At 61.8% G+C, this 57,671-nt stretch carries 55 protein-coding genes, 1 tRNA gene and 1 other RNA gene (1 of these 57 running past the window's edge); 30 read left to right on the top strand and 27 right to left on the bottom strand.

Going from position 1 to position 57,671, the window contains the following annotated elements; translation table 11 throughout:
• A partial coding sequence (locus BLW40_RS14105; RefSeq protein ID WP_139305609.1) for a DUF4372 domain-containing protein occupies nt 1–243 on the bottom strand: 243 nt, incomplete at its 3' end.
• A 177-nt stretch (nt 244–420) separates the two neighbouring features.
• Between BLW40_RS14105 and BLW40_RS14110 the strand changes: the two genes are divergently transcribed.
• Entirely contained in the window at nt 421–699 is a 279-nt protein-coding gene (locus BLW40_RS14110) for a hypothetical protein (protein ID WP_074769681.1), read from the top strand.
• 21 nt (nt 700–720) lie between these two features.
• Here the strand turns inward: BLW40_RS14110 and BLW40_RS14115 are convergent.
• Nucleotides 721–806: transfer RNA gene (locus tag BLW40_RS14115), tRNA-Leu, on the bottom strand.
• 181 nt (nt 807–987) lie between these two features.
• Between BLW40_RS14115 and thrS the strand changes: the two genes are divergently transcribed.
• Both thrS and infC read left to right on the top strand, forming a co-directional pair.
• Nucleotides 988–2,904 (top strand): threonine--tRNA ligase, encoded by a 1,917-nt coding sequence (gene thrS / locus BLW40_RS14120; protein WP_074769683.1) that lies wholly within the window; start codon nt 988–990, stop codon nt 2,902–2,904.
• A gap of 99 nt (nt 2,905–3,003) precedes the next feature.
• Complete coding sequence (infC, locus tag BLW40_RS14125; protein WP_074769685.1) at nt 3,004–3,525, top strand: translation initiation factor IF-3; 522 nt, start codon at nt 3,004–3,006, stop codon at nt 3,523–3,525.
• A 487-nt stretch (nt 3,526–4,012) separates the two neighbouring features.
• Here the strand turns inward: infC and BLW40_RS14130 are convergent, their stop codons facing one another.
• Complete coding sequence (locus BLW40_RS14130) at nt 4,013–4,780, bottom strand: type 2 periplasmic-binding domain-containing protein (RefSeq protein WP_074769687.1); 768 nt, start codon at nt 4,778–4,780, stop codon at nt 4,013–4,015.
• 332 nt (nt 4,781–5,112) lie between these two features.
• Here BLW40_RS14130 and asnB (BLW40_RS14135) point away from each other — a divergent pair, with 332 nt between their 5' ends.
• The 26 genes from asnB (BLW40_RS14135) (at nt 5,113) to asnB (BLW40_RS14260) (ending at nt 34,867) form a co-directional block, all read left to right on the top strand.
• Nucleotides 5,113–7,062 carry an asparagine synthase (glutamine-hydrolyzing) gene (gene asnB, locus BLW40_RS14135; RefSeq protein WP_074769689.1) on the top strand — a complete coding sequence of 650 codons (1,950 nt, stop codon included), beginning with the start codon at nt 5,113–5,115 and terminating at the stop codon, nt 7,060–7,062.
• A gap of 374 nt (nt 7,063–7,436) precedes the next feature.
• Complete coding sequence (gene nusG / locus BLW40_RS14140; RefSeq protein ID WP_074769691.1) at nt 7,437–7,940, top strand: transcription termination/antitermination protein NusG; 504 nt, start codon at nt 7,437–7,439, stop codon at nt 7,938–7,940.
• A 142-nt stretch (nt 7,941–8,082) separates the two neighbouring features.
• A complete protein-coding gene (locus BLW40_RS14145) occupies nt 8,083–9,081 on the top strand; it encodes an NAD-dependent 4,6-dehydratase LegB (protein ID WP_074769693.1) in 999 nt (332 codons plus the stop codon).
• 12 nt (nt 9,082–9,093) lie between these two features.
• Nucleotides 9,094–10,275: a LegC family aminotransferase gene (locus tag BLW40_RS14150; protein WP_074769695.1), complete on the top strand. Its 1,182-nt coding sequence runs from the start codon at nt 9,094–9,096 to the stop codon at nt 10,273–10,275.
• On the top strand, nt 10,272–10,904 hold the full coding sequence (locus BLW40_RS14155) for an acetyltransferase (RefSeq protein ID WP_074769697.1): 633 nt from the start codon (nt 10,272–10,274) through the stop codon (nt 10,902–10,904). Before BLW40_RS14150 ends, BLW40_RS14155 begins: the two co-directional genes overlap by 4 nt.
• Nucleotides 10,901–11,902 (top strand): N-acetylneuraminate synthase, encoded by a 1,002-nt coding sequence (gene neuB, locus BLW40_RS14160; protein ID WP_074769868.1) that lies wholly within the window; start codon nt 10,901–10,903, stop codon nt 11,900–11,902. The genes BLW40_RS14155 and neuB overlap by 4 nt, the downstream gene beginning before the upstream one ends.
• A complete protein-coding gene (gene neuC, locus BLW40_RS14165) occupies nt 11,899–13,071 on the top strand; it encodes a UDP-N-acetylglucosamine 2-epimerase (RefSeq protein WP_074769699.1) in 1,173 nt (390 codons plus the stop codon). The genes neuB and neuC (BLW40_RS14165) overlap by 4 nt, the downstream gene beginning before the upstream one ends.
• Before the next feature lie 10 nt (nt 13,072–13,081).
• Complete coding sequence (locus BLW40_RS14170) at nt 13,082–14,167, top strand: nucleotidyltransferase family protein (protein ID WP_074769701.1); 1,086 nt, start codon at nt 13,082–13,084, stop codon at nt 14,165–14,167.
• Nucleotides 14,164–14,898: an acylneuraminate cytidylyltransferase family protein gene (locus BLW40_RS14175; RefSeq protein WP_083386799.1), complete on the top strand. Its 735-nt coding sequence runs from the start codon at nt 14,164–14,166 to the stop codon at nt 14,896–14,898. The genes BLW40_RS14170 and BLW40_RS14175 overlap by 4 nt, the downstream gene beginning before the upstream one ends.
• A 140-nt stretch (nt 14,899–15,038) precedes the next feature.
• Nucleotides 15,039–15,956, top strand: a complete 918-nt coding sequence (locus tag BLW40_RS14180) for a Gfo/Idh/MocA family protein (protein WP_074769705.1) — start codon at nt 15,039–15,041, stop codon at nt 15,954–15,956.
• Nucleotides 15,950–16,654, top strand: coding sequence for an acylneuraminate cytidylyltransferase family protein (locus BLW40_RS14185; RefSeq protein ID WP_074769870.1), 705 nt, complete (start codon nt 15,950–15,952; stop codon nt 16,652–16,654). Before BLW40_RS14180 ends, BLW40_RS14185 begins: the two co-directional genes overlap by 7 nt.
• A 3-nt stretch (nt 16,655–16,657) precedes the next feature.
• Nucleotides 16,658–17,479, top strand: coding sequence for an SDR family oxidoreductase (locus BLW40_RS14190; RefSeq protein ID WP_074769707.1), 822 nt, complete (start codon nt 16,658–16,660; stop codon nt 17,477–17,479).
• A gap of 35 nt (nt 17,480–17,514) precedes the next feature.
• Nucleotides 17,515–18,846: an N-acetyl sugar amidotransferase gene (locus BLW40_RS14195; RefSeq protein ID WP_074769709.1), complete on the top strand. Its 1,332-nt coding sequence runs from the start codon at nt 17,515–17,517 to the stop codon at nt 18,844–18,846.
• Nucleotides 18,843–19,610 (top strand): imidazole glycerol phosphate synthase subunit HisF, encoded by a 768-nt coding sequence (gene hisF / locus BLW40_RS14200; RefSeq protein WP_074769711.1) that lies wholly within the window; start codon nt 18,843–18,845, stop codon nt 19,608–19,610. Before BLW40_RS14195 ends, hisF begins: the two co-directional genes overlap by 4 nt.
• Complete coding sequence (gene hisH, locus BLW40_RS14205; RefSeq protein ID WP_074769713.1) at nt 19,607–20,287, top strand: imidazole glycerol phosphate synthase subunit HisH; 681 nt, start codon at nt 19,607–19,609, stop codon at nt 20,285–20,287. The genes hisF and hisH overlap by 4 nt, the downstream gene beginning before the upstream one ends.
• A gap of 34 nt (nt 20,288–20,321) precedes the next feature.
• Nucleotides 20,322–21,107 (top strand): class I SAM-dependent methyltransferase, encoded by a 786-nt coding sequence (locus BLW40_RS14210; RefSeq protein WP_083386800.1) that lies wholly within the window; start codon nt 20,322–20,324, stop codon nt 21,105–21,107.
• A gap of 69 nt (nt 21,108–21,176) precedes the next feature.
• Nucleotides 21,177–22,601, top strand: a complete 1,425-nt coding sequence (locus BLW40_RS14215) for a hypothetical protein (RefSeq protein ID WP_074769715.1) — start codon at nt 21,177–21,179, stop codon at nt 22,599–22,601.
• Nucleotides 22,602–22,749: 148 nt separating this feature from the next.
• Nucleotides 22,750–24,534 (top strand): ABC transporter ATP-binding protein, encoded by a 1,785-nt coding sequence (locus BLW40_RS14220; RefSeq protein WP_083386801.1) that lies wholly within the window; start codon nt 22,750–22,752, stop codon nt 24,532–24,534.
• On the top strand, nt 24,531–25,913 hold the full coding sequence (locus BLW40_RS14225; RefSeq protein ID WP_074769719.1) for a surface carbohydrate biosynthesis protein: 1,383 nt from the start codon (nt 24,531–24,533) through the stop codon (nt 25,911–25,913). Before BLW40_RS14220 ends, BLW40_RS14225 begins: the two co-directional genes overlap by 4 nt.
• The gene (locus tag BLW40_RS14230; protein WP_074769721.1) at nt 25,910–27,232 is read left to right on the top strand and encodes a CDP-glycerol glycerophosphotransferase family protein; all 1,323 of its coding nucleotides are present in this window, start codon (nt 25,910–25,912) and stop codon (nt 27,230–27,232) included. The genes BLW40_RS14225 and BLW40_RS14230 overlap by 4 nt, the downstream gene beginning before the upstream one ends.
• A gap of 96 nt (nt 27,233–27,328) precedes the next feature.
• Nucleotides 27,329–28,327 (top strand): N-acetylneuraminate synthase family protein, encoded by a 999-nt coding sequence (locus BLW40_RS14235; RefSeq protein ID WP_074769723.1) that lies wholly within the window; start codon nt 27,329–27,331, stop codon nt 28,325–28,327.
• Between the two features lie 131 nt (nt 28,328–28,458).
• The gene (gene neuC / locus BLW40_RS14240) at nt 28,459–29,616 is read left to right on the top strand and encodes a UDP-N-acetylglucosamine 2-epimerase (RefSeq protein WP_074769725.1); all 1,158 of its coding nucleotides are present in this window, start codon (nt 28,459–28,461) and stop codon (nt 29,614–29,616) included.
• Between the two features lie 15 nt (nt 29,617–29,631).
• On the top strand, nt 29,632–30,999 hold the full coding sequence (locus BLW40_RS14245) for a hypothetical protein (protein WP_139305610.1): 1,368 nt from the start codon (nt 29,632–29,634) through the stop codon (nt 30,997–30,999).
• Nucleotides 30,999–31,697 carry an acylneuraminate cytidylyltransferase family protein gene (locus BLW40_RS14250; protein ID WP_074769729.1) on the top strand — a complete coding sequence of 233 codons (699 nt, stop codon included), beginning with the start codon at nt 30,999–31,001 and terminating at the stop codon, nt 31,695–31,697. Before BLW40_RS14245 ends, BLW40_RS14250 begins: the two co-directional genes overlap by 1 nt.
• A gap of 207 nt (nt 31,698–31,904) precedes the next feature.
• Nucleotides 31,905–32,816: a glycosyltransferase family 2 protein gene (locus tag BLW40_RS14255; RefSeq protein ID WP_074769731.1), complete on the top strand. Its 912-nt coding sequence runs from the start codon at nt 31,905–31,907 to the stop codon at nt 32,814–32,816.
• 116 nt (nt 32,817–32,932) lie between these two features.
• Nucleotides 32,933–34,867 carry an asparagine synthase (glutamine-hydrolyzing) gene (gene asnB, locus BLW40_RS14260; protein ID WP_074769733.1) on the top strand — a complete coding sequence of 645 codons (1,935 nt, stop codon included), beginning with the start codon at nt 32,933–32,935 and terminating at the stop codon, nt 34,865–34,867.
• 25 nt (nt 34,868–34,892) lie between these two features.
• Here the strand turns inward: asnB (BLW40_RS14260) and BLW40_RS14265 are convergent, their stop codons facing one another.
• Nucleotides 34,893–36,017: a glycosyltransferase family 4 protein gene (locus tag BLW40_RS14265; RefSeq protein ID WP_280139921.1), complete on the bottom strand. Its 1,125-nt coding sequence runs from the start codon at nt 36,015–36,017 to the stop codon at nt 34,893–34,895.
• 391 nt (nt 36,018–36,408) lie between these two features.
• Between BLW40_RS14265 and BLW40_RS14270 the strand changes: the two genes are divergently transcribed.
• Nucleotides 36,409–38,592: a methyl-accepting chemotaxis protein gene (locus BLW40_RS14270; RefSeq protein WP_074769735.1), complete on the top strand. Its 2,184-nt coding sequence runs from the start codon at nt 36,409–36,411 to the stop codon at nt 38,590–38,592.
• A 214-nt stretch (nt 38,593–38,806) separates the two neighbouring features.
• Here the strand turns inward: BLW40_RS14270 and BLW40_RS14275 are convergent, their stop codons facing one another.
• The 23 genes from BLW40_RS14275 to BLW40_RS14385 all read right to left on the bottom strand — a co-directional run.
• The gene (locus tag BLW40_RS14275; RefSeq protein WP_074769876.1) at nt 38,807–39,640 is read right to left on the bottom strand and encodes an SDR family NAD(P)-dependent oxidoreductase; all 834 of its coding nucleotides are present in this window, start codon (nt 39,638–39,640) and stop codon (nt 38,807–38,809) included.
• Nucleotides 39,641–39,660: 20 nt separating this feature from the next.
• Nucleotides 39,661–40,437: an SDR family oxidoreductase gene (locus tag BLW40_RS14280; RefSeq protein WP_074769737.1), complete on the bottom strand. Its 777-nt coding sequence runs from the start codon at nt 40,435–40,437 to the stop codon at nt 39,661–39,663.
• Between the two features lie 12 nt (nt 40,438–40,449).
• Nucleotides 40,450–41,148: a histidine phosphatase family protein gene (locus BLW40_RS14285; protein ID WP_074769739.1), complete on the bottom strand. Its 699-nt coding sequence runs from the start codon at nt 41,146–41,148 to the stop codon at nt 40,450–40,452.
• Nucleotides 41,149–41,159: 11 nt separating this feature from the next.
• Nucleotides 41,160–42,392, bottom strand: coding sequence for an acyl-CoA dehydrogenase family protein (locus BLW40_RS14290; protein ID WP_244511203.1), 1,233 nt, complete (start codon nt 42,390–42,392; stop codon nt 41,160–41,162).
• A gap of 372 nt (nt 42,393–42,764) precedes the next feature.
• Nucleotides 42,765–43,139, bottom strand: coding sequence for a YccF domain-containing protein (locus BLW40_RS14295; RefSeq protein WP_074769740.1), 375 nt, complete (start codon nt 43,137–43,139; stop codon nt 42,765–42,767).
• A gap of 115 nt (nt 43,140–43,254) precedes the next feature.
• A complete protein-coding gene (locus BLW40_RS14300) occupies nt 43,255–45,813 on the bottom strand; it encodes a penicillin-binding protein 1A (RefSeq protein WP_074769742.1) in 2,559 nt (852 codons plus the stop codon).
• A 139-nt stretch (nt 45,814–45,952) separates the two neighbouring features.
• Complete coding sequence (gene ybgF, locus BLW40_RS14305) at nt 45,953–46,906, bottom strand: tol-pal system protein YbgF (RefSeq protein WP_074769744.1); 954 nt, start codon at nt 46,904–46,906, stop codon at nt 45,953–45,955.
• Between the two features lie 193 nt (nt 46,907–47,099).
• The gene (gene pal / locus BLW40_RS14310) at nt 47,100–47,597 is read right to left on the bottom strand and encodes a peptidoglycan-associated lipoprotein Pal (RefSeq protein WP_074769746.1); all 498 of its coding nucleotides are present in this window, start codon (nt 47,595–47,597) and stop codon (nt 47,100–47,102) included.
• 163 nt (nt 47,598–47,760) lie between these two features.
• Nucleotides 47,761–49,107 carry a Tol-Pal system beta propeller repeat protein TolB gene (gene tolB / locus BLW40_RS14315; RefSeq protein ID WP_074769748.1) on the bottom strand — a complete coding sequence of 449 codons (1,347 nt, stop codon included), beginning with the start codon at nt 49,105–49,107 and terminating at the stop codon, nt 47,761–47,763.
• Complete coding sequence (locus BLW40_RS14320) at nt 49,104–50,057, bottom strand: energy transducer TonB (protein ID WP_074769750.1); 954 nt, start codon at nt 50,055–50,057, stop codon at nt 49,104–49,106. The genes tolB and BLW40_RS14320 overlap by 4 nt, the downstream gene beginning before the upstream one ends.
• Before the next feature lie 8 nt (nt 50,058–50,065).
• The gene (gene tolR, locus BLW40_RS14325; RefSeq protein WP_021132101.1) at nt 50,066–50,515 is read right to left on the bottom strand and encodes a protein TolR; all 450 of its coding nucleotides are present in this window, start codon (nt 50,513–50,515) and stop codon (nt 50,066–50,068) included.
• The gene (gene tolQ / locus BLW40_RS14330) at nt 50,515–51,240 is read right to left on the bottom strand and encodes a protein TolQ (RefSeq protein ID WP_074769752.1); all 726 of its coding nucleotides are present in this window, start codon (nt 51,238–51,240) and stop codon (nt 50,515–50,517) included. The genes tolR and tolQ overlap by 1 nt, the downstream gene beginning before the upstream one ends.
• Before the next feature lie 5 nt (nt 51,241–51,245).
• Nucleotides 51,246–51,662 (bottom strand): YbgC/FadM family acyl-CoA thioesterase, encoded by a 417-nt coding sequence (locus BLW40_RS14335; protein ID WP_074769754.1) that lies wholly within the window; start codon nt 51,660–51,662, stop codon nt 51,246–51,248.
• Entirely contained in the window at nt 51,662–52,705 is a 1,044-nt protein-coding gene (gene ruvB, locus BLW40_RS14340; RefSeq protein ID WP_074769756.1) for a Holliday junction branch migration DNA helicase RuvB, read from the bottom strand. The genes BLW40_RS14335 and ruvB overlap by 1 nt, the downstream gene beginning before the upstream one ends.
• Nucleotides 52,702–53,334 (bottom strand): Holliday junction branch migration protein RuvA, encoded by a 633-nt coding sequence (ruvA, locus tag BLW40_RS14345; protein WP_074769758.1) that lies wholly within the window; start codon nt 53,332–53,334, stop codon nt 52,702–52,704. Before ruvA ends, ruvB begins: the two co-directional genes overlap by 4 nt.
• Nucleotides 53,331–53,831: a crossover junction endodeoxyribonuclease RuvC gene (ruvC, locus tag BLW40_RS14350; RefSeq protein ID WP_074769760.1), complete on the bottom strand. Its 501-nt coding sequence runs from the start codon at nt 53,829–53,831 to the stop codon at nt 53,331–53,333. The genes ruvA and ruvC overlap by 4 nt, the downstream gene beginning before the upstream one ends.
• Nucleotides 53,832–53,861: 30 nt before the next feature.
• Entirely contained in the window at nt 53,862–54,614 is a 753-nt protein-coding gene (locus BLW40_RS14355) for a YebC/PmpR family DNA-binding transcriptional regulator (protein ID WP_074769762.1), read from the bottom strand.
• A 137-nt stretch (nt 54,615–54,751) separates the two neighbouring features.
• Nucleotides 54,752–55,567: a TIGR00282 family metallophosphoesterase gene (locus BLW40_RS14360; RefSeq protein ID WP_074769764.1), complete on the bottom strand. Its 816-nt coding sequence runs from the start codon at nt 55,565–55,567 to the stop codon at nt 54,752–54,754.
• Entirely contained in the window at nt 55,564–56,157 is a 594-nt protein-coding gene (locus tag BLW40_RS14365) for a 5-formyltetrahydrofolate cyclo-ligase (RefSeq protein WP_074769766.1), read from the bottom strand. Before BLW40_RS14365 ends, BLW40_RS14360 begins: the two co-directional genes overlap by 4 nt.
• A gap of 19 nt (nt 56,158–56,176) precedes the next feature.
• Nucleotides 56,177–56,334, bottom strand: a non-coding RNA gene (gene ssrS / locus BLW40_RS14370) — 6S RNA.
• 15 nt (nt 56,335–56,349) lie between these two features.
• Nucleotides 56,350–56,676, bottom strand: a complete 327-nt coding sequence (locus BLW40_RS14375; RefSeq protein WP_074769768.1) for a cell division protein ZapA — start codon at nt 56,674–56,676, stop codon at nt 56,350–56,352.
• Nucleotides 56,677–56,679: 3 nt separating this feature from the next.
• Complete coding sequence (locus tag BLW40_RS14380; RefSeq protein WP_244511205.1) at nt 56,680–56,892, bottom strand: hypothetical protein; 213 nt, start codon at nt 56,890–56,892, stop codon at nt 56,680–56,682.
• A 164-nt stretch (nt 56,893–57,056) separates the two neighbouring features.
• A protein-coding gene (locus BLW40_RS14385; RefSeq protein WP_074769772.1) for an ATP-dependent DNA helicase crosses the window boundary here: on the bottom strand, nt 57,057–57,671 show its final stretch. It continues 2,196 nt past the right edge of the window; only the last 615 of its 2,811 coding nucleotides appear in the window; its start codon lies off the right edge, out of view; it ends in the stop codon at nt 57,057–57,059.

Consider the following 57,671-nt stretch of genomic DNA (forward strand, 5'->3'; position numbering starts at 1 on the left):
CGAGCGTGACACCGTGCGCCCGCCCACATGGTAGAGACGGGCCGCGTGGCTCTCCAAGCCGCCGACGATCTCGCGGAGGCTGGTTGCTCCCGAAAGCTGGCCGTACAAAAGCGCGACAAACTGACTCTTCGTCGAAAGACGACGGACATGCTTGTCCGCCCTGTGCTCGCTGACCAGACGGTCGAACTCACCCCACGGAACATGCTTCAAAAGGTCGTGAAGAACGCTATTCTTGTGTCGCACGGTGTTGGCTCCAATTTCGTGTCCAGGAGACGCGCCAACGTCTGAACACGAGTAGAATCAACGCCGTGCACTTAGTCCAGAAATTTAAACCGGACAGCCGTGTGATCCCCCTGACCATCCACACAATCGAGGGCGGTGCCGGGGCCGCCACAATGACCGGATCACTCCGACAGATCGGTGATCTTCGAAATTGATGGCGGCGGCAATTCCATTCGCCATTCGCATGCCCGCCCGTCGATCGCCGCCAACAACGGCGCGACCGAGCATCAAATGATGGCGATCTATGGATGGGAGAGTCCGAAGCAGGCGGCGCTCTATACCCGCAAAGCCGACCGCAAACGCCTTGCGGATCAGGCCATGCACCTGCTGGTCCCGGAACAGACCGGGGCCGAAAGTGTCTCACTTTCGGCTCAAAAAACCGCCGGTGAGACAATTAACGGCAAAAAAGACTTATAAAACAACCCGCCCCGCTTTGGATGGTGCCCCGTGCCGGAGTCGAACCAGCACGACCGAAGGTCGCCGCATTTTGAGTGCGGTGCGTCTACCAATTCCGCCAACGGGGCTCCGGGGCGGGGCGGCACAGCATCTAACATAGGAAACGCGTTCCCGCCAGCGTAAATTCGCAGAAACCGCATTCGACACGGCGCGGGGAGGAGAAAACCCTGCGGCTTTCCTTGACTTGCTGCGGTTTCGCCGTAGACTCTGCCCCCCTGTCCATACCCGACTGGTCGAAAGAGACGTTCCATGGTTGCCATCACCTTGCCCGACGGTTCGGTCCGTCGGTTCGATTCCCCGATTTCCGGCCTCGATCTGGCGCGGGACATCGGCACCGGACTCGCCAAGGCGGCCCTGGGCATCACTATCGACGGCACGCCGCGCGATCTGTCGACCGTGATCGAGTCCGATGCGCGGGTCTCGATCCTCACCGCGAAGAGCGGGGCCGAGGCGCTTGACCTGCTGCGCCACGACGCCGCCCACATCATGGCCGAGGCGGTCAAGGAACTGTATCCCGAGACCCAGGTCACGATTGGCCCGTCGATCGAGAACGGATTCTATTACGATTTCGCCCGCCCGACCCCGTTCACCCCCGACGATCTCGCCACGATCGAGGCGCGGATGGCGGAAATCGTTGATCGCAACGAAGCGATCACCCGCGAGGAATGGGACCGCGACGAGGCGGTCGCCTTCTTCCTGGGCCTGGGCGAGAAATACAAGGCCGAGTTGATCGCAGCGATTCCCGCCGGTCAGACCATCAGCTTGTATCGCCAGGGCAATTTCATTGATCTGTGCCGGGGGCCGCACCTGCCCTCGACCGGCAAGCTGGGCAAGGCGTTCAAGCTGATGAAGCTGGCCGGGGCCTATTGGCGCGGCGATTCCAGGAACGAGATGCTCCAGCGCATTTACGGCACCGCCTGGTTCGACAAGAAGGAGCTGGATTCCTACCTCCACATGCTGGAAGAGGCCGAAAAGCGCGACCACCGCCGCCTCGGCCGCGAGATGGACCTGTTCCACCAGCAGGAAGAAGCGGCCGGATCGGTGTTCTGGCACAAGAAGGGCTGGGTGCTGTGGCGCGCGGTCGAATCCTATATGCGCCGTCAGCTCGAAGCCAACGATTACCAGGAGGTCAAGACACCGCAGCTGGTCGATTACTCGCTGTGGGAGGCGTCGGGCCACGCCGACAAATTCTCCGAGAACATGTTCACCATCACCACCCAGGATGATCGTCATCTGGCGGTGAAGCCGATGAACTGCCCCTGTCACGTCCAGATTTTCCGTCAGGGGATCAAGAGCTATCGCGACCTGCCGCTGCGGATGGCCGAGTTCGGCTCGTGTCACCGCTACGAGCCGTCGGGCGCGCTGCACGGGATCATGCGGGTCCGCGCCTTTACCCAGGACGACGCCCACATCTTCTGTACCGAGGACCAGATCACCTCGGAAACCGTCGCCTTCTGTCACCTCCTGAAGGAGGTCTATCAGGATTTCGGCTTCCCCGATGTCCGGGTCAAGTTCTCCGACCGTCCGGCCAAGCGGGCCGGGTCCGACGAGACCTGGGACAAGGCCGAAAGCGCCCTGGTGGAGGCGGCCAAGGCCGCAGGTCTGGAAACCGAGCTCAATCCGGGCGAAGGCGCTTTCTACGGCCCCAAGCTGGAATTCGTCCTGCGCGACGCGATCGGCCGCGACTGGCAGTGCGGCACGCTTCAGGTCGATTTCGTGCTGCCCGAGCGTCTCGACGCCGCCTATGTCGCCGAGGACGGCAGCAAGAAGCGGCCGGTGATGCTGCACCGGGCCATTCTCGGCTCGTTCGAACGCTTCATCGGCATCCTGATCGAGAACTTCTCGGGCCGCTTCCCCTTGTGGCTGGCCCCGGTCCAGGTGGTGGTCACCACCATCGTCTCCGACGCCGACGATTATGCCCGCGAGGTCCAGGCCGCCCTGCGCGCTGCGGGCCTGCGCGCCGAACTCGACCTGCGCAACGAAAAAATCAATTATAAGGTTCGCGAGCATTCGGTCGCCAAAGTGCCGGTTCTGCTGGTGGTCGGCAAGCGCGAGGCTGAAAATCGCGCCGTCGCCATTCGCCGCCTGGGCGGAAGCGACCAAGAAATTGTTGCGCTGGATCAGGCAGTGGCTACACTGGTAGCAGAATCCGCTCCGCCCGCCTGATCGGCGGGCGAACCAACAAAGGAAGGTCGGGCCGCGTCGCGTGCTCCGGCCGTTTCGTATACTCAAATCGATGGAGAGTGTTCTATAGCTAGACCGCCCATGCAGACGCCGCCCAGATCCGACGGGCCCCGCGTCAATCGTGAAATCGATGTGCGTTCCATCCGTCTGGTGGGCGCCGACGGTGAGATGATCGGTGTCGTCACCCTGCGCGAAGGCTTGCTGATGGCCGAAGAAGCTGGGCTCGACCTCGTCGAGGTTTCTCCCAACGCCGATCCGCCCGTCTGTAAGATTCTGGACTTCGGAAAGTTTAAGTACGAAGCCCAGAAGAAAAAGAACGAAGCGCGCAAGAAACAGAAAGTCATCGAAGTCAAGGAAATCAAACTTCGCCCCAATATTGACGAGAACGATTACGGCGTCAAAATGCGGAGCATGAAGAAGTTCCTTGATGAAGGCGACAAGGTCAAGGTGACCATGCGCTTTCGTGGCCGTGAACTGGCCCACCAGGACATCGGCATGAAGCTCCTGGAACAGGTCCGCGACGATCTCGAAACCCTCGGCAAAGTCGAGCAGGTGCCCAAGATGGAAGGGCGCCAGATGGTGATGGTGATCGCTCCGCGCTGATCCGCCTTCTCCCGCGCGCTGGCCGACATCTCGGTCGGTGCGCGGGCGACGACCCTGCCCTCCCCCCGATGCGCTTACGGACCACACGCCGATCCCGCCTGTGTCGTTTGACACGGGATCGTTTTGCTGTGGTTTGCGGGCAGAGGTAAAACCGTCTCCCGTGAAAAAGTCCCTCACTGTCGCTCGGTGTACTTTTTCCCGTTGGATTCAAAGGAGAAAAATGGGCTCGGGGCAGCCCAGCGCCCATTTTTCGTGTTGTCTGTTTCACCAGCTTTGCGCCGCTTAAGCGCGCAAAACTGGTGAAATCCCACCTCCGAAGCCGTGGGCGTCGCCCATCGGCCTCGGAGGGAAGCAAATCCATCCCCGCGCGGAAAGCTTGATTGAGCACGGGGATTCTATTTGAACCGGGGAAAAGTACACTGAGGCCAAAGGCCGAAGGACTTTTTCACGACCGACAAAACCGGGACCGCCGGAACGCCGGTTACACTCAGCGCGAAGCCTTCAGTCCCGCTTCCGCCCCGGTGCGGGCGACGATCGCGGCGACGACCGCCCCGTTGGCGGCCAGCCAGGAATCGAATTCGGCAACGATTTCGGGGGCAACGCGCGAAGACAACCGATACGAATCCGAGATGTGGGGCAGATCGGGATCGTAGACCAGACCGCCCTGCCCGTCGGTCAGAGCCCCGGCAGCATGCAGGGCGACCGCGACATTGACGTAGGCCCCATCAATCCGCCCGGCCAGAACCTGACGCAACAGCGGCTCGAATCCGGGATTTTCTTTCAGTTCGACCGAACCGGCATCGACCCGGTTTTTCCAGGCGAAGGGGGTGAATCCTGCAACGGTGCCCAGCGACCGCACCGCGTCTGCGCCGCGCCCGACCCGGTCGCGCCGAATCACGGTACCGTCGATATAGGCGAATACCGGAGCGGAATAGACCAGGGTCGCGCCCCGGCGAATTGCCGCTTGCCAGTCCGGGCTGTCGGGGAATTTCAGATCGACGCCGCCATGGATCAGCTCGGCCAGCAACCGCTTGACCGGCAGGGGGCGAAAGATCAGCCGGTGACCGTTCGCCGCAGCAAAGGCGTCCAAAATCTCGCGCGCTGCGCCGACGAACTGACCGTCCCGCCAGGCATAGGCCGGGCTGTAATCAATCGCCTCGACTCCGATGGTCAGATCGCGCGCCGAAACCTGCGCCGACGCCATCAGCGCGCACAATCCGACCGCCATCCCCCTCAGCCACGCCTGGGACTTCATGTTTCGCCTGACCTTCCCCCTGATCCAATCCCGATTGAACCATGAGCACGGCTGTCGTTCAATCCTGCTCGCACGACCAATGCGGCAATTTCATTTAGCCGGGATTGCCACTAATCTGTAATTTTACTTCACCCACTCGCCGCCATCATCGCCGTCGAGAGGCTTGCCGCTCCGTATCGATCCGTCTTCCGCTCCATCCCCGCAGCCCGCTAAACATTTTGTCGAAAGCGTGTTAGAGGTTGCGGCGCTATTTTGGGATCGGCCACGACGCATCCCGCGCCCCGAACGAGCAGCATGATCGCGCCCCGCCTCGCCTTCCCGGAGTTCTTTTCATGTGCGGCCTGACCGGCTTCATCGACCTCGACCGCGCCGCTTCTGCTGAGACCCTGGCCGCCATGGCCCGGCGGATGGCCGACACCATGGTCGCGCGCGGCCCCGACGGGTCGGGAGTGTGGGTGGATGCCGAGGCCGGAATCGCCCTAGCCCATCGTCGGCTGGCGATCCTCGATCTCAGCGCCGCCGGGCACCAGCCGATGATCTCGTCGTGCGGCCGCTTCGTCGTGTCCTATAACGGCGAGATCTATAACGCGCCCGCGCTGAAGTCCGAGCTTGAGCGGGCCGGACACACCTTTCGCGGCCATTCCGACACCGAAGTGATTATCGAGGGGGCCGCGCTCTGGGGCGTGCGCGGCATGTTGGAGCGGATTCGCGGCATGTTCGCCCTGGCCCTGTGGGACCGCGCCCGCCACGAATTGGTGCTGGCCCGCGACCGGCTCGGTATCAAGCCGCTTTATTGGGGGATCGCCGGACGGCTGGTGCTGTTCGGGTCGCAATTGGGGGCGTTGCGCGCCCATGACGGCTGGCGGCCCCGCCTCAACCGCGACGCGGTGACCTCGTTCCTGCGCCACAATTACGTTCCGGCGCCGCAGAGCATCTATCAGGGCATCTCGAAGCTGGAGCCGGGGCGGATGGTGACCCTGTCCCGCGACGGAACAGTGCGAACCGAACGCTTCTGGAGCCTGGACGACGCGGTCGCGGCGGGACGGGCCAATCCGCTGCATTGCTCGGATGGCGAAGCGATCGACCAGTTGGAAGAGTTGCTGTCCGACTCGGTCGCCGGTCACATGCTGTCGGATGTGCCGGTCGGCGCGTTCCTCTCCGGCGGGATCGATTCGTCGGCGGTAGTGGCGTTGATGCAGGCGGGCAGCACCCGGCCGGTCCGCACCTTCACCATCGGCTTCGACGAGGCGGGCTATAACGAGGCCGACCACGCCAAGGCGGTGGCCCGCCATCTCGGCACCGATCATTGCGAACTGATCTTGTCGGCCGATGCCGGTCTGGACGTTATCCCGTCGCTGCCCGATTTCTACGACGAGCCGTTCGCGGATTCGTCGCAGATTCCGACCTACATGGTGTCGAAGCTGACGCGGGAGCATGTCACCGTCGCGCTGTCGGGCGATGGCGGCGACGAGCTGTTCGCGGGCTATAACCGCCATCTTCAAGCCGCTCAATGGGGCCATCGCCTCGGCCGGGTGCCGATGTCGGCCCGCCGCCTCTCGGCCTGGGGCCTGACCCGATTGTCACAGCAGACCTGGGACCGGGTGTTCGCCCGTCTGCCCGGTCGCTGGCCGCCCCAGCCGGGCGACAAGCTGCATAAGCTGGCGGGTGTGCTGACCGAGGATGCCGACAGCCTCTATCGCCGCCTGGTCAGTCATTGGACCGATCCGGCCGCGCTGGTGCGGGGTGGAACCGAGCCGAAGGACGGCCCACTGTGGGACCCGGCACTTGCCGCCGCCCTGCCCTCGCAGCTTGACCGGATGCAGTATCTCGACACCCTGACCTATCTGCCCGACGACATCTTGTGCAAGGTCGATCGCGCCAGCATGGCGGTGTCACTGGAATCACGGGTGCCGCTGCTCGACCATCGCGTTGTCGAATTCGCCTGGCGGCTGCCCGCGCACCTGCGGGTCCGCCACGGCCATGGCAAATGGCTGCTGCGTCAGGTGCTGTACCGCCATGTCCCACGCGAGTTGATCGACCGCCCCAAGATGGGCTTTAGCATTCCGCTCGATTCCTGGCTGCGCGGTAAATTGCGGCCGTGGGCCGAAGCATTGCTGGATCAAAAGCGCCTGTCGGAGCAAGGTTTGCTCGACCCGGCACCGATCCGTGCCTGTTGGGCAGAACATCTCAGCGGCAAGCGGAACTGGCAGTATCTGCTGTGGGATGTGCTGATGCTTCAGGCGTGGCTCGACCGCCACGGAACCGGACTGGCGATGGAATAAGGCCTGACCCCGTCGGCTCGGCTCCTAGCGGAGAAAATGCGCTCATCTTTAAAGAGCGCAGGATGTAATTTTCTCCGTATGAAGAATACACAACCGAAATCGCATAATAATAAAGCCAAACACCCATATTCTTTTAAAATAGTTCCACTTTTATACAATAACCTCTGACTGGGTGCTTAAATTTACTGGACATTCCAAGCCATTCTGGATCGAAACGATCCTGCGCGAAACATTTCCGATCTGATTCGTTGCTTCAAGGGCGGGTTGATGGATAATTGGCACCACCCCAAAGCGCGCTTTCGTCACGTCTTCCGCCGCACCCCAGACCGCGTAGATAGAAATGCCGCCGATGCCACGGTCGAGGCGAAGGTGCCATGATGCAGAAATGGTACGTTGTCCGCGCCAAGCCCCGTTCCGAAAATCTGGCGGCAACCCATCTGGCGCGCCAAGGATTTCGTGTATTTCTCCCCCAGTACGCAACGACGGTGAAACATGCCGGACGCACCACCCAGGTGCACCGGCCTTTGTTCCCGGGGTATTTGTTCGTCGGCTTCGATCGGGAAACGGCCCGCTGGCGGTCGATCCTGGGGACCATCGGGGTGCTCGACCTGATCCGGAACGGAGATCATCCTGTGTCTGTTCCGGAGAACGTGGTAGAAGGCCTGATCGCCGAAGGGGGCGAAAACGGCCTGATACAACGGGCAGAGGACGTGTTGCGCCCAGGGTCGACGGTGCGCATTACCGAAGGGCCATTTGCCCTGTTCGTCGGCCGTCTGCTATCCCTGAACGACAAGGAGCGGACAACGGTTCTGTTGAGCGTAATGAACCGCGAGATCGAGGTCCTGCTCCCCAGGGAGTCCATAGAGGCGACACCGTAAAGCTTGCGTCGCCTCGTCTATATCAACGGAACGGGTGCAATTTCCTCACCCGATTGGCGGTAGCGTGGGAAAAGCCCATCCTAAGGCGGATTGGCGCTTCTTTCAGGTACGACATCTTCAACGGCTAGGTAGGGTTCAGAGGGTGAAGAGAGTCCTTGTCACCGGAGCGGATGGATTCATCGGCTCGCATTTGACCGAAGCTCTAGTGCGCAACGGCTATGATGTTCGCGCCTTCGTGCTCTACAATTCGTTCAACAGCTGGGGCTGGCTTGATCGCTGCGCCCCTGACGTCAAAGGCTCGTTCGAGGTTTTCGCCGGTGACGTCCGCGATCCGCACGGCGTCCGCGCCGCGATGCAGGGATGCGATGCGGTCTTGCATTTGGCCGCGCTGATTGCGATCCCCTATTCGTATCACTCGCCCGATACCTACGTTGATACGAACATCAAGGGCACCCTCAACGTCGTTCAGGCGGCGCGAGAGCTTGGCATCACCAAAGTGATCCACACCTCCACCAGCGAGGTTTACGGCACCGCCCGCTTCGTGCCGATCACCGAAGAACACCCGCTGCAAGGCCAGTCGCCCTACTCTGCGACCAAGATCGGCGCGGACCAGATTGCCCTGTCGTTCTTCGCCGCCTTCGGCACGCCGGTAACCGTGATCCGCCCTTTCAACACCTTCGGACCGCGCCAGTCCGCGCGAGCGGTGATCCCCACCATCATCACCCAGATCGCCAACGGCGCGCGGAAGATCAAGCTCGGCTCGCTCCATCCCACGCGCGACTTCAATTATGTGGCCGACACGGTGGGCGGGTTCCTGGCCGCGTTGGCGGCGGAGCGTGGTGCGGGCGAGGTCATCAACCTCGGCAGCAATTACGAAATCTCGATCGGCGACACCGCCAAAACCATCGCCGAGGTGATGGGAGCGGAAATCGAGATCGTTACCGACGACGTGCGGCTGCGCCCGGAGAAAAGCGAGGTCGAGCGCCTGTGGGCCTGCAATGCCAAGGCGAAGGACTTGCTCGGCTGGCAGCCCGCGTTTGGCGGCCTCGACGGGTTCCGGCGGGGCTTGGCGGAAACCGTTTCCTGGTTCTCCGATTCCGAGAACCTGAAATCCTACAAAGCCGATATCTACAACATATAGCTGCCTGCCGACATGAACGCCCCCCTCCCCCTCGCCGCACAGATCGTCGCGGTCTTGCGCGATGTCACCGGCCCCGGATCGGTGCCCCTGCACGCCCCCCGGTTCTCGGGCAATGAGCTTGCCTATGTTCAGGAGTGCATCGACACCACCTTCGTCTCATCGGTCGGCAAATTCGTCGATCGCTTCGAAGCGGACCTTGCCGCCTTTACCGGTGCCGGTCACGCCATCGCGGTGGTCAATGGGACGGCCGCCCTCCACGCCGCAATGCTGCTCGCCGGGGTGCAGCCGGGCGATGAAGTGATCGTTCCCGCGCTAACCTTTGTCGCCACCGCCAACGCCGTTGCTCATTGCGGCGCGGTGCCGCACTTCGCCGATTCGAGCGAGGCCACCCTGGGACTCGACCCCGTGGCGCTCGGGGCTCATCTCGCCGAAATCGCCGAAATCCGTGACGATGTCTGCGTTAACCGCACCACCGGCCGGGTCATTCGTGCCCTGGTGCCGATGCACGCCTTCGGCCATCCCATCGACATTGCCGCCACGGTCGAGCTGGCGCGGACATGGCATCTGGTCCTGGTCGAAGACGCGGCGGAATCCCTGGGCAGCACGGTCGGCGGACGCCACACCGGCACCTTCGGCCGCATGGGCACCTTGAGCTTCAACGGCAACAAGACGATCACCACCGGCGGCGGCGGGGCCATCCTCACCAACGATCCGGAGCTTGCCAAGCGCGCCAAGCATCTCACCACCACGGCAAAGCAACCGCACCGGTGGGAATTCCGGCATGATTATGTTGCTTATAATTACCGCCTCCCCAACCTCAACGCGGCGCTCGGCTGTGCCCAGTTGGAGCAACTGCCGACATTCCTTGCCGAAAAGCGCCGCTTGTTCGAGAAGTACCGCGCCGGGTTCGAGGGAATGACCGGGGTCAGACTGTTTGCCGAGCCCGCAGGATGTCGCAGCAATTATTGGCTGCAAACCTTGATCCTGGACGACGACCGCGCCGGGGAGCGGGACACGATTCTGGCCGCGACCAACGATGCGGGTCTGATGACCCGTCCGGCATGGACCTTGATGCATCGGTTGCCCGCATTCGAGACCTGCCCGCGCATGGCCTTGCCGGTCGCACAATCCCTGGAACGCCGGATCATCAACATCCCGAGCAGCGCCATCCTTGGCTCGAGCGGGGCCGCGTGAGCGGCGAGCCGTTACTCCTGATCGGTGCTGGCGGACATGCCCGGTCCTGCATCGACGCGATTGAGATGGGCGGGCGTTTCAGGATCGTCGGCTTGATCGGCACTGCGCCCGAGGTCGGGACCGAGGTTCTCGGTTACCCTGTTCTGGGGACCGACATCGACCTACCGCGTCTCGTCGCCCAGTTTCGCACTGCCGCGATCACTTTGGGGCAGATCAAATCGCCTGCGGCGCGGATGCGCCTGTTCTCTGCGGCTCTTGCGGCAGGAGCGGAACTTCCGGCGATCGTGTCGCCGCTGGCGCACGTCTCGCGTCATGCTGAACTGGGTGCGGGAACGATGGTTCTGCACCGCGCCGTGATCAATGCAGGCGCACGGATCGGCCGCAACGTCATCATCAACACCATGGCTCTGGTCGAACACGACGCCGAAATCGGCGATCATTGTCACATCGCCACCGCGGCCGTGATCAATGGTGGCGTCCGTATCGGCGCGGAGACCTTTATCGGCAGCAACGCCAGCATCCGCCAAGAAATACAGGTGGGAACCGGCTGTGTCATCGGCATGGGGCAGCGGGTTGTCACCGATTGTGCCGATGGTGAATGGTTGCCTCCGGGACGGAGGCCATCATGAGCGTGATGATCATTGCCGAGGCAGGGGTCAACCACAATGGCGATCCCGAACTGGCGAAACGACTGATCGACGCGGCAAAGGCGGCAGGGGCCGATTACGTCAAGTTTCAGACCTTCAAGGCGGAACGGCTGGTCACCCAGGGAGCCGCAAAGGCCGATTATCAGAAGAAGACCAGTGGCGCGGACGAAAGCCAGTTCGAGATGATCCGGCGCCTGGAATTGTCCGAGGCGACACATCGCGACCTGATTGCCCATTGCGCGGCACAGGGAATCGGCTTCCTGTCCACCGGCTTCGATGTGGACAGCCTCGACATGCTGGCTGGGCTTGGTCTGCCGCTTGTCAAAATCCCCTCGGGCGAAATCACCAACCTCCCCTATCTGCGTCATGTCGGCAGCATGGAATTGCCGGTGGTGCTGTCCACTGGGATGGCGACCCTGGCCGAGGTAGACGATGCGCTCGGTGTTCTGGAGGACGCAGGGGTGCCGCGTGACCGGATCACGGTTTTGCATTGCACCACCGAATATCCGACCCCGATGGACGAGGTAAACCTGTCCGCCATGCTGACCCTGCGCGATGCATTTGGCGTGGCGGTCGGTTATTCCGACCATACCGAAGGGATCGAGATAGCGATCGCGGCGACGGCGCTCGGCGCATGCATCATCGAAAAGCACTTCACGCTCGACCGCAGCTTGCCGGGGCCCGATCATAAGGCAAGCCTGGAACCGGACGAGCTTGCCGCCATGGTCGCAGCGATCCGCAACATCGAGCGGGCGATGGGCGACGGGATCAAACGGCCTGGCCCGAGCGAAACCCGCAACCTGCCGATCGCACGCAAATCAATTGTCGCGGCCCGGCCGATCTCGGCGGGAGAGCCGCTCTCGGCCGAGAATATGACGGTCAAACGTCCGGGCAACGGACTCTCGCCCATGCGGTGGGACGACATGATCGGCCGGATTGCCAGCCGCGCCTATCAGCGTGATGAGGCGATCGAGCCATGAGCCGGAAAATCTGCGTCGTCACCGGAACCCGCGCCGAATACGGTCTGCTGCGGTGGCTGATGGAAGAGATCAAGGCTGCGCCGGGGCTGCATCTCCAGGTGATCGCCACCGGCATGCATCTTTCCCCCGAGTTCGGCCTGACCTACCGCGAGATCGAAGCGGACGGCTTTACCATCGACCGCAAGGTTGAAATGCTGACCAGTTCCGACACGCCGGTCGGGATTGCCAAGTCGATGGGACTTGGAACGATCGGATTTGCCGACGCACTGGCCGACCTCGCCCCCGATATCCTGGTGGTGCTGGGCGATCGGTTCGAAATCTTCGCCGCGGTTGCCGCAGCCCTGGTCGCCCGCATCCCGGTCGCGCACCTTCATGGCGGCGAGAGAACGGAAGGCGCCGTCGATGAAGCCCTGCGCCACGCCATCACCAAAATGGCGCATCTGCACTTCGTGGCAACCGAAGAATACCGGACGCGCGTGATACAATTAGGCGAGCAACCCGACCGGGTCTTTCTGGTTGGCGGGCTTGGCGTCGATGCCATCAAGAAGCAGACATTGCTGGACCGTCCCGCCCTGGAAGAGTCACTGGGATTTCGGTTTGGCCGACGGACCTTGCTGGTCACGTTCCATCCGGCAACACTGACCTTTTCATCTCCCGTTGATGAAATGAACGAGGTTCTGGCGGCACTGGACGACCTTGACGAGACCTCGCTGATCTTCACCATGCCAAACGCCGATGCGGGCGGCCGCGACTTGATCGGCCTCGTCGAGCGTTTCGTCGCCGACCGCCCCGGCACCAGAAAGGCGTTCACGTCTCTCGGGCTCTTGCGCTATTTGTCATGCCTAGCCCAAGTGGATGCCGTGGTTGGCAATTCCTCCAGCGGCCTGTTGGAGGCCCCAAGCTTTGGGATCGGGACGATCAACATTGGCGACCGCCAACGGGGGCGACTCTGCGCGACGAGCGTTATCTCCTGTGCTCCAGACCGGAATGCCATCGGCGGCGCCCTGGAGCGCCTGTATTCTCCCGAATTCCAAAATGGATTGAAGACCGTAATCAATCCGTATGGCGAAGGGGGAGCGGGAGCGAAAATCGTCTCGGTCCTGACGGACTTTCCACAGGATTTCCTGATGGAAAAAGCCTTCTATGACCTGCCCATGAGCCAGAATTAGCAGTGACATCATGACCGTGCCCGAAACTCAAGACACCCATCGCGCCTTTCTGCCGCCCGACGCGACGGTCCGCGACGCGATCCGAAATTTCGAAGTCTCCGGTTTCCAAATCGTCCTTGTCACCACCGTGGAGGGCATCCTGATCGGCACGGTGACCGATGGCGATGTCCGCCGTGGTCTGCTGCGCGGGGCTCAGTTGGATACGCCGCTGGACGAGGTGATGAACCGTTCGCCGCGCACCGTGGCCCCGAATACCGACCGCATCACCTTGTTGCGGCGGATGAACGAACTCCAAATCCGCCAGATGCCGATCGTCGATGCCGAGGGACATGTCGTCGATCTGGCCGTGCTGGAACGCCTGATGCAGGTCGAGCATCAGGACAATTGGGTCGTGCTGATGGCCGGTGGACTGGGAACTCGATTGCGTCCGCTCACCGAGACCGTTCCCAAGCCAATGATTCCGGTGGGCGGGCGCCCCTTGCTCGAACACATTCTGGTCAATTTCGCGGCTCAGGGATTCTCCCGCTTCTTCCTGTCGGTCAATTACAAGGCCGATATGGTCAGCGGCCATTTCGGCGATGGCACCCGCTTCGATGTGCAAATCGATTATCTGCACGAGACGGAACGCAAGGGAACCGCTGGCTCGCTGTCGCTGCTGCCGGAGCGGCCGAGCAAACCCTTAATCGTCACCAACGGCGATCTGTTGACCGCAGTCGATTTACGCAGCCTGCTCGATTTCCACGCCACGCATGGTGGCATGGCCACCGTCTGCGTGCGCGATTATTCGTTCCAGATTCCCTTCGGCGTGGTCGAAACCGAGGCTCACCGACTGCTTGGCATCACCGAGAAACCGGTCCATCACCAGTTCGTCAATGCCGGGATTTACGTCCTTGCCCCCGAGGCTTTGGACCATATTCCCTCCGGTCGTATGTTCGACATGACCGACCTGTTGCAGTCGCTCCTGGACCAGGGAGAGCCGGTGTCGGTTTTTCCCGTGCACGAATACTGGCTGGACATCGGGCAGATGACGGATTTGGAACGGGCGCGACAAGACTATGAATCCATATTCCCTCAATCCGAGGGACTTGCGAGGTGAAACGTCTCGCCGTCATTCCGGCGCGGGGCGGGTCCAAAGGAATCCCCCGTAAGAATCTGGCTCGGATTGGCGGACATCCCCTTCTGACATGGACGGTGGCTGCGGCCTTGGAGAGCGGCTGCCTCGATCGGGTGATTGTCAGTACCGACGATACTGAAATTGCGGCTGTGGCCAGGGACGCCGGAGCCGAGGTTCCGTTTTTGCGTCCCGCCGAGCTTGCCCGCGACGACACACCGAGTCTGGCGGTGGTCACGCATATGGTCGCAGCTCTTGCCGCCCAGGGATGGGAGGCAGAGATGATTACTCTGTTGCAGCCAACCTCGCCGTTCCGGACCGGAGCCGATATCCGCGCCTGCCACGAGCTTCGGCTCCAGAACGAAGCCAGCGCGGCGGTATCGGTTGTCGAATGCGAGGCCCATCCCGCCTGGGCCTTCGTCCAAGACGAAGCGGGACGATTACACCCTTTTCTCCCGGGGCCGATGCCGACCAGACGTCAAGACTTGCCGCCGGCCTTCCGTCCCAATGGGGCTATTTTTATGGTGACACGCGAGCGTCTTGACGGGGGGGCGACGTTTTATGGCCCGGACACGCTGGCTTACGTGATGCCACCGGAGCGGTCTATCGATATTGATACGCCCTGGGACCTCCATTTGGCTCGGTTACTTGCCGCCGACGCCATCCAGGCCGGTGAAAGTCCCTCGCGCGAAACGGCGATCCGTTTCGAACCATAGGTATCTCCGATGAAAATAAGCCTTATCCGCCCGCCGGTCGATCTGGCCCCTTTTGCACTTCCCCCTCGTCCCGAGGTGTTGAACAGGCTGCCCATGGATCTGGAACGAGCGCGCGCCGAATTCGATCCGGTGTTTGAGCCTTGACGCAGGCATTGATCGTTGGGTTGGGCTCGATTGGCTCTCGTCATGTCCGGTTGTTGCGAGAGGCCGGATGCGACGTTGCCATGGTCAGTCGCCGCCCGCACGTCGAGATGCGCTGCTTTCTCACATTGCATCAAGCCCTTGAGGCGACCCAGCCGGACTATGTCGTCATCGCGACCGAAACGGCCGCCCATATCGACAGCCTTTTAAATCTCGTCGAAGCCCAATATGACGGCCGCGTTCTGATCGAAAAACCTCTGGATGTGTTCCATCGAAAGCTGCCAGAGAACCGTTTCCGTCTTGCCGCTGTTGCCTATAATCTGCGGTTTCACCCGCTCCTCGCGGCGCTCAAAAATGCCTTGCGGGGACAGAACGTCATTTCGGCACAGATCTATTGTGGCCAGTATCTGCCCGATTGGCGTCCCGGAACAGATTATCGGCACTCCTATTCATCCCAAACCGCCTTGGGGGGAGGAGTCCTGCGCGACCTAAGTCACGAACTGGACTACCTCCTATGGCTGTTCGGAGCCTGTGAACGTGTCGCTGCCATTGGGGGAAAGAACGGACCGCTTGATATCAGAAGCGACGACAGTTGGGGAATGCTGATGAGCTTGGCCAATTGCCCGATCGCCACGGTCCAGATCAATTACCTAGATCGCCCCGGCCGCCGAGAGATCGTCGTCAATACGGCCGAACACACCTATGCCGCCGATTTAAGTCAGGGGAAATTGGTGACAGATGGTGTTCCGACCAACATCGCCTGTGAGCGGGACGAAACCTATCGCCTCCAGCACCGCGCCATGCTGAGCGACGACGCTCAGCCATCGCTGTGCACGCTGGAGCAAGGGGAAGCCGTGATGAAATTGATTTCGGCGGTCGAACAGGCCGCCGCAACTGGCCAGTGGGTGCTATGTTGAGCCTTCTTTGTACGATCTGCGCTCGCGGCGGATCGAAAGGGGTCAAAGGGAAAAACTTGCGCCCCCTTCTCGGGAAACCGATGATCGCCCACTCCATCGCACAGGCCAGAGCCTCTGGCTTGTTTTCTCAGATCGCGATCAGCAGCGATTCAGAAGAGATTTTGGCGGTAGGGAAAGAATGGGGGGCGGACGTTTTGGTGCACCGTCCAGACGATCTCGCAAGCGACACCGCCCCCAAGATTCCCGCGATCCGACACTGCCTTGAACAAGCCGAAGCGATCCTGGGCCAACGCTTTGATATCTTCGTCGATCTGGATGCCACATCACCGCTGCGGCTGCCGGAGGATATCGTCGGAGCGGTGGATCTGCTGCGGAGCAGTGGTGCCCCCAATGTCATTACGGGTGCCAAAGCCCGACGCTCGCCATATTTCAATCTCGTCGAACAGACGTCGGACGGAACCGTTAAACTTTCCAAGACATTGGAAACCCATATCACCCGAAGGCAAGATAGCCCACGATGCTATGACATGAATGCTTCGATCTACGCCTGGAATAGAGACGCTTTTCTTTCTAATCCCGCCGTATTTTACCCAGAAACACGCCTCTATGAAATGCCAGAAGATCGATCCATTGATGTCGATAGCGAGTTGGACTTCGAAATGGTGAGTTTTTTGATGGCACGCCGAGGTAGGAATTGATGCATGCCCACGAATTATCGCAGTCTGTTTGACCTGACCGGTCGTGTCGCCATCGTCACGGGTGGCCTCGGAATTCTCGGACGTCACTTTTGTACCGGTTTGGCCGATTGCGGGGCCAAAGTCGCCGTGGTCGATCTTGATGAAACGGAGGCGTCTCGCTTCGCGGCTGAATTGTCGGCACGTTCAAAAACGCAATGCTATGGCGTAGGGACGGACATTCGTGATCCGGGTGCCGTCGAAGCGATGGTCACCCGGGTCGAGGAGGCCTTGGGTCCAGTCGATATTCTGCACAACAATGCGGCTACCAAAGGACACGATCTTAAGGCATTTTTCACGCCGCCGGAGGAGTACTCCCTGGATGTCTGGCGTGAGGTCATGGCGGTCAATTTGGATGGGCTGTTCCTCGTCGCTCAAGCCGTGGGGAAGCGGATGGCGCAGCGTCGGAAAGGCTCGATTATTCAGACCTCATCCATTTATGGGGTGATGGGACCGGATTCACGCATTTACGAAGGATCCGAGTATATGGGGGTGGCGATCAACACCCCTCCCGTCTACAGCGCTTCAAAAGCCGGTGTCGTGGGGTTGACCAAATACCTCGCCACGCATTGGGCGGCGCACGGCGTCCGTGTCAACACCCTAACGCCCGGGGGAGTTGGAAGCGGTCAGAACGGGGTATTCCAAACCCGATATGCCAATCGCATTCCCATGGCACGCATGGCATCCGCGGAAGAAATGGTCGGCGCCCTGATTTTTCTGGCTTCGGATGCGTCTAGTTACGTAACCGGACAGAACATAATTGTCGATGGTGGCCTGAGCGCATGGTAATAGATGTTGACCATTGCAGATGGAATGAAGATGAAATGAAGCGTTTTGCTGTTCGTTCGCCGGTTGATCTGACGCCCTTTGCCCCGGGAAACAACCATCCCGAAGCATTCTATGGCCTCCCCTCGGAAGTCGGCTTTTGCAAGCGCTGCGTGATCTCGAACCAGCGTCCAAACTCCGCCGTCGAATTCAAGCACACCCACGATTCGAAAAAGGCGACGATTCATTTCGACGAGGATGGCGTCTGCGATGCGTGCCGTGTTGCCGAAGAAAAGTACACCTCGATCGACTGGGAAGAACGCGAACGCAAGCTGATCGCGCTGTGCGACCGCTACCGTAGCCGTACCGGGTCGTATGATTGCGTCGTGCCGGGCTCGGGGGGGAAGGATAGCTTCTATGCCGCGCATGTCCTGAAATACAAATACGGGATGAACCCGCTGACAGTGACCTGGGCTCCCCATGTCTATACCGAATGGGGCTGGAAGAACTTCCAGGCTTGGATTCACGCCGGGTTCGACAATTTTCTGCACACCCCGAACGGAAGAGCCCATCGGCTGCTCACTCGCCTTGCCGTCGAGAACCTATTCCACCCCTTCCAACCCTTCATCCTGGGGCAAAAGCAACTGGCCCCCAAGATGTCGATTCTTCACCGGATTCCGTTGGTGTTCTACGGTGAGAACGAGGCCGAATACGGGAATCCGCGCGGGGATACCAGCGCGGCACAGCGTAGCTGGAATTATTTCGCCTCCACCAATGAAGACGAGATTTTCCTCGGCGGCACCTCGCTGGCCGATCTCAAGACCCATTACGGCTTCCGCACTTGCGATATCGAGCCCTATTTGCCGGCCGATCCGGCCAAGCTCGAAGACGTGGGCACGGATGTCCACTATCTCGGCTATTACCTGAAGTGGCATCCGCAGAGCTGCTATTACTACTCGGTGGAACATGGCGGCTTCCAGGCATCCCCTGAACGCACGCCGGGAACCTATTCCAAATACAACTCGATCGATGACCGCATCGACGATTTCCACTATTACACTACCCATATCAAGTTCGGTATCGGACGGGCGACCTACGACGCCGCTCAGGAGATTCGCTCGAACGACATCACCCGCGAAGAAGGCGTGGCTCTGGTCAAACGCTATGACGGGGAGTTCCCCGAGCGGTTCGCCGACGAGATTTTCCGCTATCTGTCGATCCCCGAGCGCGAGTTCCCGGAAGCCTCCAAGATGTTCGAACAGCCGGTGATGGACCGGGCCTATTTCGACGCCTTGGCCGATACGTTCCGCTCGCCGCATCTCTGGAAACACGAGAACGGCGAATGGAAGCTGCGTCGGACCGTCTTCGATGAGGTTGTCGCCAAGCCATGAGTCGCGTCCGCCTGATCGCCCGCCTCGACGTCAAAGCCCCCAACCTGATCAAGGGGATTCATCTCGAGGGGCTGCGTAAAATCGGCGATCCGAACGAGTTCGCGCGCCGCTATTACGAACAGGGCGCCGACGAAATCCTGTACATGGATATCGTCGCCAGCCTCTATCAGCGCAACAGCCTGCTCGACATCGTCGAACGCACCACCCGCGATGTGTTTGTGCCGATCACCGTGGGGGGCGGCATCCGCAGCACCGAGGATGCACGGGCAGCCTTCCGCGCCGGAGCGGACAAAGTGGCGATCAATACCGCGGCAATCCATCGCCCGGAACTGATCTCGGAGATGGCGCGGAGTTTCGGCTCCCAGGCGATGGTGTTGTCGATCGAGGCGAAACGCCACGCCCATGCGGCGGGTTGGGAAGCCTTCACCGACAATGGCCGCGAACACACCGGCCGCGACGTGGTGGAATGGGCCAAACGCGGGGTAGAACTCGGCTGCGGCGAGATTCTCCTCACCTCGGTCGATCAGGAAGGCACACGGGCCGGGTTCGACATCGATTTGGTGAAGGCAGTCTCGACCGCCGTTCCGGTCCCGGTCATCGCGTCGGGCGGAATGGGGTCGGCCGAACATCTTATCGATGTCGTGAAAAGCGGCTGCGCCGATGCCGTGGCGATGGCCGACATCCTGCATTATGGCCGCTCCGATCTTGCGTCTATCCGCAAAGCGACGGCAAATGCGGGCATCGACGTGAGGATCGTGGAATGACCCAGGCAGATATCACCATTGTCGATTACGGCGTCGGCAATGTTCTCAGCGTGGCGCGCGCCGTCACCCAGGCTGGCGGTCGGCCCAATCTGTCGTCCGACCCGGCCGAGATTGCCCGCGCCGAGCGATTGATCCTGCCGGGTGTTGGTGCCTTCGGCGACTGCATCCAGGCACTCCGCGCCCGCCCCGGTCTGGAACAGGCGATCCGCGACTTCGCCGCCTCCGATCGGCCGATGCTCGGCATCTGTGTCGGTATGCAGGTGCTGTTCGACGTCGGCGAGGAATTCGGCGAGCATCGCGGCCTGGGCCTGATCCCTGGACGGGTCAGAGCCATTCCTGCGACGACCGCAGAAGGGCAGCCCCAAAAGGTGCCGCATATCGGTTGGTCACCTTTGTCGATACCCGACCATCGCAGCCAGGGCTGGGCCGACACGATTCTCGCCGAGATTCACCCGGGCGATTCTTTTTACTTCGTCCATTCGTTCACCGCTTGGCCGGACGATCCGACGCATCGCCTCGCCGACACCTTCCACGGTGGCCAGCGCATCGCCGCTGCGGTCGTGCGCGGCAATATCACCGGCACCCAGTTCCATCCCGAAAAAAGCGGCCGCCTCGGTTTGCAGATTCTCTCGACGTTTGTGAATGCAGGCGGGGAAGGTACTTTTCGCCCCTTTTGAACATGGATGCGGGTACGTTCCATGAGAATAAGGAATGATGGGCTCTATGTGTGAAAAATGGCAAAAGGAATGGCTCTCAGAGGCCGAGGGAAAAGATTATGGGGATCTTTTCTTCAAACGAGCCACCGGCGATACTCCCGAAATGGAGAGCAGCAAAGCGGCATCCACCAGAGTTGATTCTCTTCTGAGACCCAACGACACCGTAGTAGATGTCGGATGCGGTGCGGGGCATTATTTATATAGCCTTCGCTCTCGCCTGAAAACGCCGTTCCTCTACCGCGGTGTAGATGCAACACCCTATTATATTGACCGCGCCAAGGCCGCCTTTAAACATGACGACCACGCCGATTTCCAGATCGGCAATATTTTTGACTTGCCGCTGGATAATGCCGTCGGCGATATCGTTATGTGTAACAATGTTCTTTTACATCTTCCTTCGCTCGCCAAACCCTTGGCCGAATTAATCCGCGTTAGCCGCCGCCACGTATTAATTCGCACCTTGGTCGCGGAAAAATCCTATGTGATCCAGGATGTCGAACCGCAACCTGATGGTCAGGATTTCGACGAGAATAACGAACCGAAGGGTTTTCACTATCTAAACATATATGGTCGATCCTATATCACCCACCTGCTCAGCCGGGAAAAACGAGTAAGTTCGATTAAGTTCGAAATAGACAAAGATTACGATCCAAATTCCGTGAATGATACTGGTGATTTATTAAAAAATAGCTGGGACAAGACAACAACGACAATGGGAATTCAGGTTAGCGGGATGATTATATTGCCGTGGACATGGATTCAGATCGACCTAACGGCCTGATACGCACTGATACAGGCAATGATTTGACAGAACTGGCCGCCCCTTGACGTCAACATACACGACCACGAAATGCCCGCGATCCTGATCCTTCACCACCGCAAGGTGGCACAGGCCGAGGTCGAGGCTCTGGCCCGGCATTTCATGGCTGAGGGTCGGTCCGTTGTCATCGTCTGCCGCGGCCCGACCCACGACCTGAAGCTGAAAAAGTCACCGCTCCTTAAGGTGATTGATTTCTCGGGCAGAGATCTCTTACCAAGCCGATCCTCGACAGCGTCGGCCGGGACCACATTGGTCAAGGATGGGGCGATTCGCCGAACTGTCGCGCCGCTCCGCCAGCGCCTGAAATCTGCGTTGATCCGTCACGGTGTCATCCGCGCACCGATTCTCTGGCACTCTCTCGCCCGCTGTCTCAGGCAGGCCCGGCACCTGATTGCAACCCTGAAGCCCGCCTGCCTGTTGCTCGCCGATGACCGCACGCCACACCCTGAGATGTGTTTCCTGCACGCAGCGAACGCGGCTGGCATCCCCTCGATAGTATTCCCCTACGCGACCTCGTCACTGGAAAGCGATATCTATGCCCGTCGCCTTTCCCACGAAGGACTGCCCAAAAGAGGAATCTCAATCTGGTTACAAGAGTGGCTGATGCGCCGCTTTCCCGGCCAGAAGTGCCCGCGCGACGGAGAGAACCTGTTGTTTTTCAATGCCTGGGATACCCTGGCCTTAGCTGCGCTCGGTCTGTCCGGGACCCAGCCATGGATTTTGGGAGCCGGGGATTGCTCGGCAGTGGCGGTGTTCGGACCCGAGGAGAAAAAAACACAGATCGCGTCCGGTCTCCCGGCGGAAAAAGTCTATATCACCGGCCAGGCATCCCTCGATGCCTTGCATGTCGATCCCGCGCGACGCTCGGAACTGCGCACCGCAGTGGGTCTGCGCTACGGCATCGATCCCGCCAAGCCGTGGATCGTCTGTGCCGTTCCTCACCTCGCCGAGCACGGCCTATGCCCCTGGGACGTGCATATGGCGAACACGCGAGCGACGTTCGCCGCCCTGTCGGATAACAGGGCCGAATTGCTGCTATCCCTGCATCCGAAATCGAAATACGAAACATATCGAGCCGAGGCCGCCGCCGTGGGGGCTCACATCCTTGAAGAGCCTCTCTTCGAGGTTTTGCCGTTGGCCGAGATGTTCGTCGCCTCCTATTCTAGCACGGTGCGCTGGGCGGCTACGCTGGGAATCCCCACACTCATCGCCGACCTCACGGGCATCGATTACCGCGCCTTCGGCTATTTGACAGCCCTTTCCGTCGCCACCACAGCCTCTGATCTGGAACAAAAATTCCACAGCTTGATCGAGGATGACGCCTTGCGGCACGATATCGGCGACAGACTGAAACGTGATGCATCCCGCTGCGACATAATCGATGGCTCTGCCTGTCGGCGCATTTACGACCTTGTCTTGTCGCTGTCCGAACGTGGCAGGGGCCGCTCCTCCTGAACACGAGACAGACGCGCGCGCCCCGTATTCGTCCGATCGTTTCCTTAGAACGAAACCTCGACCTCACCACCAGAGCGTATTTCCATGAAGAACATGCGCCTCATGCTTGCCTTTAAACAAAAATAACAATCAATCAAAAGACGTGCAAATGACATCCCATTCCAAAAGCTCTCTCATTAGAACAATAATCAACCTCAACAGCCTGCTGACGGCTCGTTTGAGATTGCGCATGGCGTGGTTTGTCATAATCTCGTTAATTTCATCTGCAACTGAACTTTTTGGAATCGGCCTCATCCTTGCGTTCATCCAATCTCTGTCCACGCAGGGCAGAAATGGAATTATCGACAGAATCGCCCCATACTTACCTCAAATTCCGATCGACTCCCCATATCAAACTCAAGTATCATTAGTTGTTTTCTTGTTTGCAGCTTATGCCGTTCGAATGATCATCGGCCTCTATTACGCAGGCCTCCGGCTTCGTGTTTCATGGGAACTTCAAAAGTCCCTGATGAACGATTTCTTCATTGGGACGCTGACCCAGCCGTATATCCAGCGGGCACGACTGAATAGCAGCGATCTCGCCAATCATCTGACCGCGACGATCGCGCGCGTGGCCCGAGCCTTACAGGGGGTTATGTCGATCCTCACCGAAGGGACGCTGCTGGTGTCCCTGATGATCTTCCTGTTCATCCAGAAACCGTATGTAACCCTTACTATTATTTTCGCCTTCACACTCGTCAACGTCTGCATACATACGATCACACGAAGAATTGTACTTAGGAACGGCAAGCGTGAGACCGTCGTATACGCTCGATACCTGCGCCTTGTGCTTGACAGCCTGAACGGATTCAAGGAAATAACCATATACGGACGGTCTAAAAATTATATAAATTTGCACAATGATTATCTCAATGAAAAGGCCGAGATAACTCTATCGAATAGATATGCCCTTGAATTTCCTCGCTACGTTGTCGAGACGCTCTCAATATACATTATCCTGTCGATACTTATGGTATATTTATTAAATAACGCACAGACTGCCGTCTTTGCCGAGACGATACTTTTGTTTGCCGTGACCGTCGCAAGAATTCTTCCGTCCGCCAACAAAATACTCTCCTCGACATCCGACATTTCAAGCTGCCAGAATGCGATCGAAGTTACCCTTCAAGACCGGGAAAAACTACACACCCCGATGCATGACGCCTCGCCCCTGCCTCTGTCGCCATTTAGCAGGGAGATTCGTCTTGACCATGTGGGACTTCGCTATCCAGGCGCAGAACGTCCCGTGTTACGCGACATCTCCCTCTGCATCCACAAAGGGGAAATGATCGGCATCATTGGGGCCAATGGGTCCGGAAAGACAACATTGATTGAGACGATCATCGGTTTGCTGCCGTGCGATTCAGGGACTCTGTCTGTCGATGACACCGTGATTACGCCGGCCCATGCCAGAGCGTGGCAGGATCAAATCGGCTACGTTTCGCAGGAATGCTGGCTGATGGATGATACCGTGGGGGCCAATATTGCGTTTGGTCGTCCGTATGAAGAGACGAAGGTCGAGGCGGCAGCCCGACGCGCCTGCCTTCACGACTTCATCCAGACATTACCGAATGGATACGACACCAGCATCGGGGAACGCGGCCAGTTGCTGTCTGGCGGACAGCGGCAACGCATCGGGATTGCTCGGGCGCTGTACGAGAACCCGGCCCTTCTCATCCTCGATGAAGCCACAAGCGCACTTGACCCGCTCATCGAATTGGAAATTTGCAAAGAGATCGAAGCTTTGGTTGGCGACTATACCATTCTGGTGGTCGCCCATCGTCTCAACACCCTGACGGCCTGTGACCGAACCTTGTTCATGCGGGACGGAAGTATCGTTGTTGACGGTTCTCTTGAACAGGCCAAAGCTGGCTTCCAGGATAGCAATCTATGACCAATGAGCGCCGACTGTTTTTGCCGATCGAAGTGAAGACACGCGAGCTCTCCGCCAAGCTTGCCTTGGCCTTGCGCGCTGTTGACCGAGGATGGACTGTCTATCTTGGATGGTCCGGGGCCATCCAGTCCTTAGCGGCCCACAGTTATTCCGGAGTCTATCTGGAAAAAAATCTTCATCCCGCCCGCGCCAATCTCTTTGACAGGCTGCGTCGCGCCGGTCACGCCCTGCTCGCCCTGGAAGAGGAAGGTCTCGCTGTTCTTAACTATGACTGGTATGTCACGAAAAATATCCGCTTCGACATGCTGGAAAGAATCGACAGATTCCTGTCGTGGGGGGACATGGAAGCCGAGGCCATCTGCCGTCGGCATCCAACATTAGCCGAGCGCGTTGTCATCACCGGCAACCCTCGCGCCGATCTGATGAGGCCCGAATATTCACAGGTCATCCTCCAGGAAGGTGCCGGCTATCGCCAAAAATATGGGCGCTACGTCTTGGTGGTATCCAGTTTCAGCCGCGTCAACCTGATAAACGGAACCCTCGACGATTTCGCCCGAAATATATCCAAACGAGTATCTCTCGGGCCAGAAGAAACGGCGTTTCTACGCCAGTCTTTGGACCATACCAACGCCATCTTTCAAGCGTTCAAGAATCTGATCCCAGGGCTAGCCACCGCCTTCCCCGATACACCCATCGTCGTACGCCCTCATCCCGCAGAAAACCAAAAGACCTGGTCCCAATACGCCTCGAATTTCAATAATGTTCACGTCATCCCGGACGGGACCGCCACCGGCTGGATCGCCGGAGCCACCGCCATGATCCACAATGGATGTACGACCGCGATCGAAGGCACCCTCCTCGGAACCGTGCCAATCGCATATCGGCCCGTCGTGTCGGATCGGTTCGATGTTCCGTTACCCAACGAACTGAGCGAACAAGCCCTATCCCTCGAATCCGCGATCGAATTGACGGACAAACGCCTGAAGGGATATGGACCGGAACTGTCGCCGGATCATCAGGCCCTCTTGAAACGTGCGGTCGCCTGCACCGACGGTCGGTCCGCATGCGATAGAATTCTAGATTGCGCAGAAGACGTTCATCCGACATCGACCGGCCGGGATAGCCTTGGGAAGTTCTACCTGGAAAACATCGAAAACCGGATTCTCCAGACCATCAATACCGGCCTGTTGACCGCCAAATCTGCCGTCAAAATCGCCCTTGGCAAAGCTGACGGCTTCCCGTCGAATTATTCCCAGCAAAAGTTTCCCGGCCTTTCAAAACAGGACATCGACACATTGATAGAGTCATTTCCTGCAACGATGCGTCCGCGCCTGCGAATCACCCGTCTTGCCCCTCATTGCTTCCGGCTTTCAGCATGAAACCGACAGCCTTGATCTATTGCGACCGGGCGTCGGCGGTGACTGAAATGGCGGCTCTGGCTGAAGGGCTGGTTCGGGACGGTCGCTTTAAGCCGGTGTTGTTTCTGGGGAAGAATCTGACACCGTCCGAACTCGCCCCCTTTGGAGACATCGAAAGGGCCATTGCCCCCCTCGAAGGTCCGGCTCGATGGGCAGGCATCGGACGGCTGTCGGTCTATTACGCACTCCCCCGCATTGCGGGCATCCTTCATAAACGGGCAGGCGACTACGCTGATGCGGCTATACGGCTAAAAATCTTTAAAGCAACGGCAGAAAAAATTATAAAGAAACTAAATCCAAGCATTGTCATCATCCCAGATGACAGAATCATGCGTTATAATTTGGGATTAATCCTTGCCGCTCGCGCTCACAATCTCCCCGTCGTTCTGGTCCCCTTTGCCATGTCCGACCCGATATGGGAGGCATCCAGTCGATTGGCACGCGGCATTGCTGTCGAACCGTCCGTAACAAACTATTTCCCCACCAATATATTTCGCATGCCGGACGGGCGGCAGACCATGTTTTACGGTGCCGGTCAAGCCAAAGCCCTGATTGATGCGGGGCTGACCTTTACGACGCCCTGGCTGGTTGGCGGCGGCGATATCGATGCAATTTGCGTCACCAGCAGCGCGCATCAAGCAACGCTGATTAACGGTCACATTCCAAAAGACCGCATTCACCTGACGGGGCGCCCATCCGCAGATCCCTTTTTTAATGAATTGTCAACGCGCGAGGAAAAACGACAAGACCTCTGCCATCGCTATAATATTGATATGAATCAGAAAATTATCGCCTTTAACCCCCCAACCTACGGCGAAGTAGGCTTGATGGATAAAAGCACCGCAATTAATTACATTCGATCTATTTGCACGGCCCTAAAACCATACAACAAAAGAACCGTTGTATCGCTACACCCGCGGATGGAATATAAAAATTACCGCTGGATCGAATCTGAGTTTGGACTTCCTATCACAGACCAACCGATCCGCGAATACATCTGCGCCATCGATATCCTGGTCAGCTATTTGTCCAGCATCAACTTATGGGCCGCCAACCTCCACATCCCGGTCGTCCAACTCAATGGCGTTGGCCATCCAGATACGGCATACACGTCCCTGCCCGGAGTGGTTCCCGCCACCCCAGAAACATTACCAGAGGCATTGTCTCAGGTTATCGAGACACACATCGATTACGATGCCTTTGAGAACACCCTCGGGCCATTCGACGGTCAGTGCACAAAACGGATTGCGGATGTTCTCGAGCATTTAGCCAAAATTTAGGGTGCACCCTGATGTGACATATCCGGTAAAACCCCTACCAAACAGTTAAGATTCAGCACCGCGTACTCCTCATCTTTTTTGTGACGGACACGTCCCATGACAACCATCATCGCCGAGGTCGGTTCCGTTCACGACGGCAGCTTCGGAAACGCTCTTAAGCTCATCGACATGGCGGCCGAATGCGGCGCGGACGCTGTCAAATTTCAAACCCATATCGCCAGTGCCGAAACGCTGCGAAATGCGCCGATGCCGCCCTATTTCAAGGGCGAACCGCGCTTTGAATATTTCAATCGAACCGGCTTCCAACTGGACCAGTGGAAGGCCCTCAAGGCCTACGCCGACAAAAGCGGGCTGGAATTCCTCTCCTCGCCCTTTTCGGCCGAAGCCGTCGATCTTCTCGAGGAGATCGGCATCGGCCGCTACAAAATTCCGTCGGGCGAAGTGACCAATCTGCCGATGCTGGATCGCATCGGGCAGACCGGCAAGCCGGTATTGCTGTCTTCGGGCATGAGCAGTTGGGCCGAGATGGACGCCGCCGTCGCCACTCTGCTCCGCCATCACGACCAGCTTTGCGTGATGCAATGCACCTCGGCCTATCCCTGTCCGAACGAAGCGGTCGGCCTTAACGTCCTCGCCGAAATGCGGCAGCGCTGGAACCTGCCGGTGGGCTATTCCGACCACACCCTCGACAACCACGCGATCTTTGCCGCCGTGGCGCTCGGGGCCACTGTGGTGGAAAAGCACATGACCTTCAGCCGTCGGATGTATGGCTCCGATGCCCCTCACTCGGCCGAGCCCGATCAGTTTATCGAACTGGTGAAGGGGGTTCGTGCCATTGACTCCATGCTGGCGCACCCGCTCGACAAAAGCGATGTGACCCCGTTCCAGAGCATGAAGCAGATTTTTCAAAAAAGTGTGGTCAGCCTGTGCGACATTCCGGCTGGCACCGTCATTGAGCCCGCCATGGTTGGGATCAAAAAACCCGGCGATGGCATTCCGGCGGCCAAGCTGGGGGATGTGATCGGAAGCCGCGCCAACAAGACGATCCCCGCCGACTGCGTTCTCATGCCGGGTGACATCAGTTGGAAGCCATAGGCAGCCGATCCAGATTCACTATTCAAACAAGTCCGCGGCCGTGCTTTGAATGAGCGGGCAACTCACCTGATGTTGATTGCCGATTCGATGGTACGCCCCGAGGCGGAAGCCCTTTTGACGAGATCAAGATAATGAACAAGCGTAAGATTTGCATTGTTGTTGGCTCGCGCGCCAACTATAGCAGCATCAAATCTGTGATGCAGGCGGTCAAGGATCACCCCGACCTCGAACTGCAACTTGTCGTTGGTGCCTCGGCAATTCTGGATCGCTATGGCAATGTCGCCGATCTGATAGAACGTGACGGTTTCAAGGCGGCGGCCCGCGTGTTCATGCTGGTCGAGGGAGAGACCCCGACGACAATGGCCAAATCGACCGGGCTGGGCCTGATCGAATTGCCGATGATTTTTGAAAGCCTCGCCCCCGATGTCGTTTTGACGGTCGGCGATCGCTTTGAAACGATGGCCACGACCCTGGCCGCCGCGTACATGAACATTCCGCTGGCCCACACCATGGGGGGTGAAGTCTCTGGCAACATCGACGAAAACATCCGTCACGCCATCAGCAAGTTCGCCAATATCCATTTCCCCGCGTGCGAGGACGCTCGCCAGCGCATCATCCGCATGGGCGAGAACCCGGATAGCGTCCACAATACCGGCTGCCCGCGCATTGATCTCGTTGCCGAATACCTCCAAAGCGACCGATGCCTGGACGAAGCTCTGTTCGGCGAAGGCGTCGGCATCAAATTCACCACCGATGAGGATTTCATCTTGGTGTCGCAGCACCCGGTGACGGGCGAATATGGCTGCGGTGAGACCCAGATCGGAACCACGTTGCGCGCGGTGCGCGACACCGGCCTGCCCGCCATTGTGTTGTGGCCGAACGCCGATGCGGGATCGGAAGACGTGGCCCGTGGCATTCGCAAATTCCGGGAACGCGACCCGGATGCGCCGTTTTACTACGTGAAGAACCTGCCGATCGAAGTGTATGTCCTGCTGATGGCGCGCACGCGCTGCTTGGTGGGCAATTCGTCGAGCGCCATTCGCGAAGGCGCGTTCATTGGCACACCCTCGGTCAATATCGGCACGCGCCAGACGGCGCGTCAGCATGGCCGCAACGTCATCAATTGCGACTATAATGCCACGGCGATTGCCGATGCGATTGCCGACCGGTTGGCTCTGCGCGGTCGCCTGCCGTCGGAGCCGATTTACGGTGACGGCAAGGCCGGTCCCCGCATCGCCCATTTGCTGGCGACAGAGCCCCTGACCACCGCCAAAATGATGACCTACTGATCGTCGGGGCTGTCCGTGCGTACCATCTTGCTGATCCTCCCCTACGATATGTCCGTGCGCACGTTCCTGCGGGGGAATCTGCTGTCGATGTTGATCGACAGCAAAAGGGTGCGGCTGGTGATGGCCAGCCGCAATCCCGATGATGTGATGGGAAGCGCGGCAACTTGGCGCTCGATCATTCGCCCGTTCCGGCGGCGCAACTCGGTGCCTTTCGTGTGGTCCGACATTCGGTTTACCCTCGGCTTTCTGTTCCATCTGGTGCTGGTTTATCGCTTCAACGTCGTTCACGGGTTCCGCGGTTTCCTCGACCGGCTGAAACAGAGTCCCGCCAGTCGCCGCACCGCCTTCCGCGAGGGGCTGCCCGTTTTGCATCCCTTCGGCTTTCCGTGGCCCCGCAGCGCAAGGCTTCTGACCGCTCTCCAGAAATTCTATTGGATGGGCTGGACCCGGCACGTCGCGGCGGCAGAGCTGTTTGACGAGACCCGCCCCGATCTGGTGGTGCTGTTTCATTGCCAGACCCCCTTCGTTACCCCCTATGCTCAAGAGGCCCGGCACAGGGGAATCCCGATGCTGGGGGTCAACGGATCGTGGGACCAGCCCACCACCAAGGGGCCGCTGGTTCCCGGTCTGGCCGAGATTGCGGTGCAAAGTGCGCAGGTTAAGGGCGAACTGACCGAGTATCATGGCGTCGCTCCCGAGCGCATCCACATCACCGGTTGGCCGCAGATGGACCTTTATGCCGATCCGGGCACGTTCGTGGCGCGCGATGTCTTCCTGTCGCGGCTCGGCTTACCGTCCCAGACCCGCTATGTGCTGATCGGAGCCTATTCCGAGCGTCTGGGCGCCCACGAACCGGCGATGTGCCTTGCTTTGGCCCAAGCCGCAGCGGCAGGCCTGTTCGGTCCGGACTGTGTCATCTATGTCCGCTGCCACCCGTTGGAACTGGAGTGGGAGGACCGCTTTCGGGATCTGCGCGGCCTCCCGCAGGTGGTGGTGGAACCGCCCCGGCTTGGCGACCTCCAACACCTCGCCAATTTGATCCGTCACGCGGGCTGCGTCGTCGCGTCGGCGGGAACGATCAATCTCGATGCCGTCGCCTTGGACACGCCCAGCGTTGCGGTGGCCTTCGAGGACGAGAGCCTTCCCTTCTACGACCGTCCGTCCCGTCGCTACGACATGGAGCATATCGTTTCCGTACTCAACGCGGGCGGATTGCGCATTGCCCGGTCGCAGCAGGGCCTGCATGACGCGGTGGCCGCGTATCTGGCAGACCCGACATGTGACGCGGAGGGCCGGCGGAGCTTGCGGGAGCGGCACCTGGAGCCGCTCGATGGCGGGGCGTCGCGTCGCCTTGCCGACTTCATCTTGAAGAATGTGGCGTGATGAAAGTCTTAGGGATCATTCCGGCGCGGGGCGGCTCCAAAGGAATCCCGCGCAAGAACATTGCCGATCTGGGCGGCAAGCCCCTGATTGCCTGGACCATCGCCGCGGCCCGGTCGGCAATCGGGCTCGATCGGGTGATCGTCTCGACCGACGATCCCGAGATTGCGGCTACGGCCCGTCAGCATGGGGCCGAGGTGCCGTTCCTGCGCCCGCCGGAATTGGCGGGAGACGCTGCCGCAGCCCTGCCCGTGATCCGTCATGCTCTGGAATGGGCTCAGACAGAGGCGGCGCAGCCTTATGATGCGATCGCCTACCTGCAACCGACCTCTCCGTTTCGGACGGCCGCCGACATCGATCAGGCGGTCGTGTTGTTAGCGGAGGCCGACACCGTGGTCAGTGTCGTCGCGGTGCCCCACAACATGCTTCCGGAGTCACTGATGGAGATGGACGACGATCAGCATCTCCACTTCACCGTGCCGCCGGAACAGCGGGCCTTTCGCCGTCAGGAGAAAACCAGCCGCCTGTTCGCCCGTAATGGGCCGGCCATCCTGGCCGTTCGGAGCGAGGTCATTATGGCCGGGGCCTTGTACGGCACGCGCATCCGCTCGCTTGTGATGCCGACAAAACGATCCCTCGACATTGATGGTCCCGACGATTTGGAGATGGCCCGTGCCATGCTCCACCGGAAGACGGTATAAGCAAGCGGTGCCCCCGTTGGGACAGGATCGCGGTGGGGTAGATTTCCCAGCCCCCGGTCCCCAACTACAGGGACACACTGCAATGGATATATCATAAAAATAGAAAAATACCATCTACTTTTCTACCTTTTTTCTACCTTATATTAATTTCGGCTTTCCCCCAACTTCTCCCTGGGGCATGAGACCGAGGCAGTCGAGAAAGACAGCATGAGAACAGAGCCTTCCGTCAGTTCCTCGTTTAGCCCGCTCGTCAGCGTCGTCATCACCGCCTTCAACCGGGCTGACACCATTGAACGAGCAATCGAGAGCGTCACCGCCCAAACAATCACCGATCTCGAAATCCTGGTGGTCGATGATGCCTCGACAGATGCGACCTGTACGGTTGTCGAAGCGATGAGCGATCCACGTATTCGCTTGGTGCGGAACCCCACCAACCGTGGCATCGGCGGGGCAAAAAATGTCGGGATTCGTCAGGCTCGGGGGCAGTACGTCGCGTTCCTTGATTCGGATGACAGCTGGCTTCCGGAAAAGCTCGCTCTCCAGGTCCAAACCCTTCAGGCATTCGGTGCGGATGTTCCCCTTTGCTTTTGTGCCTTCTGGGTCCATCGCGCCGATGGCGGCAAGACGATCCTGCGACAACCCCGGAAAATCGGGTCCTGGCGCATGTCAATCTTGATGGGAGAGACGTTCAGTCTTGGGTCAACCCTACTGGTCCGCCGGGAGATCTTTGACGAGATTGGTGTGTTCAACGAAAACCTGACCCGTCTCCAAGACCGCGACTGGACCCTGCGTTACCTCGACCGCTACCCCGAGTTCATCTCTATCGACCACCCCCTGGCCCACATTCACAACAGTGGCTGGCCAAAAGCGGAAACAGTCCAAGCCTCGACCCGCGCTTTGCTTGAGGCCAACCGCGAGCGCATCACCCGCTGGGATCACAGCGCATATCGCTTGTTCGATGCCAGTTTGGGGTTCGAGGTCGCGGTTGCCCACTATCGGTCCGGTCGTCTGATGCACGGACTGAGGGGCATTGTCGGCATCTTGCTGCGCGAGCCCCGGATGGTTGGCTATCTCGGTCAGAGATTGTGGCGCAAGCTTAAGCAAGGCGATCTCGACTGACCGTTTTCCCGTTCGTGCCAAAAGCAGGATCGCGTTGAAGCCCTGGGCTCTTCCCTGTCCCGGCTCGCTCAGGCCAGGGGCGACGATTTCGATACTCGCGTGGAGAGCCCTTCCAAATGTGCGGATTGATTGGACTCTGGGACCGTCGCCTGCCCAGTGCGGAGCGTTTGCAGACGACAGCCCAAGCCATGGCCGACAGCCTGATCCGTCGCGGCCCGGATGGCGAGGGGACCTGGGTTCAGCCCAACGCGGGACTGGCTTTGGGGCATCGCCGTCTCGCCGTCGTCGATTTGTCCGAGGCCGGACAGCAGCCGATGACGAGTGCCTGCGGTCGTTATGTCATCGTTTATAACGGCGAGATCTTTAACGCCCCCGACGTCGCGGCCGATCTCAAGGTCTTAGGCATCCGCTTTCGCGGCCATTCCGACACCGAAGTCCTGCTTGAAGCTTGTGCCGCCTGGGGAGTCGAAGCGGCGGTATCGCGCTTTATTGGCATGTTCGCCTTTGCCCTGTGGGATTGCCAAAGCCAGACACTCTCCCTTGTTCGCGACCGCATGGGGGTGAAGCCGCTCTATTGGGGAATGTTCGGAGACTTATTTCTGTTTGGCTCCGAGCTAAAGGCGTTGCGCGCCCATCCCGGTTGGGAGCCGCGTATCAATCGGTCCGCCGTGTCGGCCTATTTGCGTTTTGCTTATGTGCCCACCCCCTTGTCGATCTATGAGGGGGTTTCCAAGCTCCCTCCCGCTCATATCCTGACTCTCGGGCAAGACGGCGTGCCCCGGCTCTCCTGCTATTGGGATCTGCGCACTGTTGCCCAGACCGGCCAGTCGCAGTTGGACCCCCGCCCGTTCGAGGAGACCGCCCAGAGCCTCGACAGCTTATTGAAAGATGCGGTGGGGCGGAGAATGGTCGCCGACGTTCCTCTCGGGGCGTTTCTCTCGGGGGGCGTCGATTCGTCTCTGGTTGTTGCGCTGATGCAGGCGCAAAGCAATCGCCCCATCCAAACTTTTTCAATCGGCTTTCACGAGGCTCGTTTCAACGAAGCCGATCATGCCCGCGCCGTCGCCGCCCATCTGGGCACCGACCATACCGAATTGATCGTCGAACCCCGGGATGCCTGGTCGGTCCTTCCCGATCTGGCGGATTGGTTTGATGAGCCGTTTGCCGATTCCTCGCAGATTCCGACATATCTGGTGTCGGCTCTGGCCCGGCAGAGTGTCACCGTCGCCCTGTCAGGCGACGGCGGCGACGAATTGTTTGCCGGGTACACCCGCTATCGCGGCATCGAGCGATTGTGGCGCAGCGTGGGCCGTTGGCCGCATCCTCTCCGTCACGCCACCTCGGGTGCCGCACGGCTGCTGTCACCCACCGCCTGGGATGCGGTCCTCCGCCCCCTGCCCCGCCGATTCAAGCGTCCACAACTGGGCGACAAAATCCATAAAGCCGCTGCGGTTCTCGACCAGCAAACGCCGCAGGCGATGTACCGCCAGCTCATCTCGTATTGGTCGCCGCCGGACTTGGCGATGCCGGGTGTTGCCGAACCTCTCGGCCTGATGGACGACCCCGCGTTACAGGACCTGTTGCCCGATCCGGTTGCCCGCCTTCAGTATATCGACATGTCGACCTACCTGCCCGACGATATCCTGACCAAGGTTGACCGGGCCAGCATGGCGATCAGCCTGGAAACGCGGGTGCCGCTGCTCGATCATCGTCTGGTCGAATTCGCCTGGACCTTGCCTCCGGAGATGAAGATCGCCAAGGGACAAGGCAAAGCCCTCTTGCGCCGCGTACTCGACACTTACGTCCCGCGCGAGCTGATCGAACGCCCCAAAATGGGATTTGGCATTCCGATCGATGAGTGGCTGCGCGGTCCGTTGCGCGACTGGGCGGAAAACCTCCTGGAGGAACAGACGCTGTCGCGTGACGGACTGTTCGATGCGACGGTGGTCCGCGACCGCTGGCATGAGCACCTGTCTGGACGTCGCAATTGGCACTATTCGCTGTGGGCCATTCTGATGTTTCAATGTTGGAAAGCGCGGTGGCTGCCGTAATTAAGCGCGGATCAAACATCCGTCTCTATCGTCTCGATATAATCTCGCGGTAAAGCGCCTGCATCTGCGTTGCGATCACCGCGTTCGCAAAGCGGCGTTCGACCTGGGCGCGGGCGTTATGCCCCATCCGCCGCCGGGCCTCGCCGTCCTTGGCCAGGGTCAGGATCGCCTCGGCCAGAGCGGCCCCGTCCTGGAGCGGCACCAGCAAACCGGTTTCGCCCGACTGGACGACGTCCCGGCAGCCCGGCACGTCGGTCGCGATCATCGGACGACCGCAGGCCGCGGCTTCCAGCAGGCTTTTCGGCAAGCCCTCGCGGTAGGACGGCAACAACGCGATATGCGCCTGCCGCCAGAGTGCGGCAACGTCGTCGGAGACTCCCCACCATTCCACCACCCCCTCGGCCTGCCAGCGCCGCAGGTCGTCTTCACCCAGGCTCTCGGGGTTGGTGGTGTCGGGGCCTCCCACCAGCACGATCCGGACCGGTGCCCCCTGCTGTTTCAGCAGGCGGGCGGCCGCGACGATATCCAGAACGCCTTTGGGGCGCAGCATCCGGCCGACATAGGCCGCAACCACCTCACCCTCCGGTTCGGCCATCGGGTGAAAGGCGGCGATATCGACCCCTGATCCGGCGATCAGATGCGCCCGTTCGGGGGGAACGATCCCCGCGCCGGTGAAGTAAGCCAGATCGTCACCGTTCTGGAACACCAGATCGCTGCGGCGATAGGCCAACGACCAGCGCAGCACCCGCGTCACCACCGCGCGGAGCACCCGCACCTTGCGGCTTTGCGCGGTGAACACCAACCCCAACCCGGTCATCGTGGCCAACGCGTGACGCGTCCCGGCAAGGATCGCGGCCAGCCCCCCGAACAGGGTGGGAACCAGGGCGATATGATGGATGATGTCGGGCTTTTCCCGCCGATAGAGCGTCACCAGGGCGAACAACGCCGCCAGGGGACCGAACGGCAGCGACATCTTGCGAAGCGAGGGGATCGGAACGACACGGAAGCCTTCGCGGGTAATCGCTTCGGCATGGGCATCAATATGGGTCGCGACGACGACCTCGAAGCCCATATCGCGGGCAGCGCGGGCGGTGGGCAGACGATGAGACCAGAAATACCAGTCTTCCGTCACGACATAGAGTATCCGCAACCCCTTGCAAGAGGATGGATTTTCACCATCCAGCCTTGCGCCACCATCGCGGCTCGGTTCATTCGACGACGTCGTACCCCCTGCACCGCTCACGATCACGATCCCGCTCTCAAATGGCTTTGCCGCACCTTATCATGAAGCGCAACAAGGCTGGGAGGGATGTCGCCCCCCCTCAGCACTCGCGGGAAGAGGCGCGCCCATCGTCCCGGCTTAACCAGAGGCGGCAACACTCAAAACCTCGTCCCCGGATCGAAACTGACCCGACTTAATGAAAGCCGCAGTCGCCCGGCTATTCTCGACACAAAAGCCCCCTTCGTGTACCATCATACTCAACGCATATGGCCGATGACCGATTCGCGGCCCGACAACTCTATGACGATGGAGGGGGAGGATGAAGCTGACATCAATCAAAGCGAAAATTGCTATTTTCGCCGGGCTCTGCCTCATCGGAGCGATTTCGGTCCAGGTCGTGTACGGCGTTATCACCACCAGATCGGGCAACGATTTCGTGGTCAGCCGAACCTCGGAAATCCTCGATTCCAAGACCCGCGAATCGATGAACAATCTGGCCAGCGCCCAGGCCGGTTTGTTGCGGTCCGAGTTCGATTCCGCCCTGATCGCGGCGCGAACGATGGCTCACACCTTCGCCATGATCGTTTCGCCTGCGGCCGAGGGCGGGATGGCGACGGATATCCGCCGTCGCCATATCAACGACATCCTGTTGAACGTGCTGAAAAACAACGAACGATTCAACGGCACCTATACCGCCTGGGAGCCCAACGCCCTTGACGGCAACGACGAGGCGTTTCGCAATCGCCGCGACACCGGCACCGATGCCACCGGGCGCTTCATCCCGTATTGGAACCGCGACCAGTCGGGCAAGATCGCGATGCAGGCCCTGGTCGAGTATGACAGCCGCGACCTTCATCCCAACGGCGTGATGAAGGGAGGCTGGTATATCGGCCCGCAGAGCAACGGACGGGAAAGCGTGCTCGACCCGCTTCCCTACATCGTTCAGGGTCGTCAGGTCTATCTTGCCACCCTGTCGGTGCCGATTGTCGCCAAGGGCAAGTTCTCAGGCGTCGCCGGGGCCGATTTCAACCTCGAATTCGTCCAGAAGCTGGCTCTGGATGTCAGTCGCAGTCTGTTCGGCGGCAAGAACAAGGTGGTGATCCTCAGCAATATGGGTCTGATCGTCGCCGACAGCGCCAATCCCGAGTTGATCGGACAATCCTATTCGAGCCATTCCCAAACCTGGCAAACCGATCTATCGACCGTCCAATCGGGTCGCAACAGTACGGAATGGCAAGGCGACACCCTGCGCACCTTCGCCGCGATCCAGTTGGGACGGACCGAAAAGCCATGGTCGGTGCTGATCGAGGTTCCCCGCAACGTCGTGATGGCTGAAGCCAACACCCTGGGCCAGAGTCTGACCGAACGGGCCTCCAGTTCGGTGACATGGTCGGCTCTGACCAGCACGCTGGTGGCCCTCGCCGCGATCGCGATCATGTGGGTGGCCGCAGGCGGCGTCGCCCGTCCGATCGTCGCCATGACCGACGCGATGAAGCGTCTGGCTGCGGGCGACAAATCGATCGACGTCCCCTCGCGCGATCAGGTCGATGAAATCGGCCAGATGGCCCAGGCGGTCCAGGTGTTCAAGGACAACGCGATCCGCATCGAGGCATTGCAGGCCGAACAAGCCGAGGCCGCCGCCCACACTGCGGCGGAGCGCAAGCAGGCGCGGGAAAATCTGGCCGACAGTTTCGAGGCGAGCGTGATGGGTCTCGTCCGCGAAGTCGCCAGTTCGGCCGAGGGGATGCAATCGACGGCGCAATCGATGTCGGCGGCGGCCCGTCAGGCCAGCACCCAGGCCGGTTCGATCGCGGCGGCGGCGGATTCCGCCACCGAGAACGTCCAGACCGTCGCCTCGGCCGCCGAGCAATTGTCGGCCTCGATCACCGAGATCAACCGTCAGGTCAGCGAAGCGGCCAAAATCTCCAAGACCGCCTCGGAAGAAGCGGGACGGACCAACGTGATGGTGCAGACGCTTGCCACCGCCGCCGACCGCATCGGCGAGGTGGTCAAGCTGATCAACGACATCGCGGCCCAGACCAACCTGCTGGCCTTGAACGCGACGATCGAGGCGGCCCGGGCCGGTGACGCCGGCAAGGGCTTTGCCGTCGTCGCGGGCGAAGTCAAACACCTCGCCAACCAGACCGCCAAGGCGACCGAGGAAATCGGCACCCAGATCGGCGCGGTTCAGGACGAAACCCGCCGCGCTGTCGCCGCTATCAAGACGATTGGCGAGGTCATCGACAATGTGCGGGAAATCTCGTCGGGCATCGCCGCCTCGGTCGAACAACAAGGCGCGGCGACCAAGGAAATCGCCCGCAACGTCCAGCAGGCGGCGCAGGGAACCCAGGATGTCTCGGCCAATATCGGCGGCGTCACCAATGCGGTCCTCTCGACCGGACAGGCGGCGGAAACCGTTCTGGGCTCGGCCAACTCGATGACCGGCAGCGCGGATCGGCTGCGGACCGAAGTCGCCAGCTTCCTGGCCAGCATCCGCGGCTAGAGCGTTATACCATGCCTCGGTGATCGGAACCGATCACCGAGGCCCTCAAACGGCGGGCGGGGATCGAAGAAACCCTTGCCTTCCCAGGCCATAAGCCGCGCGGCCCCTTGGGCCTAACCAAATCCCCATGAGTTTCACTCACGGGGATTTGGTATTAGAGCCCCCGGCGGCGCACACATTCGTCGCCGCTGGGAGCTTTCCAGACCGGGATGGATCAGGCGATCTGGGGCATTTTGGGGGCGTCGCGCTGCAAGATGCCGGTCAGACGCGCCGACACCCCGCAATCGCTCTCGGGATGGGTGACGATATAGAAGCGGTCCTCGATCACCGCCGCAATCGTCTGTTCGGCGATGTCGCGGGCGGTGATCGTGCTGGCTTCGATGACTTGGCGGATCTTCTCGCCATAGACCGGAGCCATCGGATTGGTGGCACGCAATTCGGCCGGTCGGTTGCGGTGGGACTCGGCGATCCCGGTCTTGACGAAGCCGGGACACAGCACCGACACCCCGATCTTGGTCCCGGCCAGCCGCAGATCGTGATAGAGGCATTCCGACAGCGTCACCACCGCGTGTTTGCTGACGCAATAGACGCTCATCCCCGGCGGCGACACCAACCCCGCCACCGAGGCGGTGTTGACGACATGGGCCGGGCCGCCCTGGGCGATCATCCGCGGCACGAAGCTGCGGATGCCGTGGACCACCCCCATCAGATTGACGTCCAGCACCCATTTCCAGTCTTCCAGCGTCGCGGACCAGACCGGACCGGCGGCGGCGACTCCAGCATTGTTGAACAGCAGGTGACCGCCGCCGAACCGCTCCCAGGTCTGCTCGGCCAGCGCCTCGACCTGCTCGGGCTTGGCGACGTTGGTGGGAACGGTCAGGATGCCAACGCCGGTCGCGGCAACCAGGTCTTTGGTCGCGGCCAGACCGGCGACGTCGAGATCGGCGAGAACCAGATTCATCCCCTCGGCGGCGCACAGCACGGCGAATTCACGGCCGAAGCCGCTGGCGGCGCCAGTGATGATCGCGGTCTTTCCTTGCAGTTCCATGGTGCGGATTCCTTGCATAATCAGGAGACGAGATAGCCGCCATCGACGGTGAGGCAGGCCCCGGTGGTGTAGCTGGCCGACGGCGACACCAGATACAGCACCGCGCCCACCATCTCGTCGGGCTGGGCGGCGCGACCCAGCGGCAGACGCTGGGTGACCCCGGCCAGAATCTTGGGATTGCCGGTCAGCGCCGACGCGAATTTGGTGTCAGTCAAACCGGGCAGCAGGGCATTGACCCGGACCCCCAGCGGCCCGCCCTCCAGCGCGCAGGCCTGGGTCAGCGAGATCACCGCCGCCTTGGTCATCGAATAGAGACCCTGCCCCGCCGCCGGGCGGACTCCATTGACCGAGGCGACATTGACGATGCTGCCGCCGCCACTGGCGGCAATCAGCTTCATTCCCCGCGCCGACATGAAGAAATAGCCCCGGATGTTGACATCGACGGTCTTCTGGAACGCGGCCAGATCGGTGTCGATCAGCGGCCCGAAATAGGGATTGGTCGCGGCATTGTTGACCAGGATGTGAAGCCGCCCATGCTGCGCCGAGATCCGCTCGAACGCCGATTCGATCTGCTCCATCTCGCCGATATGACAGGCCAGGGCCTCGGCGCTGCCGCCGCTGTCGCGAATCGCGGCGGCGACGCTCTCGCACTCCTCTTCCTTGCGGCTAGAGACGATCACATGCGCCCCAGAGGCGGCCAGGGTGCGGGCGATCGCCGCCCCGATGCCCCGGCTGGCGCCGGTAATCAGCGCCACCTTGCCGGTCAGGTCGAAAAGCGCGGAAACGGACGCGGACATGATGAAACCTTCCTATCGGTTGGTGATCTTGCTTTTGTCGCCACCTGTTTCGAGATGGGCGAAGGAATTGAGCGACAGCAGGCTGGCCCGCGCGCGGTCATGGAGGATTCGGGTGACGCCGCTATTGACCAGGATGTTGTTGAGCCCGACGGTCGCCTCGTCGGACAGGCCCAGCAGATGCTGGCAGATCGCGGCGATCGGCCCACCCGAAGTAAAGATCACGGTGCCGCCCGCTTTGGGGGCCGCCTCGATTTGACGGCGGAAGGCGGCAACGCAGCGGTCACGAAACACGCTCCAGCTTTCGCGGTACTCGCCATCGTGGCCGCCCCCGGCCCAGCGCGCCACGGCGGCGGAAAACACCGTCTGGAAGTCGCGGCGGGGATTCTCACCGGCGGCGAGAAAGCCCCGGATGGAATCATGCGAGTCGAGTTCGGGACGGAAGCAGCGCAACACGTCCAGGAAATCGAACTCGTCAAAACCGCCATCCTGGGTCAGCGGCAAAGGAGCATCGGTCCGGGCGGCCAGAAACGCCTCGGCGGTCTGGAGGTGACGGCGTAACCCACCAGTCACCACCCGGTCGATGCCAAGCTCGGCAGTCGAGAACCAGCGGCCGAGCATCCGGCTCTGTTCCTCGCCCAGCGGCGACAGCCGGTCGTAATCACGGCTGCCGAACGAAGCCTGACCATGGCGGACCAGATAGACCTGCCCCATCGCGACTCCGATCAGGCCGGGGCCATGTATTGACGCAATTCCAACTTGGCGACCTGGGCGCGGTGAACCTCGTCCGGGCCGTCGGCGATCCGCAGAGTCCTGGCGCAGGCATACATCCAGGCCAGCGGCACATCGTCGCTGACCCCGGCTCCGCCATGGGCCTGGATCGACCAATCAATCACTTTGCAGGCGACGTTGGGGGCCACCACCTTGATCAGGGCAATTTCCTTGCGCGCCGCCTTGTTGCCGACGGTGTCCATCATGTGGGCGGCCTTGTAGGTCAGCAGACGGGCCTGATCGATCATCGCCCGACATTCGGCGATCCGCTCGTGCCAGACCGATTGGGTCGCCAGCGGCTTGCCGAACGCGACCCGCGCCAGCAGGCGGCGGCACATCAGTTCCAGCGCCCGTTCCGCCGCGCCGATCGCCCGCATGCAATGGTGAATCCGCCCCGGTCCCAGGCGACCCTGGGCGATCTCGAAGCCGCGCCCCTCGCCCAGCAGAATATTGCTGGCGGGAACCCGGACATCGCGGAAGCGGATTTCGGCGTGGCCGTGGGGAGCGTCGTCATAGCCGAACACCGGCACCCAGCGTTTGACCGTGACGCCGGGAGTGTCGAGCGGCACCAGGATCATCGATTGCTGAAGATGGCGGTTCGGATTGGCGGCATCGGTCTTGCCCATCACGATCAGGATTTTGCAGCGGGTATCGTTGGCCCCGCTGGTCCACCATTTGGTGCCGTTGATGACGTATTGGTCGCCGTCGCGGCGGATGTCGGTGCAGATGTTGGTGGCATCGGAACTGGCCACCGCCGCCTCGGTCATCGCGAATCCGCTTCTGATCTCGCCCGCCAGCAGCGGTTCGAGCCAGCGCGCCTTTTGCTCGGGCGTGCCATAGCGGACCAGCACCTCCATATTGCCGCTATCGGGGGCGGAACAGTTGAACACTTCCGAGGCGAAGTGGCTGCGCCCCATGATCTCGGCCAAAGGGGCGTATTCGAGATTGAGCAGACCGGCGCCATACTCGCTTTCGGCCAGGAACAGGTTCCACAGCCCGGCCGCCTTGGCCTTGTCCTTCAATTCCTCCAGCAGGGGAAGCGGTTTCCACCGGGTCGGCCCCTGGGCGACCTGAGCGAACAGCTCGGCTTCGCGCGGGTAATAATGCTCGGCCAGAAAGTCACTGACGCGGCGGCACAAATCACGGCTGCGCGGAGTCAACTCGTCGAACATCGGACCCTGGTCCATCGCGGACACCCCCTACGGCAATGTCAAAAAAAGTGGGCCAAGCGGCAAGGCTGCCCGGCCCAAGTGGGAGTCTTCCCCCTGAAGACACCGGAGACACACAAAGGAAACCACTCGACCGGCGGACGTCGGCTCTTTCCGTCGATCCGGAGACGTTCCGGAAAAGATGACGAGCCCGCCGTTCGACCTGCAATCAGAGGTAATCCAGCCCAGGACATCAATCCAATGAATTGTCTGGATTATTTATAATTAGATTGATGCATGATAGGGCCGACAGAGCGGCCCAAGCGGGAGCGGATACGCTCCCGCGGCAATGATGGCGCGAAGGGGGGATTGGGGGACGAAACGCCCCCTAATTGGACTCGGACCCGCCGATCAGGCAGCGGGAATGACGATCTTGCCGACCGGGGTCAGGCTAAGACGGGCGAGCTTCAAGTGCGCCCAGGCGAACGGAATGCCGATGATGGTGATCGCCAGCCCGACCGCGACGATCAGATGGCCGAGCGCCAGCCACCAGCCCGCCAGCACGAACCAGACGATGTTGCCAAGGGTGGACAGCGCCCCGGATTCCGGGGCCTCGATTACGGTCTGGCCGAACGGCAGCAGGGTATAGCCAGCCAGCCGCAACGCCGCCGGGGTCCAGGGGAGCCCGACGATGGTGATTGCCATGATCGCGGCGGCAATCAGCCAGCCGAACGCCATCGGCAAGCCACCGAACACCAGCCACAGGATGTTGAGAATCAGAGACATGCCGTTCCTCCTCGCCCGGATCGGGGATGATCGCCCGTGGCCGATGCCGCACCGGACGCCCCCGGTCGGGGTCAGGCCCATGCCCGACCGGGGAAGAGTGGAGAAGACCGGCTTGTTAGTAAAGCCCCCCGGCCGAGGGAGCCGCCGAGGGAGCCGTCGTAACCGGAGCCGATGGGTCCGACGGCACGCTCGGAAGCGTCGGATCGGTTCCGGGGACCACTTCCATCTGGGTCGGGCTGGCCCCTTCCTCGGCACCGAGATAAGGGGCAAAGCTGAAGCCCCCGTCGGCGGAGCCGTCGCCTTCCAGAACCCCCTCCTCGTCGCCGGGCATCCGGTCGGCGCTCTTGAACGCCTCATAGATCGATTTGGTATCGCCCGGCATCGCCGGACGCCCGGTGCGGGGATCGACCCGGACCAGCCGCACGCCGGGCGGCATCCGGAACGGAGTCGCGGGCTTGTCCTTCAACGCTTCCATCATGAAATCGCGGAAGATCGGCGCCGCGACCGAACCGCCGGTTTCCTTCGGCCCCAGCGAGGCGGGGTCGTCAAAGCCGACGAACACGCCGACGGCAAGATCGGGCGAGAAGCCGACGAACCAGACGTCGTTCGAATCGTTCGAGGTGCCGGTTTTCCCCCCGAGCGGCTTGCCGACCGCCTTGACCGAGGTACCAGTACCGCGCTGGACGACGCCTTCGAGGATGCTGACCATCTGATAAGCCGACACCGGATCGACCATCTGTTCGCGGATGTCGGGCAGGGTCGGCATGTCCTGGCCGGAATAACGCGGCGCCGAACAGCCATCGCAAAAGCGCAGATCGTGGCTGAAGATCGTCTTGCCGTTGCGGTCCTGAATACGGTCGATCAGGGTCGGACGCAGCTTCTTGCCGCCATTGACCAGCATCGCATAGGCCGCGGTCAGGCGCAGCGGGGTGGTCTCGCCCGCCCCCAGCGCCATCGCCAATTGATGCGGCAGATTGTCATAGATGCCAAAGCGGCCCGACATGTCGGCGACCTTTTCCATCCCCAGCGCCTGGGCGAGACGGACGGTCATCAGGTTGCGCGACTTCTCGATGCCGACGCGCAGGGTGGTCGGCCCCAGGTAATCGTCGTGATAGTTCTTCGGCCGCCACATCGGCAGGCCCGGCCCCTGCGACAGCGCGATCGGGGCGTCGAGCACCAGGGACGACGGCGTATAGCCGTTTTCCAGCGCCGACAGATAGATGAACGGCTTGAACGACGAGCCGGGCTGGCGCATCGCCTGACTGGCGCGGTTGAACTGGCTTTTGCCATAGGACCAGCCGCCGATCATCGCCAGCACGCGACCGGTATGAGGATCAATCGCGACCAGCGCGCCTTCGACCTTGGGAACCTGACGCAGGGTATAGGTGGCGGGTCCGTAGGCTTTTCCGTCGTCGCCCTTGCCGACCGCTTCGACCAGGATCACGTCGCCGGGGGTCAGGATATCGCCGGGACGGCGCGGCACCGGCCCCAGGCCGCTTTTTTCGAGGACGCGGCGCGCCCACTTCAATTCGGCGATCGGCAGATGACCGGCATGGCCGTCGGCAAGGCTCAACACCGCCTCGCTATCGGTGAGGCCGGTAACGATTGCCAATTCCCAGTCTTCGGCCCCACCGGGGCGCTGCAACCCGGCCAACGCCCGCACCGGATCGACGCCGGAAGCGACATGCCCGACCGGGCCGCGCCAGCCGTGGCGGCGGTCGTACTGCGACAAACCGCGGCGCAGCACCCGGGTGCCCATCGCCTGAAGCTCGGCATCCATCGAGGCGCGCACCACCAGCCCGCCACGATACAGCGCTCCCTCGCCATATTTGGCCTGAAGTTCGCGGCGGATATCCTCGGCGAAATAATCGGCGCCTTGGGTCGCCTGCATCTCCTTGCGGGAGCGGACCTCGAGCGGCTGGGCCAGGGCAAGCTGATATTCCGACGCGGTGATCTTGCCGTCCTCGGCCATCCGTCCCAACACCCAGTCGCGGCGTTCCCGCGCGGCCTGGGGATGGCGGAACGGATTGTAATTGTTGGGAGCCTTGGGCAGGGCGGCGAGATAGGCGGCCTCGTCCGGGGTCAGTTCGTCCAGCCCCTTGTCGAAATAATTGAGCGCCGCCGCCGCCACGCCATAGGAGCCCGAGCCCAGATAGATTTCGTTGAGATAGAGTTCGAGGATGTGATCCTTGGTGAAGGCGCGTTCGATCCGAAGCGCCAGAATCGCTTCCTTGACCTTGCGCTCGATCGACACCTCGTTGGTCAGCAGGAAGTTCTTCGCCACCTGCTGGGTGATCGTCGAGGCCCCGACCGGACGGCGGTCGGCCCCGATCCCCTTGTTGCGCAGATTGACGACGATGGCACGGGCAATGCCGACCGGGTCGATGCCGGGATGGGTATAGAAGCTCTTATCCTCGGCGGAGAGGAAGGCATCCTTGACGATCTGGGGAATTGCCGTCAGCGGCACGAATACCCGCTTCTCGACGGCGTATTCCGCCACCAGCCGACCGTCGCCGCCATAGACCCGCGTCGTCACCGGCGGATCGTAATTGGCCAATTGATGGTAGTCGGGCAGATCGCGGCCGAAATGCCAGAACGCGAACAGCACCCCTCCCGTCATCGTGATGGCAAGCAACAAGACCAGGCTGATAACGCCGAGCAAAAAACGGAACATCGGAAACGGAACCTCCGGCAACCGGCCCGGCCGGTCGGCCGGTCCTCGCGGGTGGTGACGCCTGGGGAAGATGCCCGACAGGCGCGGGGGCACCGCCCCCTTATACCGGCGAATAAGTCAAATCAAAGGGTCGCCGGTCTTACTTGCAGCCCAGACGCTGACGGTCGGCATTGGCAGCCCGCTTGACCCGGTCGGGCATGTCGGGATGCTCGGCAAACAACAGGGTATAGGCGCGGCACGCCTGATCCTTCATGTCGAGCTGGCCGAACGAGGCCCCCAGTTTGTACAGCATGTCCGGAGCCTTGCTGTGCTTGGGATATTTCTTGTAGGCCTCGCCGAACAGCCGCGCCGATTGAGCGAAATCCTTGCGTTGGGAAAAGGCGATGTCGCCCAGCCAATATTGGGCGTTCCCGGCCAAAGCGTGGTTGGGATAGGTCTTCAGGAAAGTCTGGAACGCCCGCTCCGCCTCGTCGTAATCGCCCTTCTGCGCCAGCCCATAGGCCTCGTCATAAGCCGATTGCGGATCCTTGGGCGCGGCAGGCGCGGCCGGAGCCGTCGCCGCCTTGGTCGCGGGCATCTGACCCAACAACGCCGGGCCGGGAGCCGGGCCAGCATTGCTGGCGGCGTTGGTGCCCGGCGCGACAGCGCCCTTGGGCGGGATCAGCACTGGCGCCCCGCTGGCGGTGGTCGCGGGCGGCGGCGGAACCGCAGCGGTGCCAGCAGAGGCGGCGGGCATCGACATCTGCGCGCCCTTGCCGTCCTGAAGCTCCTTGAAGCGCAGGTCGATATCGGCCTGCATCCGTTCAAGCTGCTTGGCAAGCTGGGCTGCCTTGAAATTGGCTTCCTCGACCTTGCCAGTCAGCTGGCGGTTGAGGTCTTCGAGTTCGTTGATACGGTCTTCCAACCGCGACGCCTGATTACCGGCCAGCGGCACGTCCGAGCCGGACGAGGAGATCACGCCGCCTCCCATCGCCGGGGAGCGGATCACCGTGCCGCCATAGCCCCGGCTATCGCTTTGCGCCAGGGCCGTTTCCGGAACCACGCCGACGCAGATCAGAACGGACAAGGCGGAGAAGAGGAGCTGGCGTCGCAAGGGATCAACCTTCGATTAGACGTTGCGCTCGCGGCGGGGCGAAGCCCGGACCGGAACCGGGGCGGGCCACCGCGCGTGAAGCGGCGATGGCGAAGCGAACAGACAAAAAAGGGAAGGCGCCCGACCGACCCGCCGGTCCAGGACCAGACGGACGGCGGGCGCCCCCTTACTCACACGTCGTGAGAGATCCTGATTAGTTCAGGACGGTCACGCCGCGACGGTTCTGAGACCAGGCCGCCTCGTTCGAGCCGAGGGCAACCGGGCGCTCCTTGCCGTAGCTGACGACCTTGACGCGCGAAGCGGCAACGCCGTTGGCGATCAGGTATTCACGCACGGAATTCGCACGACGCTCGCCCAGGGCAAGGTTGTACTCGCGAGTGCCGCGCTCGTCGGCGTGGCCTTCGACGGTGAACGAGTAGTTCTGGTAGGTCTTCAGCCAGGCAGCCTGCTTGTCCAGGGTAGCCTTGGCGTCGGCCCGCAAGGACGACTTGTCGAGATCAAAGAAAACCCGGTCGCCGACGTTGGCGATGAAGTCTTCCTTCGAGCCCTTGACGATACCGGCCGGAGCGGTACGAGCCGGCGGCGGAGCGGAAACGCCACCGCCAGAAGCGGCGCCGGTGTTTTCAGGGGCGGATTCGCAAGCCGCGACCAGGGCGGCAGCGGCAACGATGCTGAGGAAACGCAGTTTCATATTTGAGGACTCCCCCTCAATGCGACGGGAATTGAATTCCAAGATTGAGCCATAGAGAGCAATGCCGACGGGGGTCGGCAAGCTTCCAAAATGACGCCGACCACGGAGGGCGCGGCGTCATGAGGAACAAACCCTAATCGGCGCGGACTATACTAAGATAATCCTAGGGAATCAAGGGGGACCACGCGGGGTCCGATCCATCGACGGGTGTAAGCAGGACCCGTTCGTTCACGCCGGTCAGGTCAATCGTGTAGAGACGGACGGATTGGCCGCGTCCCCGCTCATCCGAGGGAGAATCACGCCAAAACGCCAAAACGCGTCCGTTCGGCGCCCAGGTCGGACCTTCGACCAGGAAGCCTTCGGCCAGCAGACGCTCGCCCAAACCGTCGGGACGCATGACACCTATGAAGAAACGCCCGCCCTTCTGCTTGGTAAAGGCGATCAGGTCGCCGCGCGGGCTCCAGACCGGAGTCGCATAGCGTCCATCGCCAAAGCTGATCCGGTTGGCTCCGCCGCCGCCCGCGCTCATCACATAAAGCTGCTGCCCGCCGCCGCGGTCGGATTCGAACACGATCTGCGACCCGTCGGGGGCATAGCTGGGAGCGGTATCAATCGCCGGATTGTTGGTGAGCCGCGCCTTGCTGCGGGTCATCAGGTTCATTTCGTAGATTTCGGTGTTGCCGTCCTCGGCCATGCTGAAGATGACCTTGTTGCCGTCGGGCGAGAAACGGGGCGCGAAGGTCATGCCGGGGAAATTCCCCAGCGCTTCCCGCCGACCGGTGTCGAGATTGAAGATATAGACCCGAGGCACCCCCCGGAAATAGGACAGGTAGGTGATCTCGCGGGCGCTGGGCGAGAAGCGGGGGGTCAGGACCAGTTCGCCGCCCTCGGTCAGGAAGCGATGATTCTCGCCATCCTGATCCATGATCGCCAGACGCTTCTTGCGGTCGTTCTTCGGACCGGATTCGGCAACATAGACGATCTGGGTGTCGAAATAGCCGTCCTCGCCGGTGACGCGCTTATAGATCGCGTCGGCGACCTTGTGCGACAGCCGCCGCCAATCGGCCGGGGACGAGGACAGGGTCCAGCCGGTCATATAGGCCTCGGACATCACGTCCCACAGCCGGAACTCGACCCGGATGCGGCCGTCCGGCCCGATCTCGGTCTTGCCCTGGACCAGAGCCTCGGCGTTGATCGCCTTCCAATCGGGGAAACGCGGCTGGATTTGCAGCGAGGCCACCGTCTGGATGAAGGCGCGGGGATCAATCGGCTTGAACAGGCCCGACCGTTCCAGATCGGCCGAAACCACGCGGGCGATATCGCGCCCGACCTGATTTTCCTGGCCGCTGGTCCCGGCGAAATCGGGGATGGCGATGGGCAAGGGACGCATCTGTCCGTTGGTGATGTCGATGCGCACCTGGGCACGGGTCGGACTGGCGAAGGTCGCCAGTCCGAAGATCAGGGTGACGGCCACTGCCGCCAGCAAGCGGATGCGAGACATGAATATCATCTTCCTGCCGCGAATTTCGGGTTGAAGGCGAGAGTGAAGTCTTTGAACTGATCGTACTTGTTGACCGGAATCGGCAACGGACTGGCGGCGCGAACGGCACGGCGGGCGCTGTCGGCGGCGGCCTGATAATACGGGTTCAGCATCTGGACGGCGTCGGGCACGATCTGGGCGTCGGTGACGGTTCCGTCGGGCAGCACCGAAACGCGGACCAGCACGATCAGCTTGTCGGCATCCTTGGCCCCGGCCGGAACATTCCAGAACCGCTCGACATGGGCGCGGATCGCGTCCTTTTCCGTCATCGAGACCGTCTCGTTAGGATTGTGCATGCTCGATCCGCGCACCGATTGCGGCTGCGGCTGGGTCGCCGATTTGGCTTCGGGCGTCGAGGATTTCAGCTTCTCCGCCGATTTCAGCAGCTTGTCGAGTTCGTCCTGCGGCTGTTGCGGCTTTTTCTTGTCGACCGACTTCAACAGCGAATCAAGCTCGTCCTTGACGTCCTTCTGCGGCTTGGGCGGCTCGGGACGCGGCTGCGGTTTCGGCGGCTCGGGCTTCGGCTCGGGACGCGGTTCGGGTTTGGGCACCGGCGCGGGTTCAGGCTCGGGCTTCGGCTCGGGCTTGGGCGGCGGCGGTGTCGGAGTGGGAGGCGGTGGCGGCGGAGCCGGGGCCGGAGTGGGCGGCGGCGGCGGCGTCGGTTTGGGTTCGGGTTTGACCGGCTCGGGCTTGGGCGGCTCGGGAGTCGGTTCGGCGGTCTTCTGCGGTTCGGGCTGGGGCTTGTCGTCGCGCAAGGGGGGCGGATTGGTCTTGGCCCCGATCGGCACGATATCGACGATCATCGGAGTCTCCTCGACCGGCGGTTCGCGCCAGAATTGAGGGAGTCCGAAAATCGCCAACAGCACTACCAGAAAGTGCAGAAGGCCGGAATAGATATAGCTTTCCCGCCGGATTTCCATGACGCGCCCTAGCGTTTCGCCTTGGCGCCGTCGGCGGCGCCCCGGACCTCTGTGACCAGGGCAACCTTGGGGAAGCCGGCGGCGCTCAGCACCCCCATAACCTCCATCACCCGACCGTAATCGATGGTTTTGTCACCGCGGACAAAGATCCGGGTTTCAGGCTTTTGCGAGGTGATCGCCTGCAAGCGGGGGGCAAGATCCTCCAGCTTGACCTCGGTTTCCTGAATCCAGATCTTGCCGTGGGCATCGACGGTGACCGACAGCGGCGTGTCGTCGCCTTTCAGCGGCGTCGCCTGGGTCTTGGGCAGATCGACCTGGACCCCGGCGGTCAGCAACGGCGCCGTCACCATGAAGATGATCAGCAACACCAGCATCACGTCGACCATCGGGGTCACGTTGATCTCGGCCATCGGCCGGAATTTGGCCTTGCCCCGGCGATTGCCGACCGAGGCGCCCATCAGATCTTCTCCTCCAGTTGACGCGACAAGATCGCGCCGAACTCGCCGGCGAAGTTCTCCAGCCGCTTGCCATAGCGGTCGAGGTCGGTGGAGATTTTGTTATAGGCGATCACCGCCGGGATGGCCGCGACCAGACCGAGAGCGGTGGCGAACAGCGCCTCGGCGATGCCGGGAGCGACGACGGCGAGCGAGGTGTTCTTTGTCGCCGCGATCGACTGGAAGCTGTTCATGATGCCCCACACGGTGCCGAACAGGCCGACGAACGGCGCGGTCGAACCGACCGAGGCGAGGAAGCCCAGGCGGCGTTCCAGCAAATCCATCTCACGGCCGAGCGTCACGTTCATCACCCGGTCGATCCGCTGGGGCAGACTGGCCCGCGTGGTGTCACGGTCGGCCAGCCCCTTGGCGGCGGTACGGCGCCATTCCCGCATCGCGGCGACGAACACCGACGACATCGGGTCGAGCGGTCGCGAGCCGATCCGGTCGTACAATTCTTCGAGCGAGCCGCCCGACCAGAACGATTCCTCGAATTGATCGGCGCGCTGGGTGAGCTGACGCACCTTCATGATCTTGTCGAAGATGATCGCCCAGCACCAGAACGAGGCGCCGATCAGCGCCAGCATCACCAACTTGACGATGACGTCGGCGCGCATGAACAGCGCCCACATCGAGAGGTCATGCTGCATGGCCGCGCCCGCGACCGCCGCCGTCTGCGTTGGATCCATGATATCTACTGCCTTTCGCTGATCCAAGTCCCGAACAGGTCGCGCATCGCGGCTGGAAGCCGCGTCGGCCTGCCCGACAGGGTGATATAGCCCAGGCGCACGCCGATACGCACTAATTCCGTGCCATCGTCGTTGCGCCGGATGATCTGATCGAGGTCGAGACTGGCCCCGCCAAGCGCGCGCAGTTCGGTCTCGACCGTCAACAGGTCGTCCAGCCGCGCCGGTCGCAAAAAGTCAACGACAGCGCGGCGAACGGCAAAGGCGGTGCCGTCCTGCAACAGGGTCTGCTGGCTGATCCCCAGCTCGCGCACCATCTCGGTGCGGGCGCGCTCTGCGAAATTCAGATAGCAGGAATGATAGACGATGCCGCCTGCGTCGGTATCCTCGTAATACACTCGGACCGGGTGGAGATGACGCGGCATCAAAACTCCTCCGTCGGATCGGCCAGCAAATCGAGCTGGTCGGGCATCTCGCGCGGCGGCGTCAGCCCAAGATGGCGATAGCCGCTCGCCGACAGCATCCGCCCGCGCGGAGTCCGTTGCAGCAAGCCCTGTTGCAGCAGATAGGGCTCGACCACTTCCTCCAGCGTATCGCGGCTTTCCGACAGCGCCGCCGCCAGGGTTTCGACCCCCACCGGGCCACCGGCGTAATCGCTGGCGATGCGGCCGAGATAGCGGCGGTCCATCGCGTCCAGCCCCATCCGATCGACCTCAAGGCGCCGCAACGCGGCATCGGCAATCTGGGCATCGACCGGCAGCCGCCCGGCGACGGTGGCGAAGTCGCGCACCCGGCGCAACAGCCGCCCGGCCACGCGCGGGGTGCCGCGCGAGCGGCGGGCCACTTCGCCAGCTCCGTCCTCGGTCATCGCCAATCCCAACACTCCGGCTCCGCGCCGCACGATCGCTTCCATTTCCTCGGGCAAATAGAAATTCATCCGGCACGGAATGCCGAACCGCTCCCGCAAAGGCGTGGTCAGCAAACCGGACCGGGTCGTCGCTCCGACCAGGGTAAAGCGAGGCAGATCGATCCGGACCGACCGCGCCGCCGGACCTTCGCCGATGATCAGATCGAGCTGAAAGTCCTCCATCGCAGGATAGAGGACTTCCTCTATGGCAGGATTAAGGCGATGAATCTCGTCGATGAACAGAACGTCGCGCGGCTCCAGATTGGTCAGCAGCGCCGCTAGATCGCCCGCCCGCTGAATCACCGGCCCCGACGTGGCCCGAAATCCTACCCCCAGTTCGCGGGCGACGATCTGGGCCAGCGTCGTCTTGCCCAGACCGGGCGGGCCGTGGAACAGCACATGGTCAAGCGCCTCGCCCCTCGCCCGCGCCGCGTCGATGAACACCTTCAGATTGTCGCAGACGCTGCGCTGACCGATGAAATCGTCCAGGATCAGCGGCCGCACCGACGCCTCGCTATCCTCGGCCGCTTGCTGGGGAGAAACCACGCGAGGCTCGCTCATCGCAGCATGTCCCGACCCAGCCGCTTCAGCGCCGCGCCGATCAAAGCGGGCACCTCGGCCTGCTCGCCCAACTCGGCGGCAACCAACCCGACCACCTCGAAGGCTTCAAGCCGACGATAGCCAAGATTGACCAGCGCCGACACCGCATCCTCGATCGGTCCAGCGGCAGCGGGCGCAAAGCTGCCGCCCCCGCCCGCGACCGAGACGGCGCCGGGCGGCACGCTGGCGATACCGCCCGCTTTGTCCTTCAGTTCGGTCAAAATCCTGAGCGCCAGCTTTGGCCCGACGCCATTGGCCCGGGTCAGCCCGGCCTTGTCCCCGGCGGCCAGCGTCCGCAACAACTGATCGGGCGTCAGCACCGACAAAATCGACAGCGCCACCCGCGCCCCCACCCCCTGCACCGTCGTCAGTAGGCGGAACCAGTCGCGCTCGCCGCTTTCGGCGAAGCCGTAAAGCTGGATCGCATCCTCGCGGACATGGGTTTCGACCAGCAGGGTCACCCCGGTTCCGGGCGCGAGCCGGGCCAGGGTCCGCCCCGAGCAGGACACCAGATAGCCGACGCCGCCGACATCAATCACCGCCCAATCCTCGCCGACCGAATCGACGGTGCCGCGCAGACGGGCGATCATGACCGCACCGCTTGGTCGAGGCGCTTGCGGGTGCCGAGATGGTGGGCGTGGCAGATCGCGACCGCCAGGGCATCGGCGGCATCGGGGGTTTCAGCCAGGCAGCCGGGCAGCAGAGTCCGGACCATCATCCCCACCTGCTCCTTGGCGGCACGGCCGGTGCCGACCACCGCCTGCTTGATCCGGGTCGGCGCGTATTCGCCCACCATCAGCCCGGCGCGGGCGGGAACCAACAAAGCGATGCCGCGCGCCTGACCCAACTTCAGGGTGCTTTCGGGGTTTTTGTTGACGAAGGTTTCCTCGACCGCCGCCTCCTCGGGCGAGAAGGCGGCCAGGATCGCGGCGATACCGTCATGGAGCTGGACCAGACGCTCGGCCAGACTGAGGGACGCATCCGAACGAACGACACCGTCGGCGACGTGGCGCAGACGGTTGTCGGTCATGTCGATGATGCCCCAGCCGGTCTGGCGCAAGCCCGGGTCGAGACCCAGCACCCTCATAGCCTGAAGTCTCCCGTGGGCCGTGGCGGATCAGCCGCCCAGGCGTTCCATGATCGCGTCGGGAATCTCGAAATTGGCCTGGACCCGCTGGACGTCGTCATTGTCCTCCAGCGCTTCCAGCAACTTCATCAGCGTCTTGGCGGTATCTTCGTCGGACACCGGGACGGCGGTCTGGGGCTTCCAGTCCAGCCGGGCGTATTCCGGCGTGCCGAAGCGGGCTTCCAGCGCATCGCGCACCACCGCCAGATCGTCGGGCGCACAGGTGATCTCGTGCCCCTCGTCGTCGGTCTCGACATTGTCGGCCCCGGCGTCGAGCGCACCTTCGAACATCTGGTCGGCGGTGCCGGTCACCAGCGGATAGCGGATCGCGCCGACGCGGTCGAACATGAACGACACCGAATTGGTTTCGCCCAGCGCACCGCCGTTCTTGGTGAAGGCCGAACGGATTTCCGACGCGGTGCGATTGCGGTTGTCGGTCAGACCCTCGACGATGATCGCGACCGAGCCGGGGCCATAGCCCTCGTAGCGGACTTCTTCGTAATTGGTGTCGTCGCCGCCACCGCTGCCGCGCTTGATCGCGCGGTCGATGGTGTCTTTCGACATGTTGGCCCCGCGCGCCGCCATCACCGCCGCGCGCAGACGTGGATTCGACGCCGGATCGGGCAGCCCCGATCGGGCCGACACCGTCAATTCGCGGATCAGCTTGGTGAAGATCTTGGCGCGCTTGGCGTCCTGGGCACCCTTGCGGTGCATGATGTTCTTGAACTGCGAATGACCGGCCATGGTCCCGTGCGAGTCCCCTGATGAAATGGAGAACGGGCCGTGCCCACGCCACGAGCGGTGGCGGGCGACGACCGCGATGCCCCGATTACGCCAAAGCCGACGACATGGCAAGACCCGTGCATGCGCCGACCACTTGTTTATCCCGGCCAACACTCCTGCAAGCGCGGCCCCAAACGCAGCGGCGCGACCCGAACCGCCTGTCCGCTGCGGTCATCGGTTTCGATCATCACCCCGCAGATCGTGCCGGGGCCTTCGGACGGCGACAGCCGCTCGCCCGGCACCTTGCGGACGAATTTATGGATCGCCGGACCCTTTTTCATCCCGATCACCGAATCATAATCGCCGCACATCCCGGCATCGGTCAGATAGGCGGTGCCGCCCGGCAGAATCTGCGCGTCGGCGGTCGGAATGTGGGAATGGGTGCCGACGACCAGACTGACCCGGCCGTCGAGGACGTGACCCAGTGCCATCTTCTCGCTGCTGGCTTCGGCGTGGACATCGACGATGATCGCATCGACCCCGCCCGGCCCCATCCGCAGCCGGGTCAACTCGCGCTCCAGCGCGGCGAAGGGGCAATCGAGCGGGTCCATGAACAACCGCCCCATCACCTGGATCACCGCGACCCGGCGACCGCGTGCCAGGGCATAGACCCCGCTTCCCTTGCCCGGAGTCCCAGGAGGAAAGTTCAGCGCCCGCAACAGCCGGGGTTCGGAATCGATGTAGGGCAGAATCTCGCGATGGTCCCAGGCATGGTTGCCCAAGGTCACCACATCGACACCGGCGGCAAAGAATTCGTCGCAGACCTTGGGGGTCAGTCCGAAGCCATGGGCGGCGTTCTCGCCGTTCAACACGACGAAATCGGGCGACAGACGAGCCCGGATGTCCTTCATCCGCGCCAAAATGGCGTCACGGCCGGCGCGACCGACCACGTCACCCAGGAAAAGCAATCTCATGCGCGCACCACGGTGAGCAATCCCTCCTCGGTGAGGATCATATCCAGCGGCTGATCCCACGGTTCCGACGGCAAGGCCGGACTCTGCTGAGCGGCAAAGGCCAGACCGACGGCAACCACGCCGTCGCCCCGACGCAGGGCGTCCAGGGTGCGGTCATAGTAGCCGCCCCCGAAGCCGAGACGGAACCCTTTTGCGTCGAACGCCAGCAATGGCACCAACAGCAGGGTTGGAATCAGCCGCGGCGCGGCCGGGGTGGGATGAGCGGTACCGTGCGGGCCGGGCTCGAGCCGATCACCCGGACTCCAGCCGCGAAAGGCCAGCGGCGCGTCGGGCGCGGTCACCTCGGGCAGGGCCAGGGCGGCTCCGCGCGCGGCCAGGGCCTCCATCAACGGACGGGGATCGAGTTCGCCCGGCAGCGGCCAATAGCCCCCGATCACACTCCCCGTCCCGACACTCAGCCGATCGCCCCAGGCGGCGACCGCCTGTGCCGCCGCCGGACCCAACCGGTCGGACAGGCCGCGCCGCAGCCTCAACGCCTCGCGGCGCAGGGACTGTTTCAGGGCGGATGGAGAGGAAGAAGAAGACGTCATGAAAGATGCTTCAAGCGGGAGCGGCGCCACCTCGGCCGTTGACGTGCATGTCCTCTGTGGCCTGCTTACGCAGGTGGGTGGCCATATGCCGGAACCACGATTCCGGCAGGGACAGCCCCCGAGAGGTCGTTATTGGCCCCAGGGACGTAGGCTGTCTGACGCACCGCGCAGCAAACCGCTCCCAGTGGCAGACTAGGCCCTTTCCAGACGGGTCGCAATGGCCTCGATACGGCTGGCCAATTGCTCGACAAGCCCGGCCAGACGGGCGTCACCATCGTCGGTGGCGGCGGCAACCCGGTCCAATCCGGACACGTTGTCATGGGCGTCGGACAATTCATCGGCCAGCAGCAGGCACAGCATCACCAGCAAGCGGGAATCGCTGACGACGCCGACGGCGGACAGCAGGGCCTGGGCACGGGTATCGATCTCGCGCCCCAGCGCCTGGACCCGGGCGGACTGGTCGTCCTCGCAGGCGATATCGTACAGACGGCCATTGATGGTGATGGTGACGACGGCCAAACCCTAGTCCTCCAGCAGGCCGCGCAAACGGTCGATGGTGTCGTCGAGACGACCGGCGACGATGCGGACAGTTTCGTCCAGGCGCTCGTAATCCTCGCGGGACTCGCGCAATTCGCCCGCCAGCAGAAGATCGCCGGCACCGACCCGCGCCGCGGCACTTTCCAGACGGTCAATCGCCGCCCCCAGCCGCTGCATCGCGTCTTCCGTTCGCTGCAAGCCCGTTCCCCGACGCTGTTCCACGCCCGGTTTCCCTTTCCGTTCGGATTGGCCCCGAGGGTATGGCCGAAGTCCGGGCGAGTCAACGCGCCTTGCTTGTCCGCGTCTCCGCCCCGTCCCGTCTCCCCCCGTCTCGGGGCTCGGCTACGGCCCGTCTTGGGCGATCAGCCTCGCGGCGTCAGAAAGGCGGCGGTGCGCCGAACCGCTTCGGCCAGACCGACCCGTTCCGGCACCACGCCTTTCGGAAAAGCCCCAAACAGCCGCGACGGCATCATCGGGTCGAGCAGCACGAACACGCCGTGATCGTCGGCGCGGCGGACCAGCCGCCCGAACGCCTGCTTCAGCCGCAATCTCGTGATGCGATCATCATAGAAGCGGCCGCCGAAGCAATCGCGCCGGGCCCGGTGCAAGATGTCGGGACGCGGCCACGGCACCCGGTCGAACACGATCAGCCGCAGCGCGCGGCCGGGGACATCGACTCCGTCGCGCATCGCGTCGGTGCCGAGCAGACAGGATTCCTGCTCGGCGCGGAAGATATCGACCAGGGTGGCGCTGTCCATCGCATCGACATGCTGGGCCAGCAGCGGCAGACCGGCATCTTCGAGCGGCCCACCGATGCGGCGATGCACCTCGCGCAGCCGCGAGATCGCGGTGAACAGGCCCAGCCCGCCGCCGCCTGCCGCCAGGAACAGTTCGCGATAGGCCGCCGCGACCTGATCCATATTGTCCTTGCGGACATCGGTGACGATCAGGACGCGGGTACTGGCGGGATAATCGAA

The sequence above is a fragment of the Magnetospirillum fulvum genome (assembly GCF_900108475.1).
GTDB classification, from domain to species: Bacteria; Pseudomonadota; Alphaproteobacteria; order Rhodospirillales; family Magnetospirillaceae; genus Phaeospirillum; species Phaeospirillum fulvum_A.

Coding starts and splice junctions, on each gene's coding strand:
- thrS (WP_074769683.1), top strand. CDS start 988: ATGGTTGCCATCACCTTGCCCGACGGTTCGGTCCGTCGGTTCGATTCC.
- infC (WP_074769685.1), top strand. CDS start 3,004: ATGCAGACGCCGCCCAGATCCGACGGGCCCCGCGTCAATCGTGAAATC.
- BLW40_RS14130 (WP_074769687.1), bottom strand. CDS start 4,780: ATGAAGTCCCAGGCGTGGCTGAGGGGGATGGCGGTCGGATTGTGCGCG.
- asnB (WP_074769689.1), top strand. CDS start 5,113: ATGTGCGGCCTGACCGGCTTCATCGACCTCGACCGCGCCGCTTCTGCT.
- nusG (WP_074769691.1), top strand. CDS start 7,437: ATGATGCAGAAATGGTACGTTGTCCGCGCCAAGCCCCGTTCCGAAAAT.
- BLW40_RS14150 (WP_074769695.1), top strand. CDS start 9,094: ATGAACGCCCCCCTCCCCCTCGCCGCACAGATCGTCGCGGTCTTGCGC.
- neuB (WP_074769868.1), top strand. CDS start 10,901: ATGAGCGTGATGATCATTGCCGAGGCAGGGGTCAACCACAATGGCGAT.
- neuC (WP_074769699.1), top strand. CDS start 11,899: ATGAGCCGGAAAATCTGCGTCGTCACCGGAACCCGCGCCGAATACGGT.
- BLW40_RS14170 (WP_074769701.1), top strand. CDS start 13,082: ATGACCGTGCCCGAAACTCAAGACACCCATCGCGCCTTTCTGCCGCCC.
- BLW40_RS14185 (WP_074769870.1), top strand. CDS start 15,950: ATGTTGAGCCTTCTTTGTACGATCTGCGCTCGCGGCGGATCGAAAGGG.
- BLW40_RS14190 (WP_074769707.1), top strand. CDS start 16,658: ATGCCCACGAATTATCGCAGTCTGTTTGACCTGACCGGTCGTGTCGCC.
- BLW40_RS14195 (WP_074769709.1), top strand. CDS start 17,515: ATGAAGCGTTTTGCTGTTCGTTCGCCGGTTGATCTGACGCCCTTTGCC.
- hisF (WP_074769711.1), top strand. CDS start 18,843: ATGAGTCGCGTCCGCCTGATCGCCCGCCTCGACGTCAAAGCCCCCAAC.
- hisH (WP_074769713.1), top strand. CDS start 19,607: ATGACCCAGGCAGATATCACCATTGTCGATTACGGCGTCGGCAATGTT.
- BLW40_RS14210 (WP_083386800.1), top strand. CDS start 20,322: ATGATGGGCTCTATGTGTGAAAAATGGCAAAAGGAATGGCTCTCAGAG.
- BLW40_RS14215 (WP_074769715.1), top strand. CDS start 21,177: ATGCCCGCGATCCTGATCCTTCACCACCGCAAGGTGGCACAGGCCGAG.
- BLW40_RS14220 (WP_083386801.1), top strand. CDS start 22,750: ATGACATCCCATTCCAAAAGCTCTCTCATTAGAACAATAATCAACCTC.
- BLW40_RS14225 (WP_074769719.1), top strand. CDS start 24,531: ATGACCAATGAGCGCCGACTGTTTTTGCCGATCGAAGTGAAGACACGC.
- BLW40_RS14230 (WP_074769721.1), top strand. CDS start 25,910: ATGAAACCGACAGCCTTGATCTATTGCGACCGGGCGTCGGCGGTGACT.
- BLW40_RS14235 (WP_074769723.1), top strand. CDS start 27,329: ATGACAACCATCATCGCCGAGGTCGGTTCCGTTCACGACGGCAGCTTC.
- neuC (WP_074769725.1), top strand. CDS start 28,459: ATGAACAAGCGTAAGATTTGCATTGTTGTTGGCTCGCGCGCCAACTAT.
- BLW40_RS14250 (WP_074769729.1), top strand. CDS start 30,999: ATGAAAGTCTTAGGGATCATTCCGGCGCGGGGCGGCTCCAAAGGAATC.
- BLW40_RS14255 (WP_074769731.1), top strand. CDS start 31,905: ATGAGAACAGAGCCTTCCGTCAGTTCCTCGTTTAGCCCGCTCGTCAGC.
- asnB (WP_074769733.1), top strand. CDS start 32,933: ATGTGCGGATTGATTGGACTCTGGGACCGTCGCCTGCCCAGTGCGGAG.
- BLW40_RS14270 (WP_074769735.1), top strand. CDS start 36,409: ATGAAGCTGACATCAATCAAAGCGAAAATTGCTATTTTCGCCGGGCTC.
- BLW40_RS14275 (WP_074769876.1), bottom strand. CDS start 39,640: ATGGAACTGCAAGGAAAGACCGCGATCATCACTGGCGCCGCCAGCGGC.
- BLW40_RS14280 (WP_074769737.1), bottom strand. CDS start 40,437: ATGTCCGCGTCCGTTTCCGCGCTTTTCGACCTGACCGGCAAGGTGGCG.
- BLW40_RS14285 (WP_074769739.1), bottom strand. CDS start 41,148: ATGGGGCAGGTCTATCTGGTCCGCCATGGTCAGGCTTCGTTCGGCAGC.
- BLW40_RS14290 (WP_244511203.1), bottom strand. CDS start 42,392: ATGGACCAGGGTCCGATGTTCGACGAGTTGACTCCGCGCAGCCGTGAT.
- BLW40_RS14295 (WP_074769740.1), bottom strand. CDS start 43,139: ATGTCTCTGATTCTCAACATCCTGTGGCTGGTGTTCGGTGGCTTGCCG.
- BLW40_RS14300 (WP_074769742.1), bottom strand. CDS start 45,813: ATGTTCCGTTTTTTGCTCGGCGTTATCAGCCTGGTCTTGTTGCTTGCC.
- pal (WP_074769746.1), bottom strand. CDS start 47,597: ATGAAACTGCGTTTCCTCAGCATCGTTGCCGCTGCCGCCCTGGTCGCG.
- tolB (WP_074769748.1), bottom strand. CDS start 49,107: ATGATATTCATGTCTCGCATCCGCTTGCTGGCGGCAGTGGCCGTCACC.
- BLW40_RS14320 (WP_074769750.1), bottom strand. CDS start 50,057: ATGGAAATCCGGCGGGAAAGCTATATCTATTCCGGCCTTCTGCACTTT.
- tolR (WP_021132101.1), bottom strand. CDS start 50,515: ATGGGCGCCTCGGTCGGCAATCGCCGGGGCAAGGCCAAATTCCGGCCG.
- tolQ (WP_074769752.1), bottom strand. CDS start 51,240: ATGGATCCAACGCAGACGGCGGCGGTCGCGGGCGCGGCCATGCAGCAT.
- BLW40_RS14335 (WP_074769754.1), bottom strand. CDS start 51,662: ATGCCGCGTCATCTCCACCCGGTCCGAGTGTATTACGAGGATACCGAC.
- ruvB (WP_074769756.1), bottom strand. CDS start 52,705: ATGAGCGAGCCTCGCGTGGTTTCTCCCCAGCAAGCGGCCGAGGATAGC.
- ruvA (WP_074769758.1), bottom strand. CDS start 53,334: ATGATCGCCCGTCTGCGCGGCACCGTCGATTCGGTCGGCGAGGATTGG.
- ruvC (WP_074769760.1), bottom strand. CDS start 53,831: ATGAGGGTGCTGGGTCTCGACCCGGGCTTGCGCCAGACCGGCTGGGGC.
- BLW40_RS14355 (WP_074769762.1), bottom strand. CDS start 54,614: ATGGCCGGTCATTCGCAGTTCAAGAACATCATGCACCGCAAGGGTGCC.
- BLW40_RS14360 (WP_074769764.1), bottom strand. CDS start 55,567: ATGAGATTGCTTTTCCTGGGTGACGTGGTCGGTCGCGCCGGCCGTGAC.
- BLW40_RS14365 (WP_074769766.1), bottom strand. CDS start 56,157: ATGACGTCTTCTTCTTCCTCTCCATCCGCCCTGAAACAGTCCCTGCGC.